We start from the raw sequence: 49,341 nt of genomic DNA, 5'->3' as shown, positions 1-49,341 counted from the left end.
GTCGCAGAAGATCGACGTGGACGCGCGCGGCGAGATCCTGGAGCTCAAGAACACCATCAACACGATGGTGGACCAGCTGTCGTCCTTCGCCGAGCAGGTGACCCGGGTGGCCCGCGAGGTGGGCACCGACGGGCGGCTCGGCGGGCAGGCGCAGGTGCCGGGCGTCGCCGGGGTGTGGCGGGACCTGACCGACTCGGTGAACTTCATGGCCGGCAACCTGACCGGCCAGGTCCGCAACATCGCGCAGGTCGCCACGGCGGTCGCGCGCGGCGATCTGTCGCAGAAGATCGACGTGGACGCGCGCGGCGAGATCCTGGAGCTCAAGAACACCCTGAACACGATGGTGGACCAGCTGTCGTCGTTCGCCGAGCAGGTGACCAGGGTCGCGCGCGAGGTGGGCACCGAGGGCATCCTGGGCGGGCAGGCCGAGGTCAAGGGGGTCAGCGGCACCTGGAAGGACCTGACCCAGTCCGTCAACTTCATGGCGAACAACCTGACCAGCCAGGTCCGCAACATCGCCGATGTCACCAGTGCGGTCGCCCAGGGCGACCTGTCGCGGAAGATCACGGTCGACGCCAAGGGCGAGATCCTGGCGCTGGTCACCACGGTGAACACGATGGTGGACACCCTGTCGGCCTTCGGTGACGAGGTGACCCGGGTGGCCCGCGAGGTCGGCACCGAGGGCCAGCTCGGCGGCCAGGCGCGGGTCAGGGACGCGTCGGGCATCTGGAAGGACCTCACCGACAACGTCAACCTGATGGCGAACAACCTGACGAGCCAGGTGCGTTCGATCTCCAAGGTGGCCACCGCCGTCGCCAACGGCGACCTGACCAAGAAGATCACGGTCGAGGCACGCGGCGAGGTCGCGCAGCTCGCCGAGACCATCAACACGATGGTCGACACCCTGTCGGCCTTCGGTGACGAGGTGACCCGGGTGGCCCGGGAGGTGGGCACCGAGGGAATCCTCGGCGGTCAAGCCCGGGTGCCGGGGGTCAGCGGCACCTGGAAGGACCTCACCGAGTCCGTCAACGGCATGGCGTCCAACCTGACCGGCCAGGTACGGCAGATCGCCCAGGTGACGACCGCGGTCGCCCGCGGCGACCTGTCCAAGAAGATCGACGTGGACGCCCGCGGCGAGATCCTGGAGCTCAAGACCACCATCAACACCATGGTCGGGCAGCTGTCCGCGTTCGGTGACGAGGTCACCAGGGTGGCGCGCGAGGTGGGTACGGAGGGCCGGCTCGGCGGTCAGGCCCGGGTGCCGGACGTCTCCGGCATCTGGAAGGACCTGACCGAGTCGGTCAACCTGATGGCCAACAACCTGACCAGCCAGGTCCGCAACATCGCCCAGGTCGCCACCGCGGTGACCCGCGGCGACCTCAACCTGCGGATCGACGTGGACGCGGCCGGCGAGATCCTGGAGCTGCAGGACTACATCAACACCATGATCGTCCGGCTCCGCGAGACCACGCTCGCCAACAAGGAGCAGGACTGGCTCAAGGGCAACCTGGCCCGTATCTCCGGCCTCATGCAGGGCCGCAGGGACCTCGGCGACGTGGCCGCGCTCATCATGAGCGAGCTGACCCCGGTGGTCTCGGCGCAGCACGGCGCCTTCTTCCTGTCCGGCGACACCACGGAGACCGGCGAGGAGTACGAGCTGCGGCTGCGCGGCAGCTACGGCTTCGCGCGGCGCAGCATGTCGACGGTCTTCCTGCCGGGCGAGGGGCTGATCGGGCAGGCCGCGGTGGAGAAGCGGTCGATCCTCATCGAGCACGTCCCGCCGGGCTACCTCAAGATCACCTCGGGTCTGGGCGACTCCCCGCCGTCCCATGTGATCGTGCTGCCGGTGCTCTTCGAGGGCCGGGTGCTGGGTGTCATCGAACTGGCCGCGTTCCAGCCGTTCACCCAGATCCAGAAGGACTTCCTCGACCAGATCACCGACATCATCGCGATCAGCGTCAACACCATCAGCGTCAACACCAAGACCGAGGGCCTGCTCAAGCAGTCCCAGGAGCTGACCGAGCAGCTGCAGGAACGGTCTGCCGAGCTGGAGAACCGGCAGCGCGCCCTCCAGCTCTCGAACGCGGAACTGGAGGAGAAGGCCGAGCTGCTGGCCCGGCAGAACCGCGACATCGAGGTCAAGAACACCGAGATCGAGGAGGCCAGGCAGGTCCTGGAGGAGCGCGCCGAACAGCTCGCCGTCTCGATGCGCTACAAGTCGGAATTCCTCGCCAACATGTCGCACGAACTGCGCACCCCGCTCAACTCGCTGCTGATCCTGGCGAAGCTGCTGGCCGACAACGCCGACGGCAATCTGTCGCCCAAGCAGGTCGAGTTCGCCGAGACCATCCACGGCGCCGGTTCCGACCTGCTCCAGCTGATCAACGACATCCTGGACCTGTCCAAGGTCGAGGCCGGCAAGATGGACGTCTCGCCGACCCGTATCGCGCTGGTGCAGCTGGTCGACTACGTGGAGGCCACCTTCCGCCCGCTGACCGCGGAGAAGGGCCTGGACTTCTCGGTGCGGGTCTCGCCGGAGCTGCCGGTCACCCTGCACACCGACGAGCAGCGGCTGCTCCAGGTGCTGCGCAATCTGCTGTCCAACGCGGTGAAGTTCACCGACAGCGGCTCGGTGGAGCTGGTGATCAGGCCGGCCGGCAGCGAGGTGCCGCAGTCCATCCGCGAGCAGCTGCTGGAGGCCGGCACCCTGCGCGCGCCCGACCAGCCGCTGATCGCGTTCTCGGTGACCGACACGGGCATCGGTATCGCGGCGGGCAAGATGCGGGTGATCTTCGAGGCGTTCAAGCAGGCCGACGGCACCACCAGCCGCAAGTACGGCGGTACGGGCCTGGGCCTGTCTATCAGCCGCGAGATCGCCCGGCTGCTCGGCGGCGAGATCCACGCCGACAGCCAGCCCGGCCGCGGCTCGACCTTCACCCTGTACCTGCCGCTGAGCCTCGGCGAGACCCCGCACGCGGCGCCGCAGCTGACGGCCGGCGGCGACCAGGAGTCCGCGGCTGCCGCCCGTACCCGCAGCCCCGGCAGCAGCCTGTCCCGGCTGCGCCGCCGCTCCGCCCAGCCGGCCCCGCTGCCCGCCGGGCAGGGGCAGAACGGGACGGCGGCGCACGAGCCGTGGCCCGAGGAGAGCCAGCCGGTCGCCCACTCGGGCTTCACGGGCGGTTTCAGCGGCGAGAAGGTGCTGATCGTCGACGACGACATCCGCAACGTCTTCGCGCTCACCAGCGTCCTGGAGCAGCACGGCCTGACCGTGCTGTACGCCGAGAACGGCCGGGAGGGCATCGAGGTGCTCGAACAGTACGACGACATCGCGATCGTGCTGATGGACATCATGATGCCGGAGATGGACGGCTACGCGACGACGACGGCGATCCGCAAGATGCCGCAGTTCGCCGGGCTGCCGATCATCGCGCTGACCGCGAAGGCGATGAAGGGCGACCGGGAGAAGAGCATCGAGTCCGGCGCGTCGGACTATGTCGCCAAACCGGTCGACACCGACCACCTGCTGACGCTGATGGAGGAGTGGATGCACGCCCGCTGAGGAAGAAACGTCGAACTTTCGCCAACTGGGCGTTCTGACGGGGTGTGAGAACGAGAGGATGAGGGAACCTACTCGTCTCCGCCTGCGTTTTCGGTGTGTGGTGAGTGACGTGGCGGTGACAGGGTGTGGCGAACGGCTGGGTGCGGCTACCATGACCGGCACAAGGACGGGCGGCGCGACAGAGTCGTCCCCGGGGGCGGCGACCGGCGTGATGCCGGGGCGAGGAGGGCGGGCCATGGTGCAGAAGGCCAAGATCCTCCTGGTCGATGACCGGCCGGAGAATCTGCTGGCGCTGGAGGCCATTCTCTCGGCGCTCGATCAGACTCTGGTCAGGGCATCGTCCGGGGAGGAGGCGCTCAAAGCGCTGCTCACCGATGATTTCGCGGTGATCCTGCTCGATGTCCAGATGCCGGGCATGGACGGGTTCGAGACCGCGGCACACATCAAGCGGCGGGAGCGGACCCGGGACATCCCGATCATCTTCCTCACCGCGATCAACCACGGCCCGCACCACACCTTCCGGGGCTACGCGGCGGGCGCGGTCGACTACATCTCCAAGCCGTTCGACCCGTGGGTGCTGCGGGCGAAGGTCTCGGTCTTCGTCGACCTGTACATGAAGAACTGCCAGCTGCGCGAACAGGCCGGACTGCTGCGGCTGCAACTGGAACAGGGTCTGCCCTCCGGGGCGGAGGCCAACGGCTCGAAGGAGCCCGCGGGTCTGCTGGCGGAACTGTCCGCCCGGCTCGCGGCCGTCGAGGAGCAGGCCGAGGCGCTGAGCAAACAGCTCGGCGAGTCCGCGGACGCGGCGGCCGTGGCGACCGCGGCCCACCTGGAGCGGAAGCTGACCGGCCTGCGCCGGGCGCTGGACGCGCTGGAGCCGGGCAGCAGCGGGGGTATCGTGCGGCAGGCCACCGGGGACTGATCCCGCCGCGGGGCGCGTACGGGCCGCCCATGGCGCGCCCGGCAACGCAGATTGACGCCACGTCAATGGCATGACGGCGGCAGCCCGACACGAACGGGCGTATCCGCAAGCACGCGTGTTCCCCGATCACAAGGGCGGTAATCTCGGCACCATGGCCCCACGTACGTCCGGCACCGCCAAGAAAGCCCCGGCGAAGCCGGCGGCCAAGAAGTCCGCCGCGAGGAAGCCCGCGGCCAAGGGCGCCGCCGCCAGACCGCCCGCCAAGAAGGCGGCAGCGGCGCCCAGAGCCGCGCCCGTACCGGTCCCTTCGCCGACCAGCGGCGTCTACCGCATGTTCCGGGCGGTGTGGCTCGGCCTGGCGCACACCGTCGGCGCGCTCTTCCGCGGTATAGGGCGCGGCGCCCGCGGCCTGGACCCCGCCCACCGCAAGGACGGCCTCGGCCTGCTGCTGATCGGCCTGACCCTGGTGGTCGCGGCCGGCACCTGGTCCAATCTGCACGGCCCGGTCGGCGACCTGGTCGAGATAGTGGTCACCGGCGCCTTCGGCCGGCTCGACCTGCTGGTGCCGCTGCTGCTCGGCGCGGTCTCCGTCCGTATCATGCGGCACCCGGAGCAGCCCGAGGCCAACGGCCGGATCGTGATCGGCCTGTCCGCACTCGTCATCGGCACCCTCGGCCTGATCCACGTGGCCTGCGGCTCGCCGACCCGCAGCGAGGGCGCCACCGCGCTGCGGGACGCCGGCGGCCTGATCGGCTGGGCCGCCGCCTCCCCGCTGGTCTACACCGTCGGCGCGGTCCTCGCCGCTCCGCTGCTGCTGCTCTTCACGCTCTTCGGGCTGCTCGTCGTCACCGCCACCCCGGTCAACGCCGTACCGCAGCGGCTGCGGGCCGCCGGCACCAGGCTCGGCCTGTACGCCGCGCCGCCGGAGCTCGACGCCGTACCGCTGGAGGACTTCTTCGACGCCGGCGAGCCGGCCGGTACGCGGGAGGCCGAGGACGAGTCGCCGGTACGCCGGCTGCCGCGCAGGCCCGGCAAGGCGCAGGACGAGCCGTACGACATGGACAGCGACCTCGGCGCGGAAGGGGTCCAGGCCGACGACGAGCCCAAGCCGCGGCGCCGGCCCCGCCGCAGGCCCGAGGGCCTGCCCGGCACCGCGCAGGCCGCCGGGTCCGACGCGGTGGACGTGGCCGCGGCAGCCGCCGCGGCGCTGGACGGCGCCGTCCTGCACGGGCTGCAGCCGTCGCCGCTGGTCGCCGACCTCAGCAGCGGCATCAGGAAGCCGGTGCCCGCCGCCCGCGCCGAGGAGGACACCGGCTCGGGCGTCCCCGACCTCACCAAGCACACCGCGGACCCGGGCGACCCGCTGCCGCCGCGCGCCGAGCAGTTGCAGCTGTCCGGCGACATCACCTACGCGCTGCCCTCGCTCGACCTGCTGGAGCGCGGCGGCCCCGGGCGTACCCGCAGCGCCGCCAACGACGCGGTGGTCGCCTCGCTGTCCCAGGTCTTCAAGGAATTCAAGGTCGACGCGGTCGTCACCGGCTTCACCCGCGGCCCGACCGTCACCCGCTACGAGGTGGAGCTGGGCGCCGCGGTCAAGGTCGAGCGGATCACCGCGCTGGCCAAGAACATCGCCTACTCGGTCGCCAGCCCCGACATCAGGATCATCAGCCCGATCCCCGGCAAGTCCGCGGTCGGCATCGAGATCCCCAACAGCGACCGCGAGATGGTCAACCTCGGCGATGTGCTGCGCTCGGCGGAGGCCGCGGGCGAGGACCACCCGATGACGGTGGCGCTCGGCAAGGACGTCGAGGGCGGCTACGTGATGGCCAACCTCGCCAAGATGCCGCACGTCCTGGTCGCGGGCGCCACCGGCTCCGGCAAGTCGTCCTGCATCAACTGCCTGATCACCTCGGTGATGGCCCGCGCCACCCCGGACGAGGTCCGCATGGTGCTGGTCGACCCCAAGCGCGTCGAGCTGACCGCGTACGAGGGCATCCCGCACCTGATCACCCCGATCATCACCAACCCCAAGCGCGCGGCGGAAGCCCTCCAGTGGGTGGTGCGCGAGATGGACCTGCGCTACGACGACCTGGCCGCGTACGGCTTCCGGCACATCGACGACTTCAACGCCGCCGTGCGCTCGGGCAAGGCCAGGACCCCGGAGGGCAGCGAGCGCGAGCTGACGCCGTACCCGTATCTGCTGGTCATCGTCGACGAGCTGGCCGACCTGATGATGGTCGCGCCGCGCGACGTCGAGGACTCGATCGTCCGGATCACCCAGCTGGCCAGGGCCGCCGGCATCCACCTGGTGCTGGCCACCCAGCGGCCGAGCGTCGACGTGGTCACCGGGCTGATCAAGGCCAATGTGCCGTCCCGGCTGGCCTTCGCGACCTCCTCGCTCGCCGACAGCCGGGTCATCCTCGACCAGCCGGGCGCCGAGAAGCTGATCGGAAAAGGCGACGGCCTGTTTCTGCCGATGGGCGCGAACAAGCCGATCCGGATGCAGGGCGCCTTCGTCACCGAGGACGAGGTCGCCAAGGTCGTCGACCACTGCAAGGCCCAGCTCACCCCGGCGTACCGCACCGACGTCACCGTCGGCAGCGGCCCGAAGAAGGAGATCGACGAGGAGATCGGTGACGACCTGGACCTTTTGTGCCAGGCCGCGGAGCTGGTGGTCTCCACCCAGTTCGGCTCGACATCGATGCTCCAGCGCAAGCTGCGTGTGGGATTCGCCAAGGCGGGCAGGCTGATGGACCTGATGGAGTCGCGCGGCATCGTCGGCCCCAGCGAGGGTTCGAAGGCGCGCGACGTGATGGTGAAGGCGGACGAGCTGGACGGCGTGCTGTCCGAGATCCGCGGCGGGGCCTGAGCCCGACACGCGGTGCCGGTCGGAAAGCGGTCGGATTTTTCGGGCAACCGTTTGATCTGTTCATACGTCAACCTCGGCAGGGAGGACGACATCCTGATGGCGGACACAATCCGGCCGTCCGCTTGCCCCCCTGTTTCCGACCCCCCCTAGACTGAACCCCCAGCAGGCGGCTGCACGCTCGAAAGGCGCCCTCGTGTCCCTCGGCAACACGCCCACCGAAGATCGGCCTTCGGTCGGTCATGCCCTCTCTCAGGCCCGCATCGCCGCCGGGCTCACCGTCGACCAGGTCAGCACCGCTACCCGGGTGCGCGTCCCCATCGTGCAGTCGATCGAGCAGGACGACTTCTCCCGCTGCGGCGGCGACGTCTACGCCCGCGGCCACATCCGCAACCTGGCCCGGACGGTGGGACTCGACCCCGAGCCCCTGATCGCACAATATGCGGCCGAGCACGGTACGGAGATCGCCCCCGCGCCCGTCGCGCCGCTCTACTCGTCGGAGCGGATCCGGTCCGAGCCGCGCCGGCCCAACTGGACCGCGGCCATGGTCGCGGCGATCGTCGCGGTCATCGGTTTCGTCGGCTACACCGCTTTCACCGGGGGAGACGACGGGAACGGTGCGAAGGCCGACCCCGCGCCGCCGACCCCGAGCAGCAGCACGACGCCCACCAGCACCCCGGGTACGCAGGCGCCGAGCGCCGATCCGACGGGCAGCGCCATCGCGGCCGCCCCGCCCGGCAAGGTCACCGTCAAGCTCAGCGCCGAGGGCGGCGTCAGCTGGGTCCAGGCCACCGACCACAACGGCAAGCGGCTCTTCCAGGGCTCGCTCAGGAAGGGCGACTCGCAGACCTTCACCGACGACAAGAAGCTCAAGCTCGTCGTCGGCAACGCGGGCGCGGTGCAGCTCTTCGTCAACGGCAAGGACCTCGGCGCGGCCGGCAGCGACGGCCAGGTCGTCCGCCTGACGTATACGCCCGGCGACCCGACGCAGGGCTAGCGGCACCGGGTGTGACCGAGGGGTTCGGGCGGTAGGCGGCCGAGGCGCGAGGGGCGCGACAGGGCAGCGGGTAGTCTGAGTGCATGCCCGAAACCCGTACCGTCGCCCTTGTCACGCTCGGATGCGCCCGTAACGAAGTGGACTCGGAAGAGCTTGCCGGCCGGCTGGCGGCGGACGGCTGGCAGCTCGTCGAGGACGCCGCGGACGCCGATGTGGCGGTCGTCAACACCTGCGGCTTCGTCGAGGCGGCCAAGAAGGACTCCGTGGACGCCCTCCTCGAGGCCAACGACCTCAAGGACCGCGGCCGCACCCAGGCCGTCGTCGCCGTCGGCTGCATGGCGGAGCGGTACGGCAAGGAACTGGCCGACGCGCTCCCGGAGGCCGACGGCGTGCTCGGCTTCGACGACTACACCGACATCTCCGAGCGGCTCCGGACGATCCTGGCCGGCGGCGTCCACGCCCCGCACACCCCGCGCGACCGGCGCAAGCTGCTGCCGATCAGCCCGGCGGACCGCCAGGCGTCAACGGTGGCGCTGCCCGGCCACTCCCAGGAGGGACGCCCCAACGCCGGCGGGTCCGCTGCGGGCGAACCTGCGACGGTCGATCCCGGGTCGGTCGATCCCGGTCCGGGCGGGACGTCCGCGGCGGCCGGGGGAAGAGCCGTGGACCTCGCCGACCTGCCGGCGGGTGTCGCACCCGCGTCGGGGCCGCGCGCCCCGCTGCGGCGCCGGCTGGACTCCGGGCCTGTCGCCTCCGTGAAGCTCGCCTCCGGCTGCGACCGCCGCTGCACCTTCTGCGCGATCCCCTCCTTCCGCGGCTCCTTCATCTCCCGCCGCCCCTCCGACGTCCTCGGCGAGACCCGCTGGCTGGCCACCCAGGGCGTCACGGAGGTCATGCTGGTCAGCGAGAACAACACCTCCTACGGCAAGGACCTCGGCGACATCCGCCTGCTGGAGACGCTGCTGCCGGAACTGGCGGCGGTCGACGGCATCGAGCGGGTCCGGGTCAGCTACCTGCAGCCCGCCGAGATGCGCCCGGGGCTCATCGACGCGCTGACCTCCACGCCCGGCGTGGTGCCGTACTTCGACCTGTCTTTCCAGCACTCGGCCCCCGCCGTGCTGCGGGCGATGCGGCGCTTCGGCGACACGGACCGCTTCCTGGACCTGCTCGGCGCGATCCGGGCCAAGGCGCCGCAGGCCGGCGTGCGGTCCAACTTCATCGTGGGCTTCCCCGGCGAGACCGAGGGCGACCTGGCCGAGCTGGAGCGCTTCCTGAGCGCCGCCCGGCTGGACGCGATCGGGGTGTTCGGCTACTCCGACGAGGACGGCACCGAGGCGGCCGGCTACGACGGCAAGCTGGACGACGACGTCATCGCCGCGCGGCTGGCCCGGGTCTCCCGGCTCGCCGAGGAGCTGACCGCCCAGCGCGCCGAGGAACGCCTCGGGGACACCGTGCGGGTGCTGGTCGAGGCGGTGGACGAGGAGACCGGCGAGGTGACCGGCCGCGCCGACCACCAGGCGCCGGAGACGGACGGCCAGGTCGTGCTGGTGCCGGCCGACGAGGCCTGGCAGGCGCGGCCGGGGACTTTCGTGACGGCGAAGGTGATCGGGGCGCAGGGCGTCGACCTGGTGGCGGAACCGCTGGGCGGGGCGGACTCCGTCGGCGCCCAGGGCACTCCGGTCGCCGAGGCGGCCATGGCCGGGCCGGCGGTGGTGGGCAGATGAGCGGAGCCCCCGCGCCGGCCGAGTCCCCCTCGCCGTCCTCGTCGTCGGCTTCCGCGGCCGCCGCCGGTTCGGGCGCCACGGTGGCGCCCGACGCGCTCGTCCACCCGGCGGCGGGCGTCGACCACGCGGCCGACCCGGTGGCGCCGAAGGCCGGCCTGTGGAATATCGCCAACCTGCTGACGATGACCCGGCTGGTGCTGGTCCCCGGCTTCGTGCTGCTGCTGGTCCACGACGACGGGAACGACCCGAAATGGCGCTCCTTCGCCTGGGCCGCGTTCGCGATCGCGATGATCACCGACCTCTTCGACGGCGAGCTGGCCCGGCGCTACGGGCTGGTCACCGACTTCGGCAAGATCGCCGACCCGATCGCGGACAAAGCGATCATGGGAGCGGCCCTGGTCGGGCTGTCCGCACTGGGCGACCTGCCGTGGTGGGTCACCGCCGTGATCCTCTTCCGCGAGCTGGGCATCACGCTCATGCGCTTCTGGGTGATCAGACACGGGGTGATCCCGGCGAGCCGCGGGGGCAAGCTCAAGACGCTCACCCAGGGCGTCGCGGTGGGCATGTACATCCTGGTGCTGACCGGTCCGCTGGCCAGCACCCGCGCCTGGCTGATGGGCCTCGCGGTGCTGCTCACGGTGGTGACCGGGTTCGACTACGTACGGCAGGCCGTCGTACTGCGGCGGGCCGGTCTCGCGGCCGAGCGGGCGCTGTCGCGGGAGGTGGCGGCGGTCGCGTCCGGGGCGGCGCCTGCCTCTGGGACGGTGGTCGCCTCCGGCGCGGGGGCGGCTGGAGGGCCGGACGCCGACGGGTCGGAGGTTGGCGGGTCGGAGGTTGGCGGGTCGGGTGCCGGCGGCCCGGAGGCGGAGGGGCGGGGCGCGGACGCGCCGGGCTCGGGCGGGCCGGAGCAGGGCGTATGACGGGCGGTGGCGACACCGCCGCTGAGGTGCTGCGGCTGATGGAGCGGCGCGGCGGGACGCTGGCGGTCGCTGAATCGCTGACCGGCGGTCTGCTGGCCGCGGAGCTGACCGCGGTGCCCGGCGCGTCCCGGAGCTTCCGCGGCTCGGTGACGGCGTACGCCACCGTGCTCAAGCACGAGCTGCTGGGCGTGGACGGGACGCTGCTGGCCGAACGGGGCGCAGTAGATGCACAAGTGGCGTGCCAAATGGCCGAGGGCGTACGCCGTCGCCTCGGCGCGGACTGGGGCGCCGCCACCACAGGTGTGGCAGGTCCCGACCCGCAGGACGGCCGGCCGGTGGGCACCGTTTTCGTGGCGGTGGCCGGTCCTGGCGGGTTCTCCGAGGTCGCGGCGCTGCTGCTGGCCGGGGACCGTACGGCGATCCGCCGGGCGTCGGTGGCGGCCGTGCTCGATCTGCTCCTCGAACAGCTGCAGAAGGCTTCCGAATAACCGGCCCGGCGTGCGTTCTGCGGTGCAGGACAGGGAAGAACACGGGGAGACGTGATGTTTGCAGCCCTGAGTGAACACGTCTTTGCTCCCCGCACGGCCGGTGCCCGAGGCGGTACGGTGGGGCGAGAAGGATGCGGTACCGCGATCCCGAGGAGGGAGCCACCGATGATTCTGCTCCGTCGCCTGCTGGGTGACGTGCTGCGTCGGCAGCGCCAGCGCCAGGGCCGCACCCTGCGCGAGGTCTCCTCGTCCGCCCGGGTTTCACTCGGCTATCTGTCGGAGGTCGAGAGGGGGCAGAAGGAGGCGTCCTCCGAACTGCTCTCCGCGATCTGCGACGCCCTGGACGTACCGATGTCCGAGGTGATGCGAGAAGTCAGCGACGATCTGTCGCTCGCCGAGCTGGCACAGTCCGCGGCGTCCGAGGCCACTGCCGCACCGATGCGGCCGCTGCTCGGCACAGTCACATCGGTCACGTCCGTCACGTCCACCCCGGACGAACGGATCACCATCAAGGCACCGAAGAAGTCCGCGGAAGCCGTGGACGTCGTCGCCGCCTGATTGCCCGCTGTCCGCCGCGATGCGGCGGATCTGCCTTTGCCGTGTTCGGAATGGCGAGGCAGGGTAGTCGGAGAAGGTCTGAAAACGGGTGTAATCGGCCGTAATGGATCTGATCGCGTCTATCCGCTGGGAGAACCGCATGAGTGTCGTGAAGAGCCCGCTGTCCGAACCTGACCGCAAGTCCGTGGGAGACGCGCTTCAGGGCGCGCTGGTCGACCTGATCGACCTGTCACTGCTGGCCAAGCAGGTGCACTGGAATGTGGTGGGCCCGCGCTTCCGGTCCGTGCACCTCCAGCTCGACGAGGTCGTCGACAGCGCCAGGACCCACTCCGACACCGTCGCGGAACGCGCCTCGGCGATCGGCGTGACGCCGGACGGCCGGGCCGGGACGGTCTCCAAGACCAGCGGCATCGACACGGTGACCGACGGCTGGGTCAAGGACAACGAGGTCGTCGAGATCATGGTCGCCGCGCTGGACTCCCTCATCACCCGGATGCGGGAGCGCATCGAGCTGACGGACAAGCCGGACCCCGTCACCCAGGACATCCTGATCGGTCTCACCGCCGATCTTGAGAAGTTCCACTGGATGTTCCAGGCCGAGAACGTCTGACCGTCCGCTCGCTCGCTCCTGCACGGGATGTACGGGCTGTACGGGGGCCGCCGGGTGCGGCTCCCGCCGCGAACTCGGGGTCAGAAGGAGGCGGCCGTGCGTGCGCTTCAGGAACTCCCGATATGTCCCTCCGCTCCTCCCGTACCGCCCATTGCCGGGCCTCGGCTCCGGTCGCGGTCGCGGTCGGGACTGGGAATTCGGCCGAGGCTGGGGCGCCCGCTGCGTTGTGTGATCGGTGTGATCGGCGGGGTGCTGTGGTGGGGGACGTTGCTGCGGCTGGCCGCGGAGCCTGAGGCGGTCGGCCCGTGGCAGAGCGCGCTCGCCGCCGGCGGTTGGAGCCTGGGCCTGATCCCGCTGCATGCCGTGCCCGCGGGTGTCCGCCGCCGCGCGGCTCCGCCCGGTGACGCCACGGCCGTCTGAGGACCCGGCTGCTACTGGCTCGGCCCCGGCCCGCGCTGGCACCGCGGACACCAGTACGCCACCCGCCGCTGCCCCTCAGGGCCGTGCTCGCCGACCTTGACCGGGGTGCCGCAGCGCAGGCACGGCCGGTGCGCCCGGTCGTACACCCAGTGCGTACGGCCGCGCCGCGTGTCCCCGGTGGTCACATGGCCGGGGCGGCCCTTGTTGGCCTCCAGCAGCCGCTTGGCCAGCGTCACCAGCTTCTCGGGCGCGGCCACCTCGCCGAACGGCGTCCACGGGGTCACCCCGCGCAGAAAACACAGCTCGGCCACGTAGACGTTGCCGATCCCGGCGAGATTGCGCTGGTCGAGCAGCGCCTCACCCAGCGGTCGGTCCGCCTCCGCCGCCAACCTGGCCAGCGCCGCGGCCGGGTCCCACCCCGGCCCCAGCAGATCGGGCCCGAGATGGCCGACCACCTGCTGCTCCTCCGCCGTGGGCAGCAACGCGAGCACCGGCAGCCGGTATCCGACCGCGGTCCTCTCCTCGTTCCCCAGCACCGCCCGCACCTGGTGCTCCGCCCCGCCCCGCCACCGCTCCCCGGGTGCGTAGAGGTGCCAGGCACCGTCCATCCGCAGATGCGAGTGCAGCGTCCAGTCACCCTCCAGCCGCGTCAGCAGGTGCTTGCCCCGCGGTACGACCTCCAGCACCTGCCGCCCCACGAGCTGCACCGTCGCCAACTGCGGCACGCGCAGCTCCGCCCGCACCAGCACCCGCCCCGCCAGCGCCGCGTGCAACCGCTGGGCGGTCAGCCAGACCGTGTCTCCTTCAGGCACCCCTCCATCATGCCCCGCCCGCCTCCGATGACGTTCGCACTCCCGGGCCCGCCGGTCGCGCGAGCGCGGGGTGCGTCATGCGGCCTCCGGGCCGCCCAGCGCCCCAGGAGGGGCCGGGGGTACCCCAGGCGAAGCTCTGGCCCCGGCGCGGGCGGCCACCGGGGCTGCGGGGATCTGCGCACGCCACACGCCGCTCACCGCCGTGCAGCGATGCGCCCCAGACCCCCGGGGGCCGCGACCCGGCGTCGTGTCCGAACGGGCGTCCACCACCTCCGAGCGGCGCGAGTAGATGGACAATTCCAGGGGGTCGGTGGGTGGGCGTGGGCCGTTTCGCTCCGGCGGATCGGTTTGCGAGAGTAAGGCCATGAGTGACGTTGTGATCCGTCGGGCCGAGTTCGATGACGCGCCCGCGCTGGCAGCCATGCGCTGGCGGTTCAAGGTGGAGGACAGCGGAGATGGAGTCCCCTGGGGTGAAGAGGAGTTCACCGCCGAGTGCGAGCAGTGGCTGCGTTCCCGGATGGCCGGGCTGTGGCGGGTCTGGGTCGCGGAAGTGGGTGGCCGTCCCTGTGGTCACGTGTTCGTGTGTCTGGTGGAGAAGGTCCCGAGTCCCCACCCGGGCTCCGACACCCTCGGCTACGTGACGAACTTCTACGTCGTCCCCGAACAGCGCAATCGCGGCCTGGGCAGGGCCTTGCTCGACGAGGCGACCGGCTATGCGCGCGCTCACGGCCTGGATACGTTGATCGTGTGGCCGTCCGAGCGCAGTGCGCCGCTGTACCGGCGCTGCGGATTCGACGGACCGGGCGTACTCCTCGAACAGCCCATCGCGCCCAGCTGAGCGAAGTTCTTGCTTGTGACTCGTGGACGATGCGAGGGCGCCAGGCCAGCTCGACCTCGAACGGCACCGAGGCCGCACCTCCAACCGCGCAGCCGTCCGAGTCCTGCAACGCATCCTCGCGCTCGCCGCCGCCATCTGGCACAACGCCCGTACTGGCCAGCCGACCATGCGCGCGCTCACCGCCTACGACCATTGAACCCCTTGGAATCGATCATCTAGCCACGCGAAGCAGCGCGGGTCCATACGGATGGCCACTGATCCAGGGCGCGGGGAAGCGCGCGTGCCGCCCGATTCTCAGCGTTGGGCCCGAACGGACCGCCGCTATCGCGGGGGTCGCGGGGGACTGCGCCCGCAGCCCGCCTCTCACCGTCGTGTGGCGACGACGCTCAGCCCCGGGGGCGCGAGGAACTGCATGCCTGCCACGACGCAGCGCTGTACCCGGACGGACCGCCGTCAGCCCGGGGGCGCGGGGAACTGCGCGATCAGCCCCCACCGGGCCGCGGATCGTCACCGGCCCGGCGGGTCTGCTCGGTCCGACCCGGACCACCGGCCCGTGGCCGGCGGGGCGCGCAGTTCCCCGCGCCCCGCGGACGGGCATCCCCTGCCGGAGGGCAACCGCACGCCCCCGGCCCCGGCGACGCGCGTCCACTGACGCAGCGGCGGCCCGGTCCCGGGCCACGCACTCGGGAGCACATGCGTACCCCGCAGGGGATCAGTGACCGTCCCGCAACCGCAGCCCGCGAGGCGTCGCATGGAAGCCCGCTGCTTCCAACGCCCGCCCCAGCGGCGAGGTCAACGCGGACTCACCATTGGCACGCTCCACCGTGAGCTTCCCCAGCGCGCCCTCCCGCACCGCCAGCGCCAGCGCATCCGCCGCGGCCTGCGTACGTATCTCGTCGATCGGCCAGGCGAGCAGCGACTTGCCGCCCCGCTCCACGTAGAGGGCAACCTCGCCGTCGGTGAGCACCACCAGGGCGCCTGCCTTGCGGCCGGGGCGGTGCCCGACGCCCGTCGGCTGCTCGGGCCACGGCAGGGCGGCACCGTACGGGTTGGCCGGGTCCGCCGCGGCGAGCACCACCGTCCTGGCGCGGCCGGACTGCTCCTCTTCCCGCTCCCGGGCCGTACTCAGCGCCCGCAGCCGGTCCACCGCCCCGTCCATCGCGAACTGCGCCGCGCCCAGCCCCTCGACCACATAGCCGCGCCGTGCCTGGCCGGTCTCCTCGAACGCAGCCAAGACCCGGTACGCCGCGGAGAACCCCCCTTCGACGCCTTCCGCCGCCACCGCGCCCCGGGTCACCACCCCGTGCCGGTCGAGCAGGGCGTGGGTGAGGGCGTGGGCCCGCAAGGTCGGGTCCTGCTCAGCTGTCGGGACCAGCGACCAGCGCCCCGCGGTGGTCGGCGGACCGCTGCGGGACGCCGTGGGGCGCGGCGCGGCCCGGCTCGCGAGCGAGCTGTACCGGCCGCGTGGCACCGACCGGGGTGCCCGGTGCGCCGTCGCTCCCGCGGTGCGGCCGGAGCCGAGCAGGGCGCGCAGCGGCGCGAGCGTGTCATTGGTGAGCCGTCCCGACCAGGCCAGATCCCAGACCGCGTCGGCGAGCTGCGGCTCCGTGGCTCCCAGGTCACCCGCTCTCACCTGGTCGGCGATCTGCCGGAAGAACAGCCCGTACCCGCCGGACAGCGCGGTCAGCACGGCCTGGTGGAGCGGGGTCAGCTCCAGCGGTTGCGGCGGCGGGAGCAGCAGCGGCGCGGTGTCGGCGAGGTAGAGCGAGACCCAGCCGTCCTTGCCCGGCAGCGCGCCGGCTCCGGCCCAGAGGATCTCGCCGGAGGCCGTCAGCTCGTCCAGCATCGCCGGGGAGTAGCCGGTGACCCGGGACGGCAGTACCAGCTTCTCCAGCGCGGACGCCGGCACCGACGCGCCCTGCAACTGCTCGACCGCCCGCGCCAGACCGTCCATCCCGCGCAGGCTGTGCGTGCCGACGTGCTGCCACTGCGGCAGGAAGACCCCCAGCGTCGCGGGCGGCACCGGCTCCAGCTCCTGCCGGAGCGCCGCCAGGGACCTGCGCCGCAGCCGGCGCAGCACTGTGGCGTCGCACCACTCCTGGCCCGCGCCGCCCGGCCTGAACTCGCCCTGTACCACCCGGCCGGCCGCGCCCAGCCGGTGCAGCACGCCGTCCGCCACCGCCGCCCCCAGCCCGAACCGCGCTGCCGCCTCCCCGGTCGTGAACGGGCCGTGCGTGCGGGCATAACGGGCCACCAGATCCCCGAGCGGATCCTTCACCGGCTCGGTGAACGCCACCGGCACCCCCACCGGCAGCGCCGTGCCCAGCGCGTCCCGCAGCCGTCCCGCGTCCTCGACCGCCGCCCAGTGCTCGGCCCCGGCGATCCGCACCCGGATCGCCCGCCGGGCGGACTCCAGCTCCGCGGCCCAGCCCGGATCGGCGCCCCTTGCGGCCAACTCCACATCGGTCAGCGGGCCGAGCAGCCGCAGCAGGTCCGCGACGCCCTCGGCGCTCCTGGCCCGGCGGTCCTCGGTCAGCCACTGCAATTCGCGGTCCAGCTCGGCCAGCACATCGGCGTCGAGCAGTTCGCGCAGCTCGGCCTGCCCCAGCAGCTCCGCCAGCAACCGCGAGTCCAGCGACAGCGCCGCCGCCCGCCGCTCCGCCAGCGGCGAATCGCCCTCATAGAGGAACTGCGCGACATAACCGAACAGCAGCGACCTGGCGAAGGGCGACGGCTCGGTCGTGGTGACCTCGACCAGCCGTACCCTGCGGGCCTCGATGTCGCCCATCAGCTCCACCAGACCCGGCACGTCGAAGACGTCCTGGAGGCACTCGCGCACCGCCTCCAGCACGATCGGGAACGATCCGAACTCGGAGGCGACCTCCAGCAACTGCGATGCCCGCTGGCGCTGCTGCCACAGCGGGGTGCGCTTGCCCGGGCTGCGGCGCGGCAGCAGCAGCGCGCGGGCCGCGCACTCCCGGAACCGGGAGGCGAACAGCGCGGAGCCGCCCACCTGCTCGGTGACCAACTGCTCGACCTCGCCCTTGTCGAAGGCCACATCGGCGGCCCCCACCGGCGACTGCTCGGGGTCGAATTCCGCCCCGTGCTGCACGGGGGCGACATCCAGCAGGTCGAGGCCCATCAGATCGGCGTCCGGCAGCCGCAGCACGATGCCGTCGTCGGCGTGCATCGCCTGGGCGTCCAGACCGTACTTCTCCTGGAGCCGGGCGCCGAGCGCCAGCGCCCAGGGCGCGTGCACCTGCGCGCCGAACGGGGAGTGGATGATCACCCGCCAGTCACCCAGCTCGTCGCGGAAGCGCTCGACCACGATCGTGCGGTCGTCCGGGACGTGGCCGCAGGCCTGCCGCTGCTCGGTGAGATAGGCCAGCACATTGTCGGCGGCCCAGGTGTCGAGGCCCGCCGCCGACAGCCGCTTCCTGGCCGGCTTCTCGGCAAGCGCGCCCACCTCGCGCAGCCACGCTCCCAGCGCCCGGCCCAGCTCCAGCGGGCGGCCGAGCTGGTCGCCCTTCCAGAAGGGCAGCCGCCCCGGCACACCGGGGGCGGGCGAGACCAGCACCCGGTCCCTGGTGATGTCCTCGATCCGCCAGGACGTGGTGCCCAGGGTGAAGACGTCGCCGACCCTCGACTCGTACACCATCTCCTCGTCCAGCTCGCCGACCCGCCCCCCGCCCTTCTTCGGGTCGGCGCCGGCCAGGAACACCCCGAACAGGCCCCGGTCCGGGATGGTGCCGCCCGAGGTGACGGCCAGCCGCTGCGCCCCCGGCCGTCCGGTCACCGTGTTCGCCACCCGGTCCCACACCAGCCGGGGCCGCAGCTCGGCGAAGGCGTCGGAGGGATAGCGCCCGGCGAGCATGTCGAGCACCGCCGTATAGGCCGAATGCGGCAGGGACGCGAAGGGCGCGGCGCGCCGCACCACCGTCAGCAGCTCATCGACGTCCCAGCTGTCCAGCGCGGTCATGGCGACGATCTGCTGGGCCAGCACGTCCAGCGGGTTGGACGGCACCCGCAGCGACTCGATCGCCCCCGCCCGCATCCGCTCGGTGACCACCGCCGACTGCACCAGGTCACCGCGGTATTTGGGGAAGACCACTCCGGTGGACACCGCCCCGACCTGGTGTCCCGCGCGCCCGACCCGCTGGAGCCCCGAGGCCACCGACGGCGGCGACTCCACCTGGACGACCAGGTCGACGGCGCCCATGTCGATACCGAGTTCCAGACTGGAGGTGGCGACGACGGCCGGCAGCCGGCCGGCTTTCAGGTCCTCCTCGACCAGTGTCCGCTGCTCCTTGGACACCGAGCCGTGGTGGGCGCGGGCCAGTACCGGCGGGGCGCCACGGGCCGCACCCGACTGGGCCATGACCTCGGCGGGGGAGTGGGCCTCGGGCAGCGGACCGCCCTCCGCGCGCTCCTGGCCGATCTCATTGAGCCGGTTGCACAGCCGCTCGGCCAGTCTGCGTGAATTGGCGAAGACGATCGTCGAGCGATGCGCCTGCACCAGATCGGCGATCCGCTCCTCCACATGCGGCCAGATCGAGGGCCGCTCGGCCGGACCCGCGGCGGGACCGCTGTGCTCGGCATGGTCGGCGACCGGTGAGCCGCCCAGCTCGGCCAGATCCGCCACCGGCACCACCACCGACAGCTCGAACCGCTTCTGCGACGGGGGCTGGACGATGGCCACCCTGCGCTGCGGGGACAGATAGCGGGCGATCTCGTCCACCGGGCGGACGGTGGCCGAAAGGCCGATCCGGCGGGCGGGCCGGTCCAGCAGGCGGTCGAGCCGTTCCAGCGACAGGGCCAGATGCGCGCCCCGCTTGGTGCCGGCCACCGCGTGCACCTCGTCCAGGATCACCGTCTCCACCCCGCTCAGTGCCTCCCGGGCGGCGGAGGTGAGCATGAGGAAGAGCGATTCCGGGGTGGTGATCAGGATGTCGGGCGGCCTGGTGACCAGCGCGCGCCGCTCCGCGGGCGGGGTGTCCCCCGAGCGGATCCCGACGCGTACCTCGGGCTCGGGCAGCCCGAGGCGTACCGACTCCTGGCGCAGGCCCGCGAGCGGACTGCGCAGATTGCGCTCCACGTCCACCGCCAGGGCTTTCAGCGGTGATACGTACAGCACCCGGCAGCGCTTGCGGGCCTCGGCCGGCGGCGGGGTGGCCGCGAGCCGGTCGAGTGCGGCCAGGAACGCGGCGAGTGTCTTGCCCGAACCGGTGGGGGCGACGACCAGCACGTCGGAGTCCTCGGCGATGGCCGTCCACGCCCCGGCCTGGGCGGGCGTGGGCTCGCTGAACGCCCCCGTGAACCACGCGCGGGTGGCGGGGGAGAAAGCATCGAGGCTGCTGCGACTGGACATGCCACCATCCTGCCTCGCCGCACCGACAGCCCGCTGAGCCAGAACCGCGACCTGTGGATAACTCCTGGCGCGGCCACGCCACAATGGCCTCATGATCCCGCGCGAGCAGGCCAGACACTGGGAGCACCCCGCGCTGCCGGGGGTGGATCTGCTGCACGCCCGCTACATCCGGCACACCTTCCCCCGACATGCCCATGACGGCTATGTGATCGCCGCGATCACGGGGGGAGTCGAGGGTATCGGGCTGCCGGACGGGGCCGAGCGGGCCGGTACGGGCGGTGTCGTCCTGATCAACCCCGAGACCCCGCACACGGCCTACGCGGGCACGGAGGAGGGCTGGGCCTACCGCGTCCTCTACCCCACCCGGCAGGTCGTCGCCGCGGTGGCCGCCGAGATCTCCCTGCCGCGCGGCACCCCTGCCTTCACCACCGCCGTCCTGCACGACCCCGCCACTGCCCGGATGATTGCCGATGTCCACGCTGCCGCGGAGCGCGACAACGCGCTGGCGGCCGACACGTGCCTGCGGCTCCTGGTCGCCCGCCTGCTCACCCGGCACGGTGCAGGACCGGTCGCCGCTCGGGGCCGTCAGGGCGGCCGGGACGTCGCCGCCCGGGCACGGGAGCTGCTGACGGCCAGGCTTGCGGAACCGCCGGGCCTGGAACAGCTCGCCGCCGAAGTCGGCACCAGTCCCTTCGCCCTGCTACGGGCGTTCAAGGCGGTCTACGGACTGCCCCCGCACGCCTGGCTGACCGGCGAGCGTGTCAAGGCCGCCCGCCGTCTGCTGGAGGCGGGCGTCGCGCCCGCGACCGCCGCGACCGCCGTCGGCTTCACCGACCAGCCGCACCTCAACCGCCACTTCACCCGCATCGTCGGCGTCCCGCCGGGGGCGTACCAGCGCGAGCGCAAGAATGTACAAGACCTGGCGCCGGGTGCTTCCTAGCCTGGGCGGGTGACCGCACCACCGATACCCGATCGGGCCGCAGACCCGCCATCGTCCCCACTTCCCTCCTCGTCCCGCTCACGCGTGGTCCGCGACGCCCTCGGCGTCGGTGTGGCCGTGGGCCTGTCCGGCTTCGCCTTCGGCGTGACCTCGGCCGGCGCCGGGCTCACCGTGCTGCAGAGCTGCATACTGTCCCTGCTGGTCTTCACCGGCGCGTCCCAGTTCGCCCTGGTCGGTGCGCTCGGCGCGGGCGGCAGCCCCTATACGGCGGCGGCCGGCGCGCTCTTCCTCGGCGCCCGCAACGCCTTCTACGGACTCCGCCTGTCCCAGCTCCTGCGGCTGCCCGCGGTGCTGCGCCCGCTGGCGGCGCAATGGGTCATCGACGAATCCTCCGCGGTGGCGCTCGCCCAGCGGGACCGGGCCAGTGCCCGGCTCGGCTTCACTGTGACCGGTGCGAGCCTGTATGTGCTGTGGAATCTCACCACCCTGCTCGGCGCGCTGGGCGCCTCGGCGCTCGGCGACCCCGCGGCGTGGGGCCTGGACGCGGCCGGTCCCGCCGTCTTCCTCGCGCTGCTGGCCCCCATGGTCAAAGGCCGTACCGAACGCGCCGTCGCGGCCTTGGCAGTGGCCCTCGCGCTGACGGGGCTGCCCCTGCTGCCGGCCGGTGTGCCGGTGCTGGTCGCCGCCCTCGCCGCGCCACTGGTGCTGGCGGCCGGCGGCCGAGGCCGCAGCGGAGCCGGCACCGCACCTGCCGGACCGGCGAAGGACGAGGCGCGGCAATGAGCACAGGCGCGAACACCTGGATGGCGATCACCGTGACGGCGGCAGGCTGCTACGCCGTGAAACTGCTGGGTCTGTCCGTACCGGCAGGGGTGCTGGAACGACCGCTGGCCAAGCGGCTCGCGGCCCTGGTGCCGATCGCGCTGCTCGCCGCGCTCACCGCACTGCAGACCTTCGGGACCGATCAGCTGCGCCTTGCCGTCGACGCGCGCGCCGCCGGGCTCGCGGCCGCCTGGGTCGCGGTGCTGCTGCGGGCGCCGTTCCTGGTGGTGATCGCGGCAGCGGTGCTCGTCACCGCGGCGGCACGCGCGCTGTCCGGCGCATGGTGACGGCGGGCGGGATCCGCACGGCGGGCGCGCGATACTGGCAGCCATGCGGTTGACGACTTTCTGGGAACGAATGCGCGCCCACTTCGGTGACGCCTACGCCGACTCCTTCGCACGTGACCATGTCATGGCGGAACTGGGCGGGCGTACGGTCCACCAGGCGCTGGACGACGGCTGGGAGACCAAGGACGTCTGGCGTGCGGTGTGCGCCGCTATGGACGTACCCGCCGCCCGGCGCTGACCCGCCGCCGGCCGGACGCCCCGCGCTGCCCGGCCGGCCACGCCGGAGCCGCAGCAGGTGCACCTGCTGCGCCGAATGAGTCGATATCAGGACTTTCCCCCCGGGTAGGGCGACACTTGGCGCGTGGCAGGAAGCGACGACACCCCCGATCCGGCCACGCCTCCTGCGCCGCCCCCCGACGGACCCGGACCGCCCGACACGCCGCGCGCGCCCCGCGCCCGCATGCCGCGCTGGCTGCCGCGCGCAGTGGTGCTGACCCTCGCGCTCATCGCCTGCTACCAGTTCGCGCACTGGGCCTTCGACCGGCTCATCGGACTGCTGGTAAACGTGCTGATCTCGTTCTTCTGCGCCGTGGCCATCGAGCCCGCGGTGGACTGGATGGCCACCCGCAAGGTGCGCCGCGGGCTGGCCACCGGCCTGGTCATCCTCGTGGTCCTGATCGCGGCGGCGGGCTTCGTCCTGGCGCTCGGCTCGCTGCTGGTCGATCAGATCGGCACCATCGTGCGCAATCTGCCGCGGTACGTGGACGACGTCGTGGTGTGGATCAACAAGACCTTCCACTCGCACCTCGACACCGGCAATCTCAGGGACAACGTCCTGCACTCCAACTGGGTGCGCACCTACCTCGCGAACGGCGCCAGCAGCGTGTGGGGACTGTCGGCCACCGTCATCGGCACCGTGTTCCAGATCTTCACCGTGCTGCTGTTCACCTACTACTTCGCGGCCGACGGCCCGCGGCTGCGGCGGGCGCTGTGCTCCGTGCTGCCGCCCGCCCGCCAGGCCGAGGTGCTGCGGGCCTGGGAGATCGCGGTCGCCAAGACCGGCGGCTATCTCTACTCCCGCGCCCTGATGGCGCTGATCTCCGGGATCGCGCACTACATCCTGCTCCAGGTGCTCGGAGTGCCCTACGCGCCCGCGCTCGCGGTCTGGGTCGGACTGGTCTCGCAGTTCATCCCGACCGTCGGCACCTATCTGGCGGGCGCGCTGCCGGTCCTGATCGCGTTCACCGAGGACCCGTGGGACGCCCTGTGGGTGCTGTGCTTCGTCGTGGTCTATCAGCAGTTCGAGAACTACCTGCTCCAGCCGCGGATCACCGCGCGCACCGTGGACATCCACCCGGCTGTCGCCTTCGGCTCGGTCATCGCGGGGACCGCCCTGCTCGGCGCGGTCGGCGCCCTCATCGCGATTCCCGTGACCGCCACACTCCAGGGTTTCTTCGCGGCCTACGTGCGGCGCTACGAGGTGACCGATCCCCGGGCCTGACGCCCCGGCGGGTCGCTTGACACGGAATTCGAACATCCATTCTTATGTAAGCGCCGGACGGATTCCCGGGTCGGCGGCAAGGATTCGGACCGGAACCGCTGGTCGGAACCGCCCGAGTTATCCACAGGCCGGAGCGACGTCCGGGCGCGTTGTCAGTGGCAGGCGCTAGCGTCGTGGACGTGAAGCGATCGAACCAGACATCCCGGGTGGAGCCCATGGCAGGAAACGACCGCGACAAGGCGCTCGACGCCGCGCTCGCGCAGATTGAACGGCAGTTCGGCAAAGGCGCGGTCATGCGCCTCGGCGACCGGCCGAATGAGCCCATCGAGGTCATCCCCACCGGGTCGACCGCGCTGGACGTGGCCCTCGGCGTCGGCGGACTGCCGCGCGGCCGGGTGGTGGAGGTGTACGGCCCCGAGTCCTCAGGAAAGACCACGCTGACCCTGCACGCGGTGGCCAACGCGCAGAAAGCCGGCGGCACGGTGGCGTTCGTGGACGCCGAGCACGCCCTCGACCCCGACTACGCCAAGGCCCTCGGCGTGGACACCGACAACCTTCTGCTGTCGCAGCCGGACACCGGCGAGCAGGCGCTGGAGATCGTGGACATGCTGGTCCGCTCCGGCGCCATCGACCTCATCGTGATCGACTCCGTGGCAGCCCTCGTGCCGCGGGCCGAGATCGAGGGCGAGATGGGCGACTCGCACGTCGGCCTCCAGGCCCGGCTGATGAGCCAGGCGCTCCGCAAGATCACCAGCGCGCTCAACCAGTCGAAGACCACCGCGATCTTCATCAACCAGCTCCGCGAGAAGATCGGTGTGATGTTCGGCTCGCCGGAGACCACCACCGGTGGCCGGGCGCTGAAGTTCTACGCCTCGGTCCGGCTCGACATCCGCCGGATCGAGACGCTCAAGGACGGCACCGACGCGGTCGGCAACCGCACGCGCGTCAAGGTCGTCAAGAACAAGGTCGCGCCGCCCTTCAAGCAGGCCGAGTTCGACATCCTCTACGGCCACGGCATCAGCCGTGAGGGCGGTCTGATCGACATGGGCGTCGAGCACGGCTTCGTCCGCAAGTCCGGCGCCTGGTACACGTACGAGGGCGACCAGCTCGGCCAGGGCAAGGAGAACGTCCGCAACTTCCTCAAGGACAATCCGGACCTGGCGGACGAGATCGAGAAGCGGATCAAGGAGAAGCTGGGCGTCGGCGTGCCGAAGAAGGTGGAGGCGGCACCGGCGGCCCAGCCGGGCGCCGATGCGGCAGATGCCGCGGCGCCGGCCAAGGCCGAGGTTCCGGCACCGAAGAAGGCTGCCAAGGCCACCGCTGCCAAGGCCTGACGCCATGGCGCGCAGAACCCAGGAGCGCGGCGGCTCTTCCGAGTCGAGGGCCTCGCAAGAGCCGCCGCTCGATCCCGAGGAGCAGGCGCGGGCACTGTGCCTGCGCCTGCTCACCGGGATGCCACGCACGCGCCGGCAACTCGCCGACGCCATGCGCAAGCGCGAGATCCCCGATGAGGTCGCCGATTACGTCCTGGAGCGCTTCCAGGATGTGGGGCTGATCGACGATCAGGCGTTCGCCAACACCTGGGTGGAGTCACGGCACCGCGGCCGCGGCCTGGCCCGCCGGGCACTCGCCCAGGAACTGCGCCACCGCGGGGTGGACGCCGAGTTGGTGACCGAGGCCGTCGGCCTGCTCGACCCCGAGCAGGAGGAGGAGACCGCACGGGCCCTCGTACAGCGAAAACTGCCCGGCACCCGCGGCCTTGACCGGGACCGGCGGATCCGGCGGCTGGCCGGAATGCTCGCACGCAAGGGATACGGCGAGGGGCTGGCACTGAGAGTGGTGCGCGACGCCCTCGCACAGGAGAAGGACGACGACGCCGCCGAGCCGCGGCACGGCGTCGAGGGACAGGACGCATGGGAATAGCCGAGCGGCCGGGCAGGCAGGCAGAGCGGCGCCCGCACCGGCCGCGGCCTACCGCGTACGCCCGCTGACCCGCGTACCCGCCGCGCCGCTCCCCGGGGCCTCTCGGGCGTCATCGTGCTGGTCGTCGGCGTCCGGGCCGTCCCCCTCGGCCGAGGTCGGCGGACCGCCGCGAGCCAGATCGGCATAGGAGTACAGCTCCGCCGGACGGCAGCCGACCATGGACGTGACCAGATGGCCGTCCGGCCGGATCAGCAGCACACTGTGCGCCGTCGCACCCGGGTAGGTCTCGGCCACCAGCAGTTCCGCCGGAGTGGGCAGCGCGGCGACCGCGGACGCCAACCGGGGCATCAGCCCGGCCGTCAGCCAGTGCCTGCTCTCCCACACCCCGGTGCCGGGCGCGACCAGGACCACCACCAGCCCCCGCCCCAGCCGGTCCCGCAGGCGCCCGACCGTACCGTCGAGCGCCGTCACCTGCACATCGCTGACCCGGCCGCCCGGCGGCGTGTCGCACCCCGCCACCAGCGGCGACGCCCCGGACCTGCCCCCGCCCGACCGCGGCGCGGGCAGCGCCAGCGGCGAACGCCCGTAGACCCGGGAGGCGGCTGCCGCCCCCCGCCCCAGGTGGCTGTCGGTCAGCAGTTCCGCCTGCCCGCGCGTCGACCCCGACAGCAGCGACTGCCGTACATTCTGCCAGGCACCGCTCGCCCGGAGCATCGGGAGCACCTGGTCGGTGGCCCGCAGCCGGGCGCCGACCGCGCCGCGCCGCTCGGCCTCGTAGCTGTTGAGCAGGAGCTTGGACGCGCCGTCGTGCCACGCCAGGGCGAGCTTCCAGCACAGGTTCTCGGCGTCCCGCAGCCCCTCCTCGACACTCTGCGCCCCGAGCGCCCCCATCAGGTGCGCGGCGTCCCCGGCGAGGAAGACCCGGCCGGACCGCCACCGCCTGGCCAGCCGCTGATGCACCGAGTAGTCGGCGGAGCCCACGACCTCGTAGGGCACGACGCTGCCGCACCACGCGGTGAGCGTGCCGCGCAGCCGCTCCACCAGAGCGTCAGGGGTGAGCGCACGGGCCTGCACCGGCAGCAGCCAGTCCAGCCGCCACAACCCCTCGGGAAGCGGCCGCGCCGTCACCTCCTGCCCGGCCGGCGCCCCCGGCGGGTCCCGGTGCAGCAGGGCCACGCCCGGCTCGGGAAGGTCGGCGCGCACCACTGCCACAGCGTGCCGGTCCACCGCCGTGCGGCCCGGGAAACGCACCTCCAGCAGCTTGCGGACCGTCGACCGCGGGCCGTCGCAGCCCACCAGATAGCTGCCCCGCCACCATGTGTCGTGCGAGCCGTTGGTGTGCACCGTGACCCCGCGTCCGTCCTGCTCCAGCGCGTCCACCCGGCAGCCCGCCACGATCCGGACGGAGCCGCAGCCGAGCAGCGCCTGCCGCAGGCCGTTCTCCAGCCGGTGCTGCGCGATGTGCACCGGGGCCTCGTCCGCCCCGAAGTCGATCCGCGCCACCTCGTCGCGCCGGCGTACGGTCCGCCAGCCGGTCCAGGCGGCGCCGTCCTCGCGGACGGCGGGACAGCCGAGCCGCTCGACCAGCGCGACTTCTGCCGGACCGAGCACGGCGGTGCGCGAGTGCCGCAGCCCCTCGGCGTCGGCGATCACCTCCGCCTCGTCGAGGAGGATGACGGGGACGTCGCGGCGGGCCAGCGCGAGGGCGAGGGTCAGGCCCACAGGGCCTGCCCCCGCGACGATCACCGGGTCCACTCAGCTGCCCCCGGAAGAAGTGCGGTCACAAAGCGTATGCAACCCACTGCGCCTGCCCACGTCAAGCGACAGTCGCGCGTCGGCGCGGTGCGCCGACAGCACACCGGGCGCATGCCGTACGCACCGGACGGCGCCCGTGACGCGTACCGGCTCGGTAACGGTCGGCACCGTGAGCCGGTACCCCCTTGACGCACCCCCGGCCGATCAGCGTGGATTCGGTCACGGGGGCCGAAATGCGGCCCCCGGCCGCACGGCGGACCGGTGACGGGCAGACCGGCCGCCTCAGGCCGCCGTCGGCCGCGGGAAGGCCGCAGGACAGCCGGACGCACCCACAGGGCCCGACCGGCAGGGCCGGACGTGGCCGGACAGAAGGAGGAGACCACAGATGCGGCTGCTGCTGGTGGAGGACGACGACCGGGTTGCCGCGGCCGTCTCCGCACTCCTCGGCAAGCACGGATTCGACGTCAGGCACGCCCGCAGCGGCGAGGAGGCGATCCAGGCGCTGCTGCCCGACGGCGGGCCCTCCTTCGACTGCGTCCTGCTGGACCTCGGCCTGCCCGACCAGGACGGTTTCGAGGTGTGCAGCCGGATCAGGCGCAGGACCGCCACTCCGGTGATCATGGTCACCGCCCGCGCCGATGTCAGGTCCCGGATCCACGGTCTCAACCTGGGCGCCGACGACTACATCGTGAAGCCGTACGACACCGGGGAACTGATCGCCCGTATCCACGCCGTCAGCCGCCGCCTGCCGCTCAGTCCCGCCGGCCTCGCTCCGCCCGCCCCGGGTCCCGGCGGTGCGCCGGCAACGGGCGTGCAGAGCTCCGAATCCGCCGGGCAGCGCACCCGGCTGCTGCTCGGCCCGATCGCCATCGAACTGCCCAGCCGCCGCGTCACCGTGGACGGCGACCCGATCGTGCTGACCCGAAAGGAGTTCGACCTGCTGGCGCTGCTCGCCGGGCGGCCCGGGGTGGTCTTCCGCCGGGAGCAGATCATCAGCGAGGTGTGGCGGACCGCGTGGGAGGGTACGGGCCGCACCCTTGAGGTCCATGTGGCGTCCCTGCGCTCGAAGCTGCGCACCCCGGCCATGATCGAGACGGTGCGCGGGGTCGGCTACCGGCTCGTCGTGCCGTCCGCCGGCTGACCCGCGACCGGCCGAGGTCCCGCACCATGCGCACCCGACTGCTCCCGCTGCTGATCGTGCTGATGGCGGGTGTGCTGCTGGCTCTCGGCATCCCGCTGGCCGCGAGCCTGGCCGCCGCGCAGCAGCAGCGCGTCGTCGTCGACCGGATCGACGACACCACGCGCTTCGCCGCGCTGGCGCAGTTCGTCACCGCTCGCGACGAACAGAAGTCCCTCGTGGACAGTGTGGACGGCGAAAGGCTGCACACATTGCGCACGGAACTCGCCAGATACGAGCAGCTCTACGGCATCAGCGCCGGTGTCTTCTACCGCGACAGCACCGCGATGGCCACAGCTCCCAAGAGCTGGCAGCTGCCTGCGGAGGGCGAACTCTACGACGCCTACGAGTCGGCGCTGCTGGGCCGGCGCGCGCACCACCCGGCGCAGGTGTGGCCCTGGCAGCACCGCAGGCTCGCCATTGCCTCGCCGATCGTGCGGGACGGCGACGTGGTGGCGGTCGTCGTCACCGATTCGCCGACCGGCGCCCTGCGGTCCCGCATCCTGCACGGCTGGATGCTGCTGGCGGCGGGTGAACTCGCGGCCATGGTCATCGCCGTGCTGTGCGCGGTGCGGCTGACCGGCTGGGTGCTGCTGCCGGTGGCGACCCTGGACCGGGTCACCCACGACATCGCCACCGGCCGGATGAAATCCCGCGTCGGGCCGGCCGGCGGGCCGCCGGAACTGCGGCGCCTGATCCGTTCGTTCAACGAGATGGCCGACAACGTCGAGGCCGTGCTCGACCAGCAGCGAGCCTTCGTCGCCGACGCCTCGCACCAGCTGCGCAATCCGCTGTCGGCGCTGCTGCTGCGGATCGAACTCCTCGGCCTCGAACTGCCCGAGGGGCATACGGAGGCCGAGTCGGTCAAGGAGGAAGGGCTGCGGCTGGCCCAGGTGCTCGACGATCTGCTGGGCCTCGCGGTCGCCGAGAGTTCCGGCAGCCATTTGGTGGCCGTGGACATCGTGGCCATGGCCCGCACCCGTACGGCCGCCTGGCGGCCGGTCGCGGACCGGGCGGGCGTCGCCATGGACTTCGGCGCACCGCCCGACGGCTCCGCGGTGGCCGGGTGGGCCGACCCCGTCGCCCTGTCCAGCGCGTTGGACGCGGTGCTGGACAACGCGATCAAATTCACCCCTGCGGGCTCCACCGTCACCGTCGTGGTGGCGGCGGACAGCGACAGCGCCAGGGTCGTGGTCGCCGACAGCGGCCCCGGGCTGGCGGACGACGAGCTGCCCAGGATCGGCGACCGCTTCTGGCGCAGCGCCCGGCATCAGAACGTGCAGGGTTCGGGGCTCGGCCTGTCCATTGCGAGGGCCCTGCTCACCCAGAGCGGCGGCGCCATCGGGTACGGCCACCACGATCCGTGCGGCCTTGAGGTCACCCTCACCGTGCCGCGCACGGCACCGGTGGTGGCGACGTAGCGGCGGACCGCTCGTACATGGCGACGGCCCTGACATGTACGGCTTCCGCGGGTGGCGCGGTCATCTCGGCTTCCACGGCTTCCACGGCTTCTACGGCTTCACCGAGCGGTAGTAGCGTTCCGCGCCCACGTGCAACGGCAGCGGATCGGTGAAGACCGCGGTGCGCAGGTCCACCAGTTGGGCCGCGTGCACGACCGTGCCGATGGCGTCCCGGCTGTCGATCACCGCCCGGGTCAGCCGCTGCACCAGCCCGGCGTCCGCGCGGTCGGTGGTGACCAGCAGATTGGCCACCGCGATGGTCGCCACCGCCTTGCCGCCCTGCGCCGAGGGATAGGCGTCGGCCGGCATGACCGCCTGCCGGTAGTAGGCCATGTCGGGACCCAGCGCGTGCAGCGGCGCCACCAGGTCGCCGAGCTGCACCAGCTTGATCCGTGCCACCGGGGACGTCATCGCCGCGACCGCGGCGGTCGGCAGGCCGCCCGACCAGAAGAAGGCGTCGAGTCGGCCGTCGAGCAGCATCGCGGGCGCCTGGTCGATGCCGACCGGCTCCGCCGTCACGTCCCTGTCCATTTCCATGCCCGCCGCGGTGAACAGCCGGCGGGTGATGAGGTTGACCCCGGAGTCGGCCTGCCCGACCCCGACTGTCAGGTGGCGCAGGTCACGGATCGAGTGGACGGGGGAGTCGTACGGTACGACCAGCTGCATGTAGTCGTCGTAGAGCCGCGCGACCGCGCGCAGGTCCGACTTGCCGGGGCCGTCGTAACTTGCCACGGCGTCGGCCGCCGCAATGGTGAAGTCGGACCGCCCCGACGCGACCCGCTTGATGTTGTCGACCGATCCCTCGGTGTGCTGCAACGTCACATCGACCCCGGGCAGCGCGGTGCGCAGGTCCCCCTGCAGCAGCATCCCGTACTTCTCGTAGACCCCGTTGGCGACGCCTGTCGCAAACGACAGCGGAGCACGCGGATAGCCGGGCCCGCCGGACGGCACCAGCCACCAGACCAGCAGTGCGAGCGCCGACGCGGCGGCCAGCGCGGTCTGCTGCGCCCGCCGGCGCCGGGCGCGGCGGCCCTGCGGCCACAGCACACCGGGGCGGGGGAGGTCCATGCCCCGCGATCCTGCCAGGCTGCGGTGATACGCGGAAGGGCGGCCGAATACCGGGCGGCTCCCGTGGGTACGGGCGGCGCCCGCGGGCCGGCGACGGAGGAGGCGAAAGGCGCGGGAATTGCCGCGCTCTCGACGGCTGCACAAGACAGCGGCAAGACGGAGCGGCACGGCCCGGGAACCACGTACTCTGGGGAATTGTTATGAGCGCGCGTACTTACGAGGTCCGCACCTACGGGTGCCAGATGAACGTCCACGACTCCGAGCGGCTGTCCGGCCTGCTGGAGGGCGCCGGCTATGTACGGGCGCCGGCAGGCTCCGACGGAGCGGACGTCGTCGTCTTCAACACCTGTGCGGTGCGGGAGAACGCCGACAACCGGCTCTACGGCAACCTCGGCCAGCTGGTGCCGAAGAAGGCCGCCCGGCCCGGCATGCAGATCGCCGTGGGCGGCTGCCTGGCGCAGAAGGACCGCGACACGATCGTGAAGCGGGCGCCCTGGGTCGATGTCGTGTTCGGCACGCACAACATCGGGCAGCTGCCTGTACTGCTGGAGCGGGCCAGGATCGCCGAAGAGGCCCAGGTCGAGATCGTCGAGTCGCTGGAGACCTTCCCCTCGACGCTGCCCTCGCGCCGCGAGTCCGCGTACGCCGCGTGGGTCGCGATCTCCGTGGGCTGCAACAACACCTGCACCTTCTGCATCGTGCCTGCCCTGCGGGGCAAGGAGAAGGACCGGCGGCCGGGCGATGTGCTGGCCGAGGTCGAGGCACTGGTCGCCGAGGGCGTCATCGAGGTCACCCTGCTCGGCCAGAACGTCAACGCCTACGGCTCCGACATCGGCGACCGCGAGGCGTTCGGCAAACTACTGCGGGCCACCGGCGCGGTCGAGGGCCTGGAGCGCATCCGCTTCACCTCCCCGCACCCCCGCGACTTCACCGATGATGTGATCGCTGCGATGGCCGAGACCCCAACCGTGATGCACCAGCTGCACATGCCGCTGCAGTCGGGCTCCGACCGGGTGCTGAAGGCGATGCGCCGGTCGTACCGGCAGGATCGTTACCTCGGCATCATCGAGAAAGTGCGTGCCGCGATGCCGGACTCCGCCATCACCACCGACATCATCGTGGGCTTCCCCGGCGAGACCGAGGAGGACTTCGCGCAGACCCTGCACGTGGTGCGTGAGGCGCGCTTCGCACAGGCCTTCACCTTCCAGTACAGCAAGCGGCCCGGCACCCCCGCGGCCGACATGGAAGGCCAGATCCCCAAGGCCGTCGTCCAGGAGCGCTACGAGCGCTTGGTCGCGCTCCAGGAGGAGATCTCCTGGGAGCAGAACAAAACCCAGGTCGGCCGCACCCTGGAGGTACTGGTCGCGGAGGGCGAAGGCCGCAAGGACGACGCGACCCGCCGGCTGTCCGGGCGCGCGCCCGACAACAGGCTCGTGCACTTCGAGCGTCCCGAGGGCGGACAGGCCAGGCCTGGCGACATGGTGACCGTCGAGATCACCTATGCAGCCCCGCACCATCTGCTCGCGGAGCGCCCAGCGCTGTCCGTACGCCGCACGCGGGCCGGCGACGCCTGGGAGCGGCGGACCGCGGCTCCTGCGCCGCAGCCGGCCGGTGTGATGCTCGGGCTGCCGACGATCGGGGCACCGGCTGCCGGGGCCGCGGTACCGGCAGCCGCCGCGGGTGGCTGCTCGGCCTGCTGAGCCCGGTTCGGAGCGGCGCGGAGGACCGGGAGTCACTGTCCGGTACCGGCGGTAAGGTGTCGATCATGCTGGTCGCCGCTGCCGTCTGCCCCTGCCCGCCGCTGCTCGTACCCGAGGTGGCAGCCGGGGCCGCGCCCGAACTGGACGCGCTGCGGGACGTCTGCGCCGACGCGGTCGGCGTGCTGTCCGCGTCCCGGCCCGACCTACTGGTCGCCGTGGGACCGGCCGACGTGCCGGGCCGCGTCCCTTTTCCCGCGGGCGCCCGCGGCTCCTTCCGCCCGTTCGGCGTCGCAATGGACGTACGGCTCGGTATGGCGGCGGATTCCGGTGGCGGCGCAAACGACCATCGGGCACTGCCGCCGTCGCTGGCCGTCGCAGCATGGCTGCTGCGGGACTGGAAGGCGGGCCCGCTGGAGGGGCTGGGGGTGGGGGAACAGCTTGCACCCGACCGCTGCGCCGCTGCCGGGCGGGACATTGCCGCGTCGGCGGGGCGAGTCGCCCTGCTGGTGATGGGCGACGGCAGCGCGTGCCGTTCCGTCAAGGCGCCAGGCTATCTGGACGAGCGGGCGGAGGGTTTCGACGCGGCTGTCGGGGCCGCGCTCGCCGCCGCGGATATCGAAGCGCTGGCGGGGCTCGATGGGGAGCTGGCGCAGCAGCTCCGAGCGGCCGGCCGGGCGCCCTGGCAACTGCTGGCCGGCGCGGCGCGAGGTACAGGCCTCGGCGGACAGCTGCTGTACGAGGCGGCTCCCTACGGCGTGGGATATGTCGTCGCCGCCTGGAGCTGACCGGGCGCGTCGCACATGGACAAGCCGCGGAAGGTGGAATTCCGCGGCTGTCCGGTCTCACTCGCCGTCCATCCGCCGCCGTGCGGCGGATGCGGCGTTCCGCCGGGTGCCGGGGTCAGAGCGAGTCGCCGGTGTCCCGGCCGCCCTTGTCGCCCAGCTTGCCCGCGGCGTCCCTCGCCTTGTCCGCGCCAGTACCGATCTTGTCGCTGTACTTGCCGCCGGTCTTCGAGTCGGCGGTTTTCGCCGCCTTGTCGATCCCGGAGTCGACCTTGTCGCCGTGCTGCTCGGCGAGGTCGCCGGCCTTGCCTTTCGCCATGCCGAGCTTGTCCTTGAGCGTGTCCATGAAGCTCATCTGGCACCTTCCCTCGAAGATGACGCGATCAGGGCGGCGTCCTCGCCATCCAGCGACCGGATGGCCGCAGAACAGCGCAAGCATCGCAAAATGCCCTTCTCTCCAGACGATACCCGCGCCGCCGCGAATGCGCGCCGTCAGTCCCCGGTGCCGGGACCGGGGACTGACGGTGCGAGGTGCCGGGACCGGGGACTGACGGTGCGAGGCCGGCGCCGGATCTTTGGGAGACTGGCACCGTGAATAACCGTGTGATCGCCGTCGTCGGTCCCACCGCGGCCGGAAAGTCGGATCTCGGTGTCGCTCTGGCCCGGATCCTGGGCGGCGAGGTGATCAACGCCGACTCCATGCAGCTCTACCGCGGCATGGACATCGGCACTGCCAAGCTCCCGGCCGACGAACGCCAGGGCGTGCCGCACCATCTGCTGGACATCTGGGACGTGACGCAGGCCGCCAACGTCGCCGACTACCAGCGGCTGGCCCGCGCCGAGATCGCCCGCCTGCACGCGGTGGGCCGGGTCCCGGTCCTGGTCGGCGGCTCGGGGCTGTATGTCCGCGCCGCGATCGACCCGCTGGAATTCCCGGGCACCGACGCCGCCGTCCGCGCCCGGTTGGAGGCCGAACTCGACATGCGCGGCCCCGGCGCTCTGCATGCCCGGCTGGCCGCCGTCGACCCGGCTGCCGCGCGGGCGATCCTGCCCAGCAACGGCCGGCGGATCGTCCGCGCCCTTGAGGTCGTCGAGATCACCGGCCGCTCCTTCACGGCCAACCTGCCCCGGACCGAAGCCCTGGAGTCCGTCTACGACACCGTGCAGATCGGAATCGGCATCCCCCGGCCTCTGCTCGACGAGCGCATCGCCCTGCGGGTCGACCGCATGTGGGCGTCCGGTCTCGTGGCCGAGGTCCGCGCCCTGGAAGCAGTCGGACTGCGGGAGGGCCGCACCGCCTCCCGCGCTCTCGGCTATCAGCAGGTGCTCACCGCACTCGCCGGAGAGTGTACGGAGGAGCAGGCCCGCGCCGAGACAGTGCGGGCTACGAAACGTTTTGCACGCAGGCAGGATTCGTGGTTCAGGCGTGACGGGCGTGTGCACTGGCTCACCGCCCAGGGCGAGGAACTCACCGACCACGCGCTGACGTTGCTCGAAGAAGCGGTCACAGCCTGATCACGTGATGGCATCGGGACGCTCCGGCGTCCAGGAACAGCCCTTCCAGCGTGCCATCATCGAGCATCTAGCTACGGTGTCGGAGACTTGGGAGGGCGCGTGGCGATGGCAGCCGGCCCACGCGATACCCCCCAGGGGCGCGACCCAGCAGCGGGCTCCTACGAATCCCATGCGTCACAGGAGATCAACGGCGTCCCGGTCGGAAACGCGGAACCCGTCGACGAACTGGTGCACTTGGAGGCCTTGGACGCCCTCGGCGACCCGCTCGATCCCCTCGATCCGCTGGGCTCGACCGACGCCGTTCTGCCGCTCGACGGCGGCCAGTCATTCGGCGAACTGCGACCGCAACGGCGGCTGAGGATCTGGCAGCTCGCTCCGATCATCGCGCTCGCGGTGGGCGGATCTCTCATGTTCGCTTTCCCTCTCGCCTTCGAATCCGGCGACGCCGGTCCGGTCGTCGCCATGCTCGGCCTGCTCCTGTGCGGCTGCTCCGCGGGCTGGGGCCTGATGGCGGCTCGCAGGGTCGGCCACACCTGGCCGGGCCTGCCCGCCCGCGGGTCGGGCGCCCGGGTCGACTGGCGGTTCGTCGCCGGCTACGCCGCCGTGATCGTCCTGCTCGCCGTGCTGGCGGTCTGGCGCGTCGCCCGGCTGCGCTGACGGCCCGCGCCGCCCGCCCGGCTGTCCGCGTACGATCGACATGTGACTGACACGCACCACGGCGCCGCCCTTTCGACCTTCCTCAAGGGCCACGGGACCGAGAACGACTTTGTGATCGTCCCCGACCCGGACGGTCTGCTCGACCTGTCCGCCGCCCAGGTGGCCCGGCTGTGCGACCGTCGCGCCGGGATCGGCGGCGACGGCCTGCTGCGCGTCGTCCGCTCCGCCGCCCACCCCGAGGCCGCCGCGCTCGCCGACCGGGCCGAGTGGTTCATGGACTACCGCAACAGCGACGGCAGCATCGCCGAGATGTGCGGCAACGGCGTCCGTGTCTTCGCCCGCTACCTCCAGCGGGCCGGCCTCGTCGGCGCCGGCGACCTGGCCGTCGCCACCCGCGCGGGGGTGCGCGACGTCCACATCGCCAAGGACGGCGACGACGGTGCCCCCGGAGGCATCACCGTGGGCATGGGCCGCGCGGTCCTGCCCGACGGAGCCGTCACCGTCACGGCCGCCGCCCGCAGCCGACCCGCGGTGAACGTCAACATGGGGAACCCGCACGCCGTCGTCTTCGTGGACGACCTCGACGAAGCCGGAGATCTCTTCCGGGCACCCGTCGTCACGCCCGCCGAGGTCTACCCCGCCGGTACCAATGTGGAATTCGTCGTGGACCGCGGGCCCCGCCACGTGGCCATGCGCGTCCACGAGCGCGGCTCCGGAGAGACCCGGTCCTGCGGCACCGGAGCCTGCGCCGTCATGGTCGCCGCCGCCCGCCGCGACGGCCTCGACCCTGCGGACACCGGCCGCCCCGTCACCTACACCGTCGACGTCCCCGGCGGCCGACTGGTGGTCACGGAGAACAGCGACGGCCGGATCGAGATGACCGGTCCCGCGGTCATCGTCGCCGAGGGAGTCCTCGAACCCGGTCCCGCGGCCCTCCGCCCGGCCCGCTGACTCCCCCACGCCAATTCGTTACCCGGCTCATTCCGCCAGGAATCCCCGTACACCGTCCCCCGAACGGGTGATGGGGATCACTCTCGGCGAGAGCGTGACAGCCGCACGTGGTGGGCTCGGTAGCATCAATCACCGGCGCGGCCCCGCGGGTCGTGCGAGGGCTTCCGCAGCCGGTCCATGCTGCCGGAGGTGCCGATGAGCGCAGACAACGCGGTGGACGCCGAGCGCGCCGCAGAGGCCCGCCGACGCGGACTGCGGCGCATCGATCTGCGCCGGCTCGGCCGGGCCGCGCTGCTGGGCACGAATACCAGGGACCGGCTGCCCGGCGCCATCGAACACCTCATCAAGGTCCACCGCGCCCGGCATCCGCAGGCCGGACCGGAAGCGGTCGAGACGCTGCGCCGGGCGTATGTGCTCGCCGAGTCCTCGCACCGCGGCCAGACGCGCAAGAGCGGCGAGCCGTACATCACCCATCCGCTGGCCGTCACGCTGATCCTGGCCGAACTCGGTGCGGAGACCACCACTTTGACGGCCTCGCTGCTCCACGACACCGTCGAGGACACCGACGTGACGCTGGACCAGGTGCGCGAGCACTTCGGTGCCGAGGTGACCTATCTCGTCGACGGTGTCACCAAACTGGAGAAGGTCGACCACGGCGCCGCCGCGGAACCCGAGACCTTCCGCAAGATGCTCGTGGCCGCCGGCAGCGACGTACGCGTGATGTCGATCAAGCTCGCCGACCGGCTGCACAACGTCCGCACCCTCGGGGTGATGCGGCCCGACAAGCAGGCCAGGATCGCCAAGGTCACCAGGGACGTGCTGATCCCGCTTGCCGAGCGGCTCGGGGTGCAGGCGCTCAAGACCGAGCTGGAGGACCGGGTCTTCGCGATCCTCCACCCCGCGGAATACAGCCGCACCCAGGCCATGATCGCCGCCAACGCACAGCAGCCCGACCTGCTGGCCACGATTGCCGACGACCTGCGCAAGGTGCTGCGCGACGCGGACATCGCGGCGGAAGTGGCCATCAGGCCGCGGCATGCGGTCTCCGTCCACCGTCTGCTGCTCAAGCGCGGCGGTGCGGACCTCGGCGGCGGCGACTTCGGCAGGCTGCTCGTCCTGGTCGGCGAGGACGCCGACTGCTACGCCGTGCTCGGCGAGCTGCACACCTGTTTCACCCCGGTGATCGCCGAATTCAAGGACTTCATCGCCGCGCCGAAATTCAACCTCTACCAGTCGCTGCACACCGCCATCGCCGACGACCGGGGCCGGATCGCCGAGGTCCTGGTCCGCACCCGCCAGATGCACCGGGTGGCGGAGGCCGGGGTGATCGCCCTCGGCGACCCGCACGCCACCGCCGAGCACCTGCCGTCCCCCGACGGGACGCCGCTGTCCGCCGCGGCAGAGGTCTGGGGGAGGGTCGACCCGACCCAGCCGGGCTGGCTCGCCCGGCTGCTCGAATGGCAGCGCGACGCGCCCGACCCCGACACCTTCTGGACCGCGCTGCGTGACGACCTCGCGCAGGACCGTGAGATCACCGTCTTCACCGCGCAGGGCGGCGGCGACTCCGGCACGATCCGGCTGCCCGCAGGGGCCAGCTGTGTCGACGCGGCTTATGCCGTGCACGGTGAGGCCGGCCGCCGGTGTATCGGCGTCCGGGTCAACGGCAGGCTGGCGCCACTGGGCACCCGGCTGCGCGACGGCGACAGCCTTCAACTGCTGTTGGACGACGCCACCGCCTCCCGCCCGGCCGCCGACTGGCTCGAGCACGCCACCACCCCGGCGGCCAGGATCGCGATCACCCGCTGGCTGGCACTGCACCCCGCACCGGCGGACGACGACCAGCCCGCCGCCGCCCCGGCATTTCGACCTGCCCGGGCAGGTGGCGGCGCGCCGGCCGGGCAGCCGGTGGCGGTCACCGACCTGCCGGGAGCCGTGGTGCGCCTGGCCCGCTGTTGTACGCCCGTCCCGCCCGACGCGGTGACGGGCTTCGTCATTCGCGGCGGCGCCGTGACTGTCCACCGGACCGAGTGCCTCACCACCGCCCGGATGATCGCGACCGGCCGGACCCCCGTACCCGTCGGGTGGCGGGAGGGCACTCCGGCCGGCGGTTACCGCGCCACGGTGCTCGCTGAGGCGCTGAGCCGCCCGCGACTGCTCGCCGACCTTACCGAGGTGATCGCCACCGAGGGCGTCGGCATCGTCTCGGCCGCGGTGGAACCGCCGCAGGAGCACCGCGTACGGCACACCTACACGGTGGAACTGCCCGACCCCCAGGCTCTCGCCGGACTGATGCGCGCCATGCGGGCCGTACCCGGCGTCTACGACGTCTACCGCGCGAAGCCCGCCGTCGCCGCGGGCCGCGGCTGACCGCCTCGCTGCTGTCCTCCACTTACGCACCGCACTCACTCCTCGGATCTGTCATCGCCCGGTTTGGCCGGTCTCGATGATTACTCTGAGTGAACGGGTGGTCGTGAGGGGCGGTTCCCGGCACGCTTCACCCGCACGGGTGGTCTGCGTGCTGCGCGCACTCGCCGGGAAACCCGCGTGACCGCGACGGTCCGGCGTGCGACCATCGTAGTGACGGCGCAAACGCGTGCCGGACCCTGACCGTACGACCTAAGGATCCGATGACCTCCTCCTCTTCTTCCTCTTCGAACGACCGCCAGCGCCTCCCTGAGAGCCTTCGGGCCGACGCCCTGATGGAAGAGGACGTCGCCTGGAGCACGCACATCGACGAGGAACGGGACGGCGACCAGCTCGACCGCTCCGAGCGGGCCTCGCTCCGCCGGGTCGCGGGACTTTCCACCGAACTGGAGGACGTCACCGAGGTCGAGTACCGCCAGCTGCGGCTGGAACGCGTGGTGCTCGTCGGCGTCTGGACCTCCGGCACCGTGGACGACGCCGAGAATTCGCTGGCCGAGCTCGCGGCGCTCGCCGAGACCGCGGGCGCCCTGGTCCTGGACGGCGTCATCCAGCGCCGCGACAAGCCGGACCCGGCCACCTACATCGGCTCGGGCAAGGCGCAGGAGCTGCGGGACATTGTGCTGGACAACGGCGCCGACACCGTCGTCTGCGACGGTGAGCTGAGCCCCGGCCAGCTCATCCATCTCGAAGACGTGGTCAAGGTCAAGGTCGTCGACCGCACCGCGCTGATCCTCGACATCTTCGCCCAGCACGCCAAGTCCCGTGAGGGCAAGGCGCAGGTCTCGCTCGCCCAGATGCAGTACATGCTGCCGAGGCTGCGGGGCTGGGGTCAGTCGCTGTCCCGGCAGATGGGCGGTGGCGGCTCCGGCTCGTCCGGCGGCGGCATGGCCACCCGTGGCCCGGGTGAGACCAAGATCGAGACCGACCGGCGGCGTATTCGCGAGAAGATGGCCAAGATGCGCCGGGAGATCGCGGAGATGAAGACCAGCCGCGACCTCAAGCGCCAGGAGCGCAAGCGCCACAAGGTGCCATCGGTGGCCATCGCCGGCTACACCAACGCGGGCAAGTCCTCGCTGCTCAACCGGCTGACCGGTGCCGGCGTCCTGGTGGAGAACTCACTGTTCGCCACGCTGGACCCGACCGTACGCCGGTCGGAGACGCCCAGCGGGCGGCTCTACACCCTCGCCGACACCGTCGGATTCGTACGGCACCTGCCGCACCATCTGGTGGAGGCCTTCCGCTCCACCATGGAGGAGGTCGGTGACGCCGACCTGATCCTGCACGTGGTGGACGGTTCGCACCCGGTGCCCGAGGAGCAGTTGGCAGCGGTCCGTGAGGTGTTCCGCGATGTCGGCGCGCTGGACGTGCCCGAGATCGTCGTGATCAACAAGGCGGACGCGGCCGATCCGCTGGTGCTCCAGCGCCTGCTGCGCAACGAGAAGCACGCCATCGCCGTGTCGGCACGCACCGGCATGGGTATCGACGTGCTGCTGCAGATGATCGACGACGTATTGCCGCGCCCCGACGTGGAGGTGGAGGCCCTGGTGCCCTACACCCACGGGGGGCTGGTGTCCCGGGTACATGCGAACGGCGAGGTGCTCTCCGAGGAGCACACCGGCGACGGCACGCTGCTCAAGGTCCGGGTGCACGAGGAAATGGCCGCGGAATTGGCCCCGTTCACCCTCGCCACGCACCACTGACCGACCCGGCGCGGCATCGCGGTCCGCCGCCCGATGCCACGACCGGCGCTGCATGGGTAAGGCCCCGTCTCCCGGAGACGGGGCCTTACCCATGCAGCGCTCGCTCAGCTGAACTTCTTGCTGACCGCGTCGAAGACCTTCCTGGCATCCGAGCCGAGCCGCGGGCCGGCCAGCCAGGTCGCCTTCACCGGGCCGATCGAGGTGTTGCTGACCAGAGCAGTCGTTCCGTCCGGCCGCTTGGCGAACCATCCCCCGCCGGAGGAACCCCCCGTCATGGTGCAGCCGATGCGGTATTCCGTCGGCTGCTGGGCGTCGAGCGACAGCCGCCCGGGCTTGTCCGCGCAGTTGTACATCCGCTGACCGTCATAAGGCGACGCCGCGGGATATCCCCACGCGTTCAGCGTGCCGACCTGCGCCGCCGACGGGGCGTCGAACCACACCGGCATGGCCGAGCCCACCGTCTCCTCCAGCGACTTGCCGCCCTTCTCGGGCGTCACGTGCAGCACAGCGAAGTCGTACGGCGAGCCGCTGCCGCCCGACTCTGCACCCGTGTCGATCCACTGCTGCGACGTGCTCGCACCGTCGGCCCAGAACACCCCGTACGGCGCGAGCACGTCGCGCTTGGCGCCCTTGAGCGCGGCGGCGCTCCTGCCGGAGTCGTTGTAGGCGGGCACGAAGGCGATGTTGCGGTACCAGCCGCCCTCCGCTCCCGCGTGCACGCAATGGCCCGCCGTCCATACCAGGTTGGACTTGCCCGGGTGCGCCGGGTCCTGGACCACGGTGGCCGAGCAGACCATCGAGCCCTTGGGGCTGTCGAAGAACAGCTTCCCGACATCAGGCGCGCTCTGGTGATAAGGCGTCGCCACCGCCCGCGCCGCCACCGGCGAGGGCGCCCGGTCGGTCTGGCCCTGGTCGGCCGGGACGTCGGCGGGGACCTTCTTGTCCTCCGGGTCTGCGCCCTTCATCCGGTCGTCGTTCCACAGCCCGTCGATCACCGGGTTGACGAAATCCGCCGCCTTGCGCAGCCATTGGGACCGGTCCCAGTTCTTCCAGGCCCCGTCCTTGTACGCCTGCTCCCACTTCTTCAGGTCGGCCAGGCTGGTCGGCAGCGACGTCGGAAGGGAGAGGTCGAGTTTCGGCTTCGCCGTCGTCGTCCGCGCCGACGTGGGCTTGGCGTCGCCCCCGGCGTCCGACGACTCGCACGCACTTGCCGTGGCCACGAGCACCACGGCTGCCGCGGCCGCCATCAACGACCGACGTATCGATGACATGAACGTGAGCCCCCCACGAAGTCCGCGTGCCCGACGTGCTGTTGCCTGCCGGCACGGACGGCGCACGGGAACGCCGTCGGTGTGAGGGACGGTCACCGGCCGCTCACCGGTTCCGCCGGGAAAGTTCTGTGCGCGGCCCGTGATCGGTCCGTCACCACGTCGTTAGTACGGACGGGGGGACGAACCGACTGCAAGCGACTCGGAGGAGACAGCACGTGGCGGCCATTTCGAGCGCGCCGGGACATCTCGCGGCGCCGGCCGACGGATACGACGACGGCGGCGCGACGGTGGCGGAGGGGATCCTGCGCAGACAGGCACAGCGCGAGTCGGCCGCCCGCACCTACGCGCGCTCGCTGCCCGTGGTCCCTGTCCGCGCCCGGGGCATGACGATCGAGGGCGCGGACGGCCGCCGTTATCTGGACTGTCTGTCGGGAGCGGGGACCCTCGCTCTCGGGCACAACCACCCCGTCGTCCTGGAGGCCATCAGAGGCGTCCTCGACTCCGGTGCGCCGCTGCATGTGCTCGATCTCGCGACCCCGGTCAAGGACGCATTCACCACGGCCCTGTTCGAGACGCTGCCGCCCGCACTCGCCGAGCGCGGCCGGATCCAGTTCTGCGGGCCCGCCGGCACCGATGCCGTCGAGGCGGCCATCAAACTCGCCAGGACCGCCACCGGGCGCGACGGGCTGCTGGCCTTCTCCGGCGCCTACCACGGCATGACCGCGGCGGCACTCGCCGCAACGGGTGACACGGCGGTGCGCGCCGCCCTGCACGGACCGGACACGCAGGTCACCAGGCTGCCGTACCCGTACGACTACCGCTGCCCATTCGGTATCGGCGGGGAGCGGGGCGCCGAGCTGGCCGCGCGCTGGACCGCGCATCTGCTGGACGACCCCAAGGGCGGGGTGCAGCCGCCCGCCGGGATGCTCCTCGAAGCGGTGCAGGGCGAGGGCGGGGTGATCCCCGCGCCCGACACCTGGCTGCGGCGTATGCGGACGATCACCGCGGACCGCGGAATCCCGCTGATCGTGGACGAGGTGCAGACCGGGGTCGGCAGAACCGGCACCTTCTGGGCCGTCGAAAGAAGCGGCATCTTGCCCGACGTCATGGTGTTGTCCAAGGCCATCGGCGGCAGTCTGCCGCTCGCCGTGATCGTCTACCGCGAGGAACTGGACGGCTGGCTGCCCGGAGCCCACGCCGGGACCTTCCGCGGCAATCAGCTGGCCATGGCCGCGGGCACCGCGACCTTGCGCTTCGTACGCAGGCACGCCCTGCACGAACGCGCCGGGACGATGGGCGCGCACATGGCCGGCCGCCTGCGGGAACTGGCCGCGCGCCACGCCTGCATGGGTGACGTACGGGGCCGCGGCCTGATGATCGGCGTCGAGATCGTCGACACCGACGCGGAAGGGGACGACCGCGGCGCGCTGCCCGCCGCACCGCACCTCGCCGAGCGCGTCCGGCGCGAGGCCCTGCGCCGCGGCCTGATCGTGGAACTCGGCGGCAGGCACGGCAGTGTCGTCCGGCTGCTGCCTCCGCTGACCATCACCGACGAGCAGGCCGAGACCGTGCTCGAACGCTTCGCCGGCGCCATGGAAGCCGCCTGCGCCGGCGTGCCGGAGGCCGCCGCATGACGCCCGCATCCGGCACCCCCCGCACACCCGTGGCAATGACCAGTGGAGCCCACGTATGACCGCCCCCGCAGAAGTCGTCATGTCCCCGGCCGCCGACCTGACCGGCGTGCCGCTCCAGCGGCCGCGCCCTCCGCAGGCCGCCCGGGCGTTCGAGCCCAAGGCACCGGACGGCGTCGGCCTGGACCCGATGCAGCATCCCGACGCCTATGGTGTCGCCGACGCGGCGGCGATCGACAACCTGCTCCGATGCTGGGTGCGCGAAAGGGGGCTGCCGCGGCCCGCCGACGGCGTGCTGCGGATCGCTTTGCCGGCCAGCGGTATCGAAGCCCGGGCGGCCGTCCGCCACTGGTCGCCCACCGGGCACCACTGCTTCGGCGCGGTCCGCCCGACCTTCACCGGCCCCGCGCTGACCGCCGTCGAGCTGTCCGCCCTGCTGGTCAGGGACGTCGGCGGCGCCCCTGTGGAGGCCGCCGACGTAGTCGCCCGAGTGGCCGATTCGGTGCGCCGCACAGCCGCCTTCGTCGCGGCCCGGCGCAGCCGGCCGGGTCCCGCCGACCCGGAACTGCCCTTCCTCGACTCGGAACAGGCCCTGATCCTCGGGCATCCGATGCACCCCGCGCCGAAGAGCCGCGAAGGGCTCAGCGACGCCGAAAGCGCGGTGTATTCCCCCGAGACACGCGGCTCGTTCCGGCTGCACTGGCTCGCCGTGGACGCCGCGCTGCTCGCCACCGACTCCGCCTGGACCGACCGGGGACGCCCGACCGGGGCGGTCGACCTGATCAGCTCCCTGGCAGGTCCCGGGCTTGTCCGGCCGGAAGGCACCGCGCTGCTGCCGTTGCACCCCTGGCAGGCGCGCGACATCCGGCACCGGCCGGCCGTGCAGGCCCTCTTCGACGCCGGGCTGCTGCACGACCTCGGCCCGTACGGCGACGCATGGCACCCCACCTCGTCGGTGCGCACCGTCTACCGGCACGACGCACCGGCGATGCTCAAGCTGTCCCTGGGCGTCCGCATCACCAACTCCCGGCGAGAGAACCTGCGCAAGGAACTGCTGCGCGGCACCGAGGTCCACCGGCTGCTCCGCAGCGGGCTGGCAGCACAATGGCGCGCCGTCCACCCTGGGTTCGACATCGTGCGCGACCCCGCCTGGCTCGCCGTGGACACCGCGGAAGGTGAGCCGGTCACCGGTCTCGACGTCGTGCTCCGGCACAATCCGTTCGGTCCGGGCGACCCCGTGCACTGCATTGCGGGACTGACCTCACCGCGCCCCTGGCCGTCCGACGGAGCGGCGCCCGTCCTCAGGTCCCGGCTGGCCGTGCTGGTCGGCCGGCTCGCCCAGCGCACCGGTCGGCCGGCCCCGGCCGTCGCCACCGAGTGGTTCCTGCGCTACCTCGACGCCGTGATCCGCCCGCTGCTCTGGCTGGACGGCGAGACCGGCATCGCACTCGAAGCACACCAGCAGAACACCCTGGTGCTGCTCGACGCGGACGGCTGGCCCTGCGGCGGCCGCTACCGGGACAACCAGGGGTACTACTACCGCACATCGCACCGGGCCGACCTGGAGCGGCGGCTGCCGGGTGTCGGAGCGGCCAGCGACACCTTCGTCGCCGACGAGGTCGTCGATGAACGCTTCGCCTATTACGTCGGCATCAACAACGTCTTCGGCCTGATCGGCGCATTCGGGTCGCAGCAACTGGCCGATGAGCGGGTGCTGCTCGCCGCCTTCCGCCGCTTCCTGGCCGGGGCGGCCCAGAGCGGCAGCAGCAGCCTGCCGGGGCTGCTGCTGCACAGCACGGAACTGCGCTGCAAGGCCAACCTGCTGACCCGGCTGCACGGGATGGACGAACTCGTCGGCCCGGTCGACACCCAGTCGGTCTACGTCACCATCCCCAATCCGCTGGCCGTCTGACAGGCGCCGCGCAGAAGAGGAGGAGTCATCTTGGCACCCGCCGACCCCGGCACCGACGACACCCTCGACCTGACGCTGCCACCGCAATTCCTCGCGCTCTTCGCCTCGTCCGACGCCACGTACGGCAGGAGCGCCCCCGGCTCCCGGCCCGAGCGCGCCGACCCCGATCACTGCCTGGTCGGAGACATCGCGCGATGGGCCCCGGCCGACACACCTGCCGGACCGTTTCGCCTCGTGCCGGTCGACGCGGAGCGCGACCTCGCCCTCGTCACCGGCTGGATGAACGACCCGGCGGTCGCGCAGTTCTGGGAGCTGGCCGGCGAGCCAGCGGTGACCGGACGGTACCTGGACGCGCAACTCGACGGCGACGGCCGCAGTATCCCCTGCCTCGGCCTGCTCCACGGCACCCCGATGAGCTACTGGGAGATCTACCGCGCCGACCTCGACCCGCTGGCCCGGCACTACCCGGCCAGGCCGCAGGACACCGGCGTCCATCTGCTCATCGGAGGAGCGGCCGACCGCGGTCGCGGGCTCGGCAGCATCCTCATCAGGGCGGTCGCCGACCTGATCCTGGAGCACCGGCCCGGCTGCTGCCGGGTGGTCGCGGAACCCGACCTCCGCAACACCTGCTCAGTGGCGGCCTTTCTCGCCGCCGGTTTCCGGCTGTCCGCCGAAGCCGACGTCCCGGGCAAGCGCGCCGCCCTCATGATCCGCGACCGCTCCTTGCGCCATCTGCTCTGACCACAGCCGTCCGCGGCCCCCTTTCCACCCGCCTGCACCCCCAGGTCCTCCGCAGGAGTCCACCGTGATCACCACACCCCCTTCGTCCGACTCCGCCGCCTGGCAGCGCGCGGCCCGGCGCCTCCTGGCGAAGCTGCTCGCCGAATTCGCCTACGAGGAGGTGATCGTCCCGGAACCGGACCCCGCGGCGGGCGCGACGGCGTACCGCCTGCGGCTCAGCGACACACTCACCTACCGCTTCCGCGCGCGCAGGGGCGCGTACGGCAGCTGGCGGGTGGATCCCGCGAGCATCGGCCCGAACGGCGATCCGCTGCACTTCCTCAGCCACGCCCACGACAGCGTGCTCGGGCTGAGCGGTGACACGACCGGCCACCTCATCCGCGAAATACTCGCCACGCTGCGCGCCGACCTGCGGCTCGACGCCGGCGCGCTGCACGCCGCCGACCTGGCCGACCTGGACTACGCGGAGCTGGAGGGGCACCAGACCGGACACCCCTGGCTGGTCGCCAACAAGGGGCGTATCGGATTCTCCGACGCCGACGCGGCCCACTGGGCGCCCGAAGCCCGCAGACACCACCGGCTGCCGTGGATCGCCGTGCACCACAGCCTGGCGCGATACCGCGGCGTCGACACGCTCGCCACCCCCGATCTGCTCTACGCGGACGAGATCCCACCCGTCACGCTGGACGCCTTTCACCGCACCATCGCCGGCCGTGACCGCGCCCCGGCCGACTACCTGCTGCTGCCCGTGCACCCCTGGCAGTGGGACAACGTGGTCCTGCCGCTCTTCGCGCCCGCTGTCGCCGACGGGTCCATCATCGCCCTCGGCACCGACAACGACCTCAGGCTGCCCCAGCAGTCCATCCGGACCTTCCTCAACACCACCCGCCCGCAGCGCCGTACGGTCAAACTGCCGCTGTCGGTGCTCAACACCCTGGTGTGGCGGGGCCTGCCCACCGAACGCACCCTCGCCGCGCCGGCCGTCACCGCGTGGGTGGAGCGACTGCGTGCAGAAGATCCGTTTCTGCGTGACGAGACCAGGGTGATCCTGCTCGGCGAGGTCGCCTCGGTGACCGTGGCGCACCCGCAGTACGACCGGCTGCCGACCGTCCCGTACCAATACCGCGAACTGCTCGGCTGTATCTGGCGCGAGCCGCTGGCCGCGCATCTCGGACCCGGGGAGCGCGCGCGTACGCTGGCCGCGCTGCTGCACACCGACCCAGCCGGCCGCTCCTTCACCGCGGAGCTCGTCGCGCGGTCCGGCGTCGCCCCTGCGACGTGGCTGCGGCACCTCTTCGGCGCCCTGCTGCCACCACTGCTGCACTTCCTCTACCGCTACGGCACGGTCTTCTCCCCGCACGGCGAGAACGCCATCGTCGTCTTCGACGAGCACGACCTCCCGGTGCGGCTCGCGGTCAAGGACTTCGTCGACGACGTCAATGTCAGCGCCGAAGCACTGCCCGAGCACGACACGATGCCGCACGATGTCCGGGCGGTACTGCTGACCGAGGCCCCCGGATTCCTCACCCAGTTCATCCACTCGGGCCTCTTCGTGGGCGTACTGCGGTATCTGGCGCCCCTGTGCGAGGACCAGCTGGGGGTGCCGGAGGCCGACTTCTGGGGCCTGGTCCGCGACGAGATCGTCCGCCACCAGAAGAGGTTCCCCCATCTCAAGGAACGTTTCGCCAGTTTCGATCTGCTCACGCCGCGCATCGCGCGCCTGTGCCTCAACCGCAACCGGCTGCACCTCGACGGCTACCGCGACCGGGCCGAGCGGCCCCACGCCGCGGTCCATGGCACCGTGCCCAACCCCTTGCACGCGGTCTGACCGCGGGCTGCACCGCGGCTGCTGCCCAGCCGATACGATCGCGGCACCGGTCGTACCGCGGAGGGATGGGGGCGGATGCACGAGGAAACGGGCGTCGGATCCTGCCCGGAATGCGGCACGCCGGGCTCCTTCGCCGGCCAACTGGTGTGCCAGGGCTGCTTCGTGCCGTTCGCACTGATGGCGTCGGTGCACGCGGCGGCAGAACCGCCGCTCTCCTCCACGGCCGCGACCGAACGGCTGTCGCGGCCCGGCGCGCCGCAGCCGGCGGTGAGTGGACCCGACACGCCGGGAGCCGGGCAGGCCCACGCAGGTCCTGGACACCCCGGTGCGGAGTCCGAGTACACCCGGGTCATCAACGTCATCCCCGGCTCCCTGCCCAGGCCTGCGCGGACCCGCAGGGACGTGCCCGTCCACGCGCTGCGACTGCACTTCCCCGGCGGCGAGATCGTCGAGGTGGCACCCGGCTACTCGATCCGGCTCGGCAGGGACCCGCAGCTGTGCCCGGCTGTCACCTTCCTGGCCGACCGCGACAATCTGTCGCGGATTCACGCGAAGGTGGGGGTCGACGCCGACGGCGCGGCATGGATCACGGACGAGGGATCCACCAACGGCACCTATGTGCGGGGCTACCGGCTCGCGGCGAACGACACAGCGCCCCTGAGACCGGGGGACACCTTCCGGCTCGCCGCCGACGTCAACGTCAGTGTGCTGCCCTGACCGACGCATAGGCGGCGGCGCACCGGGCGAGCGGGTGGTCGGCGCCGAGCGCCTGCGCGGTACTGCCGGCCAGCTCCTCCAGCTGACGGCGGGTCGTTTCGATGCCGTTCAGACCCTCGAGCGCCCGCACGCGTCCGAAAAGCGCGGCAAAGGACGCGGCTTCGTTGTCCGCGCCCTGGCGCAGGATCTGCTGCCGTGCCTGCCAGTAGCGGTCGTCCGCGTCGTGGAAGCGGCCTGCGGCGAGCAGCGCCTCGCCCTCCTCGAGCAGCGTCCACACCAGGTGCCGGGCGCCGCGGTCCAGGGCGGTCGGCGTCCGCCGCAGTGCCGCCGGCCGCATCAGTCCGCGCAGCAGCTCGGCCACCGCGGCGGCGCTGGCCGGGCGGTCCCGCGGAGCCTTGGCGAGCAGCTGGTGCACCAGCTGGGCCAACTCCAGGGGCACCTCGGGGCGCCGGTTCACAATCGGCTCGGGCTCCTCGTGCACGTGGAGATAGGCGTAG

General features: G+C 72.0%; 39 protein-coding genes and 1 pseudogene (1 of these 40 cut by a window edge). 33 read left to right on the top strand and 7 right to left on the bottom strand.

Annotation, left to right across the window (positions count from 1 at the left end):
• The 10 genes from V7E46_RS01390 to V7E46_RS01345 all read left to right on the top strand — a co-directional run.
• The coding region (locus V7E46_RS01390) for a hybrid sensor histidine kinase/response regulator (protein WP_333766663.1) at positions 1 to 3,559 on the top strand (3,559 nt) is incomplete at its 5' end.
• A 235-nt stretch (positions 3,560 to 3,794) separates the two neighbouring features.
• The gene (locus V7E46_RS01385; RefSeq protein ID WP_329174066.1) at positions 3,795 to 4,481 is read left to right on the top strand and encodes a response regulator; all 687 of its coding nucleotides are present in this window, start codon (positions 3,795 to 3,797) and stop codon (positions 4,479 to 4,481) included.
• 151 nt (positions 4,482 to 4,632) lie between these two features.
• Positions 4,633 to 7,350, top strand: coding sequence for a DNA translocase FtsK (locus V7E46_RS01380; RefSeq protein ID WP_333766662.1), 2,718 nt, complete (start codon positions 4,633 to 4,635; stop codon positions 7,348 to 7,350).
• A gap of 193 nt (positions 7,351 to 7,543) precedes the next feature.
• Entirely contained in the window at positions 7,544 to 8,344 is an 801-nt protein-coding gene (locus V7E46_RS01375; protein WP_333766661.1) for a helix-turn-helix domain-containing protein, read from the top strand.
• A gap of 83 nt (positions 8,345 to 8,427) precedes the next feature.
• Positions 8,428 to 10,068: a 30S ribosomal protein S12 methylthiotransferase RimO gene (rimO, locus tag V7E46_RS01370; protein ID WP_333766660.1), complete on the top strand. Its 1,641-nt coding sequence runs from the start codon at positions 8,428 to 8,430 to the stop codon at positions 10,066 to 10,068.
• Positions 10,065 to 10,988 carry a CDP-diacylglycerol--glycerol-3-phosphate 3-phosphatidyltransferase gene (gene pgsA / locus V7E46_RS01365; RefSeq protein ID WP_443053935.1) on the top strand — a complete coding sequence of 308 codons (924 nt, stop codon included), beginning with the start codon at positions 10,065 to 10,067 and terminating at the stop codon, positions 10,986 to 10,988. The genes rimO and pgsA overlap by 4 nt, the downstream gene beginning before the upstream one ends.
• The gene (locus V7E46_RS01360; RefSeq protein ID WP_333766659.1) at positions 10,985 to 11,476 is read left to right on the top strand and encodes a CinA family protein; all 492 of its coding nucleotides are present in this window, start codon (positions 10,985 to 10,987) and stop codon (positions 11,474 to 11,476) included. Before pgsA ends, V7E46_RS01360 begins: the two co-directional genes overlap by 4 nt.
• 165 nt (positions 11,477 to 11,641) lie before the next feature.
• Complete coding sequence (locus tag V7E46_RS01355; protein WP_251488126.1) at positions 11,642 to 12,034, top strand: helix-turn-helix domain-containing protein; 393 nt, start codon at positions 11,642 to 11,644, stop codon at positions 12,032 to 12,034.
• Between the two features lie 139 nt (positions 12,035 to 12,173).
• Entirely contained in the window at positions 12,174 to 12,644 is a 471-nt protein-coding gene (locus tag V7E46_RS01350) for a Dps family protein (RefSeq protein ID WP_329174055.1), read from the top strand.
• A 228-nt stretch (positions 12,645 to 12,872) separates the two neighbouring features.
• Positions 12,873 to 13,064 (top strand): hypothetical protein, encoded by a 192-nt coding sequence (locus V7E46_RS01345; RefSeq protein WP_333766658.1) that lies wholly within the window; start codon positions 12,873 to 12,875, stop codon positions 13,062 to 13,064.
• An 11-nt stretch (positions 13,065 to 13,075) separates the two neighbouring features.
• Here the strand turns inward: V7E46_RS01345 and V7E46_RS01340 are convergent, their stop codons facing one another.
• Positions 13,076 to 13,876: a DNA-formamidopyrimidine glycosylase family protein gene (locus tag V7E46_RS01340; protein ID WP_333766657.1), complete on the bottom strand. Its 801-nt coding sequence runs from the start codon at positions 13,874 to 13,876 to the stop codon at positions 13,076 to 13,078.
• A gap of 364 nt (positions 13,877 to 14,240) precedes the next feature.
• Here V7E46_RS01340 and V7E46_RS01335 point away from each other — a divergent pair, with 364 nt between their 5' ends.
• Together V7E46_RS01335 and V7E46_RS01330 are read left to right on the top strand one after the other, a co-directional pair.
• Entirely contained in the window at positions 14,241 to 14,714 is a 474-nt protein-coding gene (locus V7E46_RS01335) for a GNAT family N-acetyltransferase (protein WP_333766656.1), read from the top strand.
• A 43-nt stretch (positions 14,715 to 14,757) separates the two neighbouring features.
• A pseudogene (locus V7E46_RS01330) lies at positions 14,758 to 14,910 on the top strand (IS982 family transposase); the annotation flags it as partial.
• A gap of 516 nt (positions 14,911 to 15,426) precedes the next feature.
• Here V7E46_RS01330 and V7E46_RS01325 read toward each other — a convergent pair.
• Positions 15,427 to 20,082: an ATP-dependent helicase gene (locus V7E46_RS01325; RefSeq protein ID WP_333766655.1), complete on the bottom strand. Its 4,656-nt coding sequence runs from the start codon at positions 20,080 to 20,082 to the stop codon at positions 15,427 to 15,429.
• A 91-nt stretch (positions 20,083 to 20,173) separates the two neighbouring features.
• On the opposite strand from V7E46_RS01325, the gene V7E46_RS01320 reads away from it, so the two are divergent.
• The 7 genes from V7E46_RS01320 (at position 20,174) to recX (ending at position 25,555) form a co-directional block, all read left to right on the top strand.
• The gene (locus V7E46_RS01320; RefSeq protein ID WP_333766654.1) at positions 20,174 to 21,022 is read left to right on the top strand and encodes an AraC family transcriptional regulator; all 849 of its coding nucleotides are present in this window, start codon (positions 20,174 to 20,176) and stop codon (positions 21,020 to 21,022) included.
• Between the two features lie 24 nt (positions 21,023 to 21,046).
• Positions 21,047 to 21,805 carry an AzlC family ABC transporter permease gene (locus tag V7E46_RS01315; RefSeq protein ID WP_333766668.1) on the top strand — a complete coding sequence of 253 codons (759 nt, stop codon included), beginning with the start codon at positions 21,047 to 21,049 and terminating at the stop codon, positions 21,803 to 21,805.
• The gene (locus V7E46_RS01310; protein WP_333766653.1) at positions 21,802 to 22,131 is read left to right on the top strand and encodes an AzlD domain-containing protein; all 330 of its coding nucleotides are present in this window, start codon (positions 21,802 to 21,804) and stop codon (positions 22,129 to 22,131) included. Before V7E46_RS01315 ends, V7E46_RS01310 begins: the two co-directional genes overlap by 4 nt.
• Positions 22,132 to 22,174: 43 nt before the next feature.
• Positions 22,175 to 22,369, top strand: a complete 195-nt coding sequence (locus V7E46_RS01305) for a DUF3046 domain-containing protein (protein ID WP_329174045.1) — start codon at positions 22,175 to 22,177, stop codon at positions 22,367 to 22,369.
• Between the two features lie 123 nt (positions 22,370 to 22,492).
• Positions 22,493 to 23,632: an AI-2E family transporter gene (locus V7E46_RS01300; protein WP_333766652.1), complete on the top strand. Its 1,140-nt coding sequence runs from the start codon at positions 22,493 to 22,495 to the stop codon at positions 23,630 to 23,632.
• A 215-nt stretch (positions 23,633 to 23,847) separates the two neighbouring features.
• Positions 23,848 to 24,966: a recombinase RecA gene (gene recA, locus V7E46_RS01295; RefSeq protein ID WP_329182331.1), complete on the top strand. Its 1,119-nt coding sequence runs from the start codon at positions 23,848 to 23,850 to the stop codon at positions 24,964 to 24,966.
• Positions 24,884 to 25,555, top strand: coding sequence for a recombination regulator RecX (recX, locus tag V7E46_RS01290; RefSeq protein ID WP_333766651.1), 672 nt, complete (start codon positions 24,884 to 24,886; stop codon positions 25,553 to 25,555). The genes recA and recX overlap by 83 nt, the downstream gene beginning before the upstream one ends.
• Positions 25,556 to 25,603: 48 nt before the next feature.
• Here the strand turns inward: recX and V7E46_RS01285 are convergent, their stop codons facing one another.
• Entirely contained in the window at positions 25,604 to 27,310 is a 1,707-nt protein-coding gene (locus V7E46_RS01285; protein ID WP_333766650.1) for an FAD-dependent monooxygenase, read from the bottom strand.
• Between the two features lie 385 nt (positions 27,311 to 27,695).
• Here V7E46_RS01285 and V7E46_RS01280 point away from each other — a divergent pair, with 385 nt between their 5' ends.
• On the top strand, positions 27,696 to 28,451 hold the full coding sequence (locus V7E46_RS01280) for a response regulator transcription factor (protein ID WP_333766649.1): 756 nt from the start codon (positions 27,696 to 27,698) through the stop codon (positions 28,449 to 28,451).
• 26 nt (positions 28,452 to 28,477) lie between these two features.
• A complete protein-coding gene (locus tag V7E46_RS01275) occupies positions 28,478 to 29,908 on the top strand; it encodes a sensor histidine kinase (RefSeq protein WP_333766648.1) in 1,431 nt (476 codons plus the stop codon).
• 90 nt (positions 29,909 to 29,998) lie between these two features.
• On the opposite strand, the gene V7E46_RS01270 is transcribed toward V7E46_RS01275, so the two are convergent.
• Positions 29,999 to 31,015 carry a TAXI family TRAP transporter solute-binding subunit gene (locus V7E46_RS01270; protein ID WP_333766647.1) on the bottom strand — a complete coding sequence of 339 codons (1,017 nt, stop codon included), beginning with the start codon at positions 31,013 to 31,015 and terminating at the stop codon, positions 29,999 to 30,001.
• Positions 31,016 to 31,215: 200 nt separating this feature from the next.
• Here V7E46_RS01270 and miaB point away from each other — a divergent pair, with 200 nt between their 5' ends.
• Positions 31,216 to 32,715 (top strand): tRNA (N6-isopentenyl adenosine(37)-C2)-methylthiotransferase MiaB, encoded by a 1,500-nt coding sequence (gene miaB, locus V7E46_RS01265; protein WP_333766646.1) that lies wholly within the window; start codon positions 31,216 to 31,218, stop codon positions 32,713 to 32,715.
• Between the two features lie 65 nt (positions 32,716 to 32,780).
• Complete coding sequence (locus V7E46_RS01260) at positions 32,781 to 33,500, top strand: class III extradiol dioxygenase subunit B-like domain-containing protein (protein WP_333766645.1); 720 nt, start codon at positions 32,781 to 32,783, stop codon at positions 33,498 to 33,500.
• A gap of 115 nt (positions 33,501 to 33,615) precedes the next feature.
• Here the strand turns inward: V7E46_RS01260 and V7E46_RS01255 are convergent, their stop codons facing one another.
• On the bottom strand, positions 33,616 to 33,852 hold the full coding sequence (locus tag V7E46_RS01255) for an antitoxin (RefSeq protein ID WP_333766644.1): 237 nt from the start codon (positions 33,850 to 33,852) through the stop codon (positions 33,616 to 33,618).
• Positions 33,853 to 34,088: 236 nt separating this feature from the next.
• Between V7E46_RS01255 and miaA the strand changes: the two genes are divergently transcribed.
• The 5 genes from miaA to hflX all read left to right on the top strand — a co-directional run bounded on the left by miaA (position 34,089) and on the right by hflX (position 40,744).
• Positions 34,089 to 35,012: a tRNA (adenosine(37)-N6)-dimethylallyltransferase MiaA gene (miaA, locus tag V7E46_RS01250; protein ID WP_333766643.1), complete on the top strand. Its 924-nt coding sequence runs from the start codon at positions 34,089 to 34,091 to the stop codon at positions 35,010 to 35,012.
• 105 nt (positions 35,013 to 35,117) lie between these two features.
• Positions 35,118 to 35,669, top strand: a complete 552-nt coding sequence (locus V7E46_RS01245) for a hypothetical protein (RefSeq protein ID WP_333766642.1) — start codon at positions 35,118 to 35,120, stop codon at positions 35,667 to 35,669.
• 42 nt (positions 35,670 to 35,711) lie between these two features.
• Positions 35,712 to 36,620, top strand: coding sequence for a diaminopimelate epimerase (gene dapF, locus V7E46_RS01240; RefSeq protein ID WP_333766641.1), 909 nt, complete (start codon positions 35,712 to 35,714; stop codon positions 36,618 to 36,620).
• A 195-nt stretch (positions 36,621 to 36,815) separates the two neighbouring features.
• Positions 36,816 to 38,987: a RelA/SpoT family protein gene (locus V7E46_RS01235; protein ID WP_333766640.1), complete on the top strand. Its 2,172-nt coding sequence runs from the start codon at positions 36,816 to 36,818 to the stop codon at positions 38,985 to 38,987.
• Between the two features lie 260 nt (positions 38,988 to 39,247).
• Positions 39,248 to 40,744, top strand: a complete 1,497-nt coding sequence (gene hflX / locus V7E46_RS01230; RefSeq protein ID WP_333766639.1) for a GTPase HflX — start codon at positions 39,248 to 39,250, stop codon at positions 40,742 to 40,744.
• 104 nt (positions 40,745 to 40,848) lie between these two features.
• Here hflX and V7E46_RS01225 read toward each other — a convergent pair whose 3' ends face one another.
• Positions 40,849 to 42,015: a trypsin-like serine peptidase gene (locus tag V7E46_RS01225; RefSeq protein WP_333766638.1), complete on the bottom strand. Its 1,167-nt coding sequence runs from the start codon at positions 42,013 to 42,015 to the stop codon at positions 40,849 to 40,851.
• 287 nt (positions 42,016 to 42,302) lie between these two features.
• Between V7E46_RS01225 and V7E46_RS01220 the strand changes: the two genes are divergently transcribed.
• The 5 genes from V7E46_RS01220 (at position 42,303) to V7E46_RS01200 (ending at position 48,844) form a co-directional block, all read left to right on the top strand.
• Positions 42,303 to 43,649: a diaminobutyrate--2-oxoglutarate transaminase gene (locus V7E46_RS01220; protein ID WP_333766667.1), complete on the top strand. Its 1,347-nt coding sequence runs from the start codon at positions 42,303 to 42,305 to the stop codon at positions 43,647 to 43,649.
• A 55-nt stretch (positions 43,650 to 43,704) separates the two neighbouring features.
• Positions 43,705 to 45,558: an IucA/IucC family protein gene (locus V7E46_RS01215; RefSeq protein ID WP_333766637.1), complete on the top strand. Its 1,854-nt coding sequence runs from the start codon at positions 43,705 to 43,707 to the stop codon at positions 45,556 to 45,558.
• A gap of 30 nt (positions 45,559 to 45,588) precedes the next feature.
• The gene (locus V7E46_RS01210; RefSeq protein WP_333766636.1) at positions 45,589 to 46,299 is read left to right on the top strand and encodes a GNAT family N-acetyltransferase; all 711 of its coding nucleotides are present in this window, start codon (positions 45,589 to 45,591) and stop codon (positions 46,297 to 46,299) included.
• Positions 46,300 to 46,363: 64 nt separating this feature from the next.
• Positions 46,364 to 48,127 (top strand): IucA/IucC family protein, encoded by a 1,764-nt coding sequence (locus V7E46_RS01205; protein WP_333766635.1) that lies wholly within the window; start codon positions 46,364 to 46,366, stop codon positions 48,125 to 48,127.
• Between the two features lie 75 nt (positions 48,128 to 48,202).
• Positions 48,203 to 48,844, top strand: coding sequence for an FHA domain-containing protein (locus tag V7E46_RS01200; RefSeq protein WP_333766634.1), 642 nt, complete (start codon positions 48,203 to 48,205; stop codon positions 48,842 to 48,844).
• Here the strand turns inward: V7E46_RS01200 and V7E46_RS01195 are convergent.
• Positions 48,828 to 49,341: the 3' end of a serine/threonine-protein kinase gene (locus tag V7E46_RS01195; protein ID WP_333766633.1), read on the bottom strand. It continues 680 nt past the right edge of the window; only the last 514 of its 1,194 coding nucleotides appear in the window; its start codon lies beyond the right edge, outside the window — the gene reads right to left on this strand; the stop codon is at positions 48,828 to 48,830. The genes V7E46_RS01200 and V7E46_RS01195 overlap by 17 nt on opposite strands.

The sequence above is a fragment of the Streptomyces sp. IBSBF 2435 genome, from assembly GCF_036815005.1.
Classification (GTDB): Bacteria; Actinomycetota; Actinomycetes; order Streptomycetales; family Streptomycetaceae; genus Actinacidiphila.
Note: the sequence above shows the minus strand (reverse complement) of the source record. Positions and strands in the feature narration are given on the sequence as shown.

What these genes read in the sequence shown, in the direction of transcription:
- V7E46_RS01385 (WP_329174066.1), top strand. Translation starts at nt 3,795, where the DNA reads ATGGTGCAGAAGGCCAAGATCCTCCTGGTCGATGACCGGCCGGAGAAT.
- V7E46_RS01380 (WP_333766662.1), top strand. Translation starts at nt 4,633, where the DNA reads ATGGCCCCACGTACGTCCGGCACCGCCAAGAAAGCCCCGGCGAAGCCG.
- rimO (WP_333766660.1), top strand. Translation starts at nt 8,428, where the DNA reads ATGCCCGAAACCCGTACCGTCGCCCTTGTCACGCTCGGATGCGCCCGT.
- pgsA (WP_443053935.1), top strand. Translation starts at nt 10,065, where the DNA reads ATGAGCGGAGCCCCCGCGCCGGCCGAGTCCCCCTCGCCGTCCTCGTCG.
- V7E46_RS01360 (WP_333766659.1), top strand. Translation starts at nt 10,985, where the DNA reads ATGACGGGCGGTGGCGACACCGCCGCTGAGGTGCTGCGGCTGATGGAG.
- V7E46_RS01355 (WP_251488126.1), top strand. Translation starts at nt 11,642, where the DNA reads ATGATTCTGCTCCGTCGCCTGCTGGGTGACGTGCTGCGTCGGCAGCGC.
- V7E46_RS01350 (WP_329174055.1), top strand. Translation starts at nt 12,174, where the DNA reads ATGAGTGTCGTGAAGAGCCCGCTGTCCGAACCTGACCGCAAGTCCGTG.
- V7E46_RS01335 (WP_333766656.1), top strand. Translation starts at nt 14,241, where the DNA reads ATGAGTGACGTTGTGATCCGTCGGGCCGAGTTCGATGACGCGCCCGCG.
- V7E46_RS01325 (WP_333766655.1), bottom strand. Translation starts at nt 20,082, where the DNA reads ATGTCCAGTCGCAGCAGCCTCGATGCTTTCTCCCCCGCCACCCGCGCG.
- V7E46_RS01320 (WP_333766654.1), top strand. Translation starts at nt 20,174, where the DNA reads ATGATCCCGCGCGAGCAGGCCAGACACTGGGAGCACCCCGCGCTGCCG.
- V7E46_RS01310 (WP_333766653.1), top strand. Translation starts at nt 21,802, where the DNA reads ATGAGCACAGGCGCGAACACCTGGATGGCGATCACCGTGACGGCGGCA.
- V7E46_RS01305 (WP_329174045.1), top strand. Translation starts at nt 22,175, where the DNA reads ATGCGGTTGACGACTTTCTGGGAACGAATGCGCGCCCACTTCGGTGAC.
- recA (WP_329182331.1), top strand. Translation starts at nt 23,848, where the DNA reads ATGGCAGGAAACGACCGCGACAAGGCGCTCGACGCCGCGCTCGCGCAG.
- recX (WP_333766651.1), top strand. Translation starts at nt 24,884, where the DNA reads ATGCGGCAGATGCCGCGGCGCCGGCCAAGGCCGAGGTTCCGGCACCGA.
- V7E46_RS01280 (WP_333766649.1), top strand. Translation starts at nt 27,696, where the DNA reads ATGCGGCTGCTGCTGGTGGAGGACGACGACCGGGTTGCCGCGGCCGTC.
- V7E46_RS01275 (WP_333766648.1), top strand. Translation starts at nt 28,478, where the DNA reads ATGCGCACCCGACTGCTCCCGCTGCTGATCGTGCTGATGGCGGGTGTG.
- V7E46_RS01270 (WP_333766647.1), bottom strand. Translation starts at nt 31,015, where the DNA reads ATGGACCTCCCCCGCCCCGGTGTGCTGTGGCCGCAGGGCCGCCGCGCC.
- miaB (WP_333766646.1), top strand. Translation starts at nt 31,216, where the DNA reads ATGAGCGCGCGTACTTACGAGGTCCGCACCTACGGGTGCCAGATGAAC.
- V7E46_RS01260 (WP_333766645.1), top strand. Translation starts at nt 32,781, where the DNA reads ATGCTGGTCGCCGCTGCCGTCTGCCCCTGCCCGCCGCTGCTCGTACCC.
- V7E46_RS01255 (WP_333766644.1), bottom strand. Translation starts at nt 33,852, where the DNA reads ATGAGCTTCATGGACACGCTCAAGGACAAGCTCGGCATGGCGAAAGGC.
- V7E46_RS01245 (WP_333766642.1), top strand. Translation starts at nt 35,118, where the DNA reads ATGGCAGCCGGCCCACGCGATACCCCCCAGGGGCGCGACCCAGCAGCG.
- V7E46_RS01235 (WP_333766640.1), top strand. Translation starts at nt 36,816, where the DNA reads ATGAGCGCAGACAACGCGGTGGACGCCGAGCGCGCCGCAGAGGCCCGC.
- hflX (WP_333766639.1), top strand. Translation starts at nt 39,248, where the DNA reads ATGACCTCCTCCTCTTCTTCCTCTTCGAACGACCGCCAGCGCCTCCCT.
- V7E46_RS01225 (WP_333766638.1), bottom strand. Translation starts at nt 42,015, where the DNA reads ATGTCATCGATACGTCGGTCGTTGATGGCGGCCGCGGCAGCCGTGGTG.
- V7E46_RS01215 (WP_333766637.1), top strand. Translation starts at nt 43,705, where the DNA reads ATGACCGCCCCCGCAGAAGTCGTCATGTCCCCGGCCGCCGACCTGACC.
- V7E46_RS01200 (WP_333766634.1), top strand. Translation starts at nt 48,203, where the DNA reads ATGCACGAGGAAACGGGCGTCGGATCCTGCCCGGAATGCGGCACGCCG.